General features: G+C 69.1%; 49 protein-coding genes (2 of these 49 only partly in view). 19 read left to right on the forward strand and 30 right to left on the reverse strand.

Features of this window, described 5'->3' with window-relative positions; genetic code table 11:
* The 6 genes from E3O49_RS09325 to E3O49_RS09350 all read right to left on the reverse strand — a co-directional run.
* Window positions 1–461, reverse strand: the 5' portion of a protein-coding gene (locus tag E3O49_RS09325; RefSeq protein ID WP_134365026.1) for an HNH endonuclease signature motif containing protein. Its footprint begins 796 nt before the window's first position; the window shows 461 of its 1,257 coding nt (coding positions 1–461); its start codon is at window positions 459–461; the stop codon falls past the left edge of the window.
* A gap of 387 nt (window positions 462–848) precedes the next feature.
* Window positions 849–2,081: an imidazolonepropionase gene (hutI, locus tag E3O49_RS09330; RefSeq protein WP_134365027.1), complete on the reverse strand. Its 1,233-nt coding sequence runs from the start codon at window positions 2,079–2,081 to the stop codon at window positions 849–851.
* A complete protein-coding gene (locus E3O49_RS09335; RefSeq protein WP_134403092.1) occupies window positions 2,078–3,625 on the reverse strand; it encodes a formimidoylglutamate deiminase in 1,548 nt (515 codons plus the stop codon). Before E3O49_RS09335 ends, hutI begins: the two co-directional genes overlap by 4 nt.
* Entirely contained in the window at window positions 3,622–4,833 is a 1,212-nt protein-coding gene (locus tag E3O49_RS09340) for an allantoate amidohydrolase (RefSeq protein ID WP_241976116.1), read from the reverse strand. Before E3O49_RS09340 ends, E3O49_RS09335 begins: the two co-directional genes overlap by 4 nt.
* Before the next feature lie 160 nt (window positions 4,834–4,993).
* The gene (gene hutU / locus E3O49_RS09345) at window positions 4,994–6,652 is read right to left on the reverse strand and encodes a urocanate hydratase (RefSeq protein WP_134365030.1); all 1,659 of its coding nucleotides are present in this window, start codon (window positions 6,650–6,652) and stop codon (window positions 4,994–4,996) included.
* 72 nt (window positions 6,653–6,724) lie between these two features.
* On the reverse strand, window positions 6,725–7,396 hold the full coding sequence (locus tag E3O49_RS09350; RefSeq protein ID WP_134451414.1) for an IclR family transcriptional regulator: 672 nt from the start codon (window positions 7,394–7,396) through the stop codon (window positions 6,725–6,727).
* Window positions 7,397–7,497: 101 nt separating this feature from the next.
* Between E3O49_RS09350 and E3O49_RS09355 the strand changes: the two genes are divergently transcribed.
* Window positions 7,498–7,899, forward strand: coding sequence for a PPOX class F420-dependent oxidoreductase (locus E3O49_RS09355; protein WP_134365032.1), 402 nt, complete (start codon window positions 7,498–7,500; stop codon window positions 7,897–7,899).
* 30 nt (window positions 7,900–7,929) lie between these two features.
* On the opposite strand, the gene E3O49_RS09360 is transcribed toward E3O49_RS09355, so the two are convergent.
* Both E3O49_RS09360 and hutH read right to left on the reverse strand, forming a co-directional pair.
* Window positions 7,930–9,120 (reverse strand): M23 family metallopeptidase, encoded by a 1,191-nt coding sequence (locus tag E3O49_RS09360; RefSeq protein ID WP_134403090.1) that lies wholly within the window; start codon window positions 9,118–9,120, stop codon window positions 7,930–7,932.
* Window positions 9,121–10,023: 903 nt separating this feature from the next.
* Window positions 10,024–11,574, reverse strand: coding sequence for a histidine ammonia-lyase (hutH, locus tag E3O49_RS09365; protein ID WP_134367832.1), 1,551 nt, complete (start codon window positions 11,572–11,574; stop codon window positions 10,024–10,026).
* A 94-nt stretch (window positions 11,575–11,668) separates the two neighbouring features.
* Between hutH and E3O49_RS09370 the strand changes: the two genes are divergently transcribed.
* From E3O49_RS09370 to E3O49_RS09380, 3 genes are all read left to right on the forward strand, one after another.
* Complete coding sequence (locus tag E3O49_RS09370; RefSeq protein ID WP_134367833.1) at window positions 11,669–12,445, forward strand: IclR family transcriptional regulator; 777 nt, start codon at window positions 11,669–11,671, stop codon at window positions 12,443–12,445.
* Between the two features lie 736 nt (window positions 12,446–13,181).
* Window positions 13,182–13,952, forward strand: coding sequence for an AzlC family ABC transporter permease (locus E3O49_RS09375; RefSeq protein ID WP_134367835.1), 771 nt, complete (start codon window positions 13,182–13,184; stop codon window positions 13,950–13,952).
* Window positions 13,949–14,260, forward strand: a complete 312-nt coding sequence (locus E3O49_RS09380) for an AzlD domain-containing protein (RefSeq protein ID WP_134367837.1) — start codon at window positions 13,949–13,951, stop codon at window positions 14,258–14,260. The genes E3O49_RS09375 and E3O49_RS09380 overlap by 4 nt, the downstream gene beginning before the upstream one ends.
* A gap of 25 nt (window positions 14,261–14,285) precedes the next feature.
* Here the strand turns inward: E3O49_RS09380 and E3O49_RS09385 are convergent, their stop codons facing one another.
* The 3 genes from E3O49_RS09385 to E3O49_RS09395 form a co-directional block, all read right to left on the reverse strand.
* Complete coding sequence (locus E3O49_RS09385) at window positions 14,286–15,365, reverse strand: alpha/beta hydrolase (RefSeq protein ID WP_134451416.1); 1,080 nt, start codon at window positions 15,363–15,365, stop codon at window positions 14,286–14,288.
* A 90-nt stretch (window positions 15,366–15,455) separates the two neighbouring features.
* Window positions 15,456–16,616 carry an FUSC family protein gene (locus E3O49_RS09390; RefSeq protein WP_241976114.1) on the reverse strand — a complete coding sequence of 387 codons (1,161 nt, stop codon included), beginning with the start codon at window positions 16,614–16,616 and terminating at the stop codon, window positions 15,456–15,458.
* The gene (locus E3O49_RS09395) at window positions 16,613–17,089 is read right to left on the reverse strand and encodes a GNAT family N-acetyltransferase (RefSeq protein ID WP_134403088.1); all 477 of its coding nucleotides are present in this window, start codon (window positions 17,087–17,089) and stop codon (window positions 16,613–16,615) included. Before E3O49_RS09395 ends, E3O49_RS09390 begins: the two co-directional genes overlap by 4 nt.
* A 261-nt stretch (window positions 17,090–17,350) precedes the next feature.
* Here E3O49_RS09395 and E3O49_RS09400 point away from each other — a divergent pair, with 261 nt between their 5' ends.
* Complete coding sequence (locus E3O49_RS09400) at window positions 17,351–19,504, forward strand: DEAD/DEAH box helicase (protein WP_134434216.1); 2,154 nt, start codon at window positions 17,351–17,353, stop codon at window positions 19,502–19,504.
* Window positions 19,505–19,602: 98 nt separating this feature from the next.
* Here E3O49_RS09400 and E3O49_RS09405 read toward each other — a convergent pair whose 3' ends face one another.
* From E3O49_RS09405 to paaI, 7 genes are all read right to left on the reverse strand, one after another.
* Window positions 19,603–22,356 carry a cation-translocating P-type ATPase gene (locus E3O49_RS09405; protein ID WP_134367845.1) on the reverse strand — a complete coding sequence of 918 codons (2,754 nt, stop codon included), beginning with the start codon at window positions 22,354–22,356 and terminating at the stop codon, window positions 19,603–19,605.
* Window positions 22,357–22,365: 9 nt separating this feature from the next.
* Window positions 22,366–22,878 (reverse strand): universal stress protein, encoded by a 513-nt coding sequence (locus E3O49_RS09410; RefSeq protein WP_134367847.1) that lies wholly within the window; start codon window positions 22,876–22,878, stop codon window positions 22,366–22,368.
* Between the two features lie 72 nt (window positions 22,879–22,950).
* Window positions 22,951–23,295 carry a helix-turn-helix transcriptional regulator gene (locus E3O49_RS09415; protein WP_134367849.1) on the reverse strand — a complete coding sequence of 115 codons (345 nt, stop codon included), beginning with the start codon at window positions 23,293–23,295 and terminating at the stop codon, window positions 22,951–22,953.
* A gap of 61 nt (window positions 23,296–23,356) precedes the next feature.
* Entirely contained in the window at window positions 23,357–23,713 is a 357-nt protein-coding gene (locus E3O49_RS09420) for a hotdog fold thioesterase (RefSeq protein WP_134367904.1), read from the reverse strand.
* A gap of 60 nt (window positions 23,714–23,773) precedes the next feature.
* Window positions 23,774–24,382 (reverse strand): TetR/AcrR family transcriptional regulator, encoded by a 609-nt coding sequence (locus tag E3O49_RS09425; protein WP_134367851.1) that lies wholly within the window; start codon window positions 24,380–24,382, stop codon window positions 23,774–23,776.
* Between the two features lie 96 nt (window positions 24,383–24,478).
* The gene (gene paaK, locus E3O49_RS09430; RefSeq protein ID WP_134367906.1) at window positions 24,479–25,789 is read right to left on the reverse strand and encodes a phenylacetate--CoA ligase PaaK; all 1,311 of its coding nucleotides are present in this window, start codon (window positions 25,787–25,789) and stop codon (window positions 24,479–24,481) included.
* A 31-nt stretch (window positions 25,790–25,820) separates the two neighbouring features.
* Window positions 25,821–26,249, reverse strand: coding sequence for a hydroxyphenylacetyl-CoA thioesterase PaaI (gene paaI / locus E3O49_RS09435; protein WP_198416047.1), 429 nt, complete (start codon window positions 26,247–26,249; stop codon window positions 25,821–25,823).
* Between the two features lie 138 nt (window positions 26,250–26,387).
* Between paaI and paaA the strand changes: the two genes are divergently transcribed.
* From paaA to E3O49_RS09465, 6 genes are all read left to right on the forward strand, one after another.
* On the forward strand, window positions 26,388–27,371 hold the full coding sequence (paaA, locus tag E3O49_RS09440) for a 1,2-phenylacetyl-CoA epoxidase subunit PaaA (RefSeq protein ID WP_134367852.1): 984 nt from the start codon (window positions 26,388–26,390) through the stop codon (window positions 27,369–27,371).
* Window positions 27,371–27,676, forward strand: a complete 306-nt coding sequence (gene paaB, locus E3O49_RS09445) for a 1,2-phenylacetyl-CoA epoxidase subunit PaaB (protein ID WP_104102564.1) — start codon at window positions 27,371–27,373, stop codon at window positions 27,674–27,676. The genes paaA and paaB overlap by 1 nt, the downstream gene beginning before the upstream one ends.
* Window positions 27,673–28,503 (forward strand): 1,2-phenylacetyl-CoA epoxidase subunit PaaC, encoded by an 831-nt coding sequence (gene paaC / locus E3O49_RS09450; RefSeq protein WP_134451418.1) that lies wholly within the window; start codon window positions 27,673–27,675, stop codon window positions 28,501–28,503. Before paaB ends, paaC begins: the two co-directional genes overlap by 4 nt.
* Entirely contained in the window at window positions 28,497–29,024 is a 528-nt protein-coding gene (gene paaD, locus E3O49_RS09455) for a 1,2-phenylacetyl-CoA epoxidase subunit PaaD (RefSeq protein ID WP_134367856.1), read from the forward strand. The genes paaC and paaD overlap by 7 nt, the downstream gene beginning before the upstream one ends.
* Before the next feature lie 2 nt (window positions 29,025–29,026).
* A complete protein-coding gene (gene paaE / locus E3O49_RS09460; RefSeq protein WP_134367858.1) occupies window positions 29,027–30,208 on the forward strand; it encodes a 1,2-phenylacetyl-CoA epoxidase subunit PaaE in 1,182 nt (393 codons plus the stop codon).
* 80 nt (window positions 30,209–30,288) lie between these two features.
* Complete coding sequence (locus E3O49_RS09465) at window positions 30,289–31,062, forward strand: enoyl-CoA hydratase/isomerase family protein (RefSeq protein WP_134367860.1); 774 nt, start codon at window positions 30,289–30,291, stop codon at window positions 31,060–31,062.
* A 460-nt stretch (window positions 31,063–31,522) separates the two neighbouring features.
* On the opposite strand, the gene E3O49_RS09470 is transcribed toward E3O49_RS09465, so the two are convergent.
* The 5 genes from E3O49_RS09470 to E3O49_RS09490 form a co-directional block, all read right to left on the reverse strand.
* Complete coding sequence (locus E3O49_RS09470) at window positions 31,523–32,230, reverse strand: ABC transporter ATP-binding protein (protein ID WP_134367862.1); 708 nt, start codon at window positions 32,228–32,230, stop codon at window positions 31,523–31,525.
* On the reverse strand, window positions 32,227–34,143 hold the full coding sequence (locus tag E3O49_RS09475) for a branched-chain amino acid ABC transporter ATP-binding protein/permease (RefSeq protein ID WP_134367864.1): 1,917 nt from the start codon (window positions 34,141–34,143) through the stop codon (window positions 32,227–32,229). Before E3O49_RS09475 ends, E3O49_RS09470 begins: the two co-directional genes overlap by 4 nt.
* A gap of 4 nt (window positions 34,144–34,147) precedes the next feature.
* Complete coding sequence (locus E3O49_RS09480) at window positions 34,148–35,020, reverse strand: branched-chain amino acid ABC transporter permease (RefSeq protein ID WP_160141074.1); 873 nt, start codon at window positions 35,018–35,020, stop codon at window positions 34,148–34,150.
* A gap of 2 nt (window positions 35,021–35,022) precedes the next feature.
* A complete protein-coding gene (locus E3O49_RS09485) occupies window positions 35,023–36,207 on the reverse strand; it encodes an ABC transporter substrate-binding protein (RefSeq protein ID WP_134404738.1) in 1,185 nt (394 codons plus the stop codon).
* 146 nt (window positions 36,208–36,353) lie between these two features.
* A complete protein-coding gene (locus E3O49_RS09490) occupies window positions 36,354–37,319 on the reverse strand; it encodes an EamA family transporter (RefSeq protein ID WP_134367869.1) in 966 nt (321 codons plus the stop codon).
* Window positions 37,320–37,380: 61 nt separating this feature from the next.
* On the opposite strand from E3O49_RS09490, the gene E3O49_RS09495 reads away from it, so the two are divergent.
* The 6 genes from E3O49_RS09495 (at window position 37,381) to ypfJ (ending at window position 45,146) form a co-directional block, all read left to right on the forward strand.
* On the forward strand, window positions 37,381–37,995 hold the full coding sequence (locus tag E3O49_RS09495; protein WP_134367871.1) for a copper resistance CopC family protein: 615 nt from the start codon (window positions 37,381–37,383) through the stop codon (window positions 37,993–37,995).
* 80 nt (window positions 37,996–38,075) lie between these two features.
* Window positions 38,076–40,088, forward strand: coding sequence for a DNA helicase RecQ (gene recQ, locus E3O49_RS09500; protein WP_134403082.1), 2,013 nt, complete (start codon window positions 38,076–38,078; stop codon window positions 40,086–40,088).
* A gap of 76 nt (window positions 40,089–40,164) precedes the next feature.
* Window positions 40,165–40,743, forward strand: a complete 579-nt coding sequence (locus E3O49_RS09505; protein WP_134367875.1) for a class I SAM-dependent methyltransferase — start codon at window positions 40,165–40,167, stop codon at window positions 40,741–40,743.
* Window positions 40,744–41,065: 322 nt separating this feature from the next.
* On the forward strand, window positions 41,066–43,213 hold the full coding sequence (locus E3O49_RS09510) for an acyl-CoA dehydrogenase family protein (protein ID WP_134367910.1): 2,148 nt from the start codon (window positions 41,066–41,068) through the stop codon (window positions 43,211–43,213).
* Window positions 43,214–43,295: 82 nt separating this feature from the next.
* Window positions 43,296–44,252: a prolyl aminopeptidase gene (pip, locus tag E3O49_RS09515; RefSeq protein ID WP_134367877.1), complete on the forward strand. Its 957-nt coding sequence runs from the start codon at window positions 43,296–43,298 to the stop codon at window positions 44,250–44,252.
* 9 nt (window positions 44,253–44,261) lie between these two features.
* Entirely contained in the window at window positions 44,262–45,146 is an 885-nt protein-coding gene (ypfJ, locus tag E3O49_RS09520) for a KPN_02809 family neutral zinc metallopeptidase (protein ID WP_134367879.1), read from the forward strand.
* A gap of 64 nt (window positions 45,147–45,210) precedes the next feature.
* Here ypfJ and E3O49_RS09525 read toward each other — a convergent pair whose 3' ends face one another.
* The 6 genes from E3O49_RS09525 to E3O49_RS09550 all read right to left on the reverse strand — a co-directional run bounded on the left by E3O49_RS09525 (window position 45,211) and on the right by E3O49_RS09550 (window position 53,987).
* On the reverse strand, window positions 45,211–48,126 hold the full coding sequence (locus tag E3O49_RS09525; RefSeq protein WP_134451420.1) for a fibrinogen-like YCDxxxxGGGW domain-containing protein: 2,916 nt from the start codon (window positions 48,124–48,126) through the stop codon (window positions 45,211–45,213).
* A gap of 188 nt (window positions 48,127–48,314) precedes the next feature.
* Window positions 48,315–49,274 carry a CDP-alcohol phosphatidyltransferase family protein gene (locus tag E3O49_RS09530; RefSeq protein ID WP_241976101.1) on the reverse strand — a complete coding sequence of 320 codons (960 nt, stop codon included), beginning with the start codon at window positions 49,272–49,274 and terminating at the stop codon, window positions 48,315–48,317.
* Window positions 49,275–49,335: 61 nt separating this feature from the next.
* Entirely contained in the window at window positions 49,336–49,977 is a 642-nt protein-coding gene (locus E3O49_RS09535; protein ID WP_134404732.1) for a hypothetical protein, read from the reverse strand.
* Between the two features lie 181 nt (window positions 49,978–50,158).
* A complete protein-coding gene (locus E3O49_RS09540; protein ID WP_160141075.1) occupies window positions 50,159–51,583 on the reverse strand; it encodes an MATE family efflux transporter in 1,425 nt (474 codons plus the stop codon).
* 92 nt (window positions 51,584–51,675) lie between these two features.
* Window positions 51,676–52,428 carry a WecB/TagA/CpsF family glycosyltransferase gene (locus E3O49_RS09545; RefSeq protein WP_160141076.1) on the reverse strand — a complete coding sequence of 251 codons (753 nt, stop codon included), beginning with the start codon at window positions 52,426–52,428 and terminating at the stop codon, window positions 51,676–51,678.
* An 11-nt stretch (window positions 52,429–52,439) separates the two neighbouring features.
* Entirely contained in the window at window positions 52,440–53,987 is a 1,548-nt protein-coding gene (locus E3O49_RS09550) for a YveK family protein (RefSeq protein ID WP_134404730.1), read from the reverse strand.
* 124 nt (window positions 53,988–54,111) lie between these two features.
* Here E3O49_RS09550 and E3O49_RS09555 point away from each other — a divergent pair, with 124 nt between their 5' ends.
* Both E3O49_RS09555 and E3O49_RS09560 read left to right on the forward strand, forming a co-directional pair.
* On the forward strand, window positions 54,112–55,452 hold the full coding sequence (locus tag E3O49_RS09555) for an O-antigen ligase family protein (protein ID WP_134367890.1): 1,341 nt from the start codon (window positions 54,112–54,114) through the stop codon (window positions 55,450–55,452).
* 34 nt (window positions 55,453–55,486) lie between these two features.
* Window positions 55,487–56,416, forward strand: coding sequence for a glycosyltransferase family 2 protein (locus E3O49_RS09560; RefSeq protein ID WP_134367892.1), 930 nt, complete (start codon window positions 55,487–55,489; stop codon window positions 56,414–56,416).
* A gap of 75 nt (window positions 56,417–56,491) precedes the next feature.
* Here the strand turns inward: E3O49_RS09560 and E3O49_RS09565 are convergent, their stop codons facing one another.
* On the reverse strand, window positions 56,492–57,671 hold the 3' portion of the coding sequence (locus tag E3O49_RS09565; protein ID WP_134451422.1) for a family 16 glycosylhydrolase. 299 nt of this gene lie beyond the right edge of the window; the window shows 1,180 of its 1,479 coding nt (coding positions 300–1,479); its start codon lies off the right edge, out of view — the gene reads right to left on this strand; the stop codon is at window positions 56,492–56,494.

The raw sequence follows: 57,671 nt of genomic DNA on the forward strand, positions 1-57,671 counted from the left end.
CTGGCCTTGTGCTTGAGCTTCGAAACGGTCAGGATCTGCGCAGCGGGCAGCAGGGCCTGTTCGAAGGCGGCGAGCCCCTCGGTGGGGATCGACCAGGCCTGCCCAAGAATCGTTTGCGCGTGCCGGTAACTGAACAGACCGTCTCTCAGTGCGGCCCGCGTCGCGGGGAGGTCCTCGGCCAGGGCCCGGCTCTCCGCGAGCAGGGTCTCCGCGGTGCGCTCCGGGATCCGCAGCGTCACGGCCAGTTCGCTGGAGAGCTCCCGTCTCGCGATCTCCGTCTGGTCCCAGAGGGACTGCGCTCCCCGCGGGATCTCCGCCGCGTGCGCCTCACTGAAGCGGCGCGCAGCCTCCACGGCATCGGCCCGCAGGGCGAAGCCTTGCGCGATCACCCGATCGGCGGCCGCAACGGCGTCGAAGAGCAGCCCGAGCTGCTCCTGGGTGGTGCTCACGGTGGTGGACATGCCTCGACTCTAGGCGCACCCTCCGACATCCCCTGAGAACAGGAAAAGCCGGTGGATAACTTGATCAAGCTGCTTTTGTGGAGGACGAGAGCAGGCTCTCACCCGCGCCGGATCCGGTACCGGACGTGAGCACGCACGGGGGAACCCAGTGCGACCAGCGGGTGATCGAACTCGTCGACCATGCTCATCCGCAACCGCTCTCAGTGGGGCGGGAGAGCACCGCATTGCCTCGGGATCCGTCCGGCTCCACGACTCGCTCGCCGGGGAAAGCTCGCACCTCGTACTGCCGGACCGGCACCGCGAACGATCACCTCGGTAGTGGTGCCGCCGCCGTTCCGCCACGGGACCGGCACGCGCTCGGTGGCCGGCAGCCAGGCCAGGCCGGCGTCAGGCATCCGTGCGACCAGAGGCATCAGAGCCACCAGAGCCGTCCAGCCCATCCGAGCCCTCCAGCCCACAGAGCCGGCTCCGCACGCCCCGCCGCCAGACGGCCAAGGTGAGCGGCACCCCCGGCCGGTAGGCCAGATGGGCGACGGATGGCGCGTCGAGCACCTGCAGGTCTGCCCACCCGCCCACCCGCAGCGACCCGGCCGCATCCGCCCCGTTCTCGCGGCCGACTGCCGCGGCGGCACCGCGGGTCGCCGCCCAGACGGCCTCGTCGATGGTCAGCCCCATCTGCAGCACCGCCGTCGAAACACAGAACGGCATCGACGTCGTGTACGAGGTGCCCGGGTTGCAGTTGGTGGCCAGGGCGATCCTCGCCCCTGCGCCGAGCAGCCTCCGGGCCGGCGGGAACGGCTGCCGGGTGGACAGGTCGCAGGCCGGCAGCAGCGTCGCCACGGTCGCCCCGCCCGCGAGCGCCTCGATGTCGCGCTCCTTCAGGTGATTGCAGTGGTCGACGCTCGCGGCGCCGAGCTCGACCGCGAGCCGCACCCCGCCGCTGAAGCCGAGCTGGTTGCCGTGCACGCGCACGCCGAGGCCGGCCGCGCGGCCGGCGAGCAGCACCTCCCGGCTCTCCTCCACGTCGAACGCGCCGACCTCGCAGAACGCGTCGATGTAGTCGGCATAAGGGGCCACCGCGGCGAGCATCGGCCCGGTGACCAGATCGAGGTAGTCGCGCCGGTCGATTCCGTCCGGCACGAGGTGGGCGCCGAGGAACGTGACCACGTCGGCCACGGATGTCGCGGCGCGCGCCGACCGGGTCTCGCTCGCCAGGTCGAGGCCGTAGCCGGTCTTCGTCTCCAGGAACGTGGTGCCCTGGGCCTCGGCCTCCCGCCGCAGCCGGGCGGCTCCCCGGGCGAGCTGTTCCTCGCTCGCCGCCCGGGTCGCGGCCACGGTGGTGTTGATGCCGCCCGCGGCATAGCGCTGCCCCGCCATCCGGGCCTCGAATTCCGCGGCCCGGTCGCCCGCGAAGACCAGGTGGGTGTGCGTGTCGACCCAGCCGGGCAGCACGGCGCGACCGCCGACATCCGTGCGGGTGTCGGCCGCGGGGGCCGCGGAGGCCGGGCCGATCCACAGGATCCGGCCCGCCTCGATCACGAGCGCGGCGTCGTTGAGGCGGGCGCGGTCATCGGCCTGGGTGGTCAGTTCGCGGATGCCGGTGATCAGTTCGGTGGTCATGGTCGGTCTCCTGGTGCGCGACTGGCAGTGTCTGAAGAGGCCGGATCGACGGCGGCAGCGGCAGTAGAAAGGGATGCGGTGGCGGAGTCGTCGACCGCTTCAAGCGCGTCGGCCGCGTCAAGTTCGGCGAGGGCGTCCCGCAGCAGGACCTCGGGACGCAGCGAGCCCCCGGGGCCGGCCGCGGTCCCGCCGGGAACGAGAATGCCCGCGTCGGCGACGACCCGGCCGCCCACGATCACCCGGCGCACGTCGGCCGCCGTGGCCGTCAGCGGCAGCTGGCCCGGCAGCGACCCGGCGGTGCGGATGCTGTCGGCGGCCACCTCCACCAGGTCGCAGAGGTCTCCCGGACGCGACCGGTTGTCGCCGAGGCCGAGGCACACATAGCCGTTCCGGCTCCCGGCGGACAGGAGTTCGGCCGGGGCGAAACGGCCGCGCCGGCCCGACGCGAGCCGCTCGCCCGCCTCCAGGCCGCGCAGTTCGAGCAGGGGGTCGACGACGGCGTTCTGGTCGGAGCCGATAGCGATCCGGGCGCCGGCCTGCTGCAGTCGGAGGGCGGGGCCGATCCCGTCGCCCAGGTCGGCCTCCGTGGTCGGGCAGATCACGACCGTTGCCCCGGATGCCCCGATCAGCGCCACATCGTCGTCGGTGAGGTGCGTGGCGTGCACGAGGCTCAGCCGCGGCTCGAGCGCGCCGATCCCGGCGAGGACGCCGGTCGGGGTGCCGCCGTAGGCGGCCAGGCAGTCCGCGTTCTCCTGCGGCTGCTCGGACACGTGAATGTGCAGGGGAACGCCAGCGGGCAGCCCTCGCAGCACCTCGCGCATCGCGTCGGGCGTCACGGCGCGCACGGAGTGGATCGCGGCGCCCAGGCTGATCCGGGGGTCGGCATCCGTCTCGCTGTGCGCTCCCATCCCGGTCTCGGCGGCTGCGTCGCTCGCGAGCGCTGCGCGCAGCGAGTGCCACCGCGCCAGCCAGCCGGCCGCCGAGCCGTCGCCGAACGCGCGCTGGCCCGGCTCGAGCGGTGACCCGATGCCGCCGGCCAGGTAGAGCGTGTCGAGCAGCACCAGACGGATGCCGACCGACCGCGCCGCCTCCGCCAGCGCGAGCTCCATGGCGTGTTCCCGGGGGTACCGGCTGCCGTCTTGCCGGTGGTGCAGGTAGTGGAACTCGCCGACCGCGGTGAACCCGCTGACCAGCATCTCGGCGAAAACCGCGCGGGCCAGCGCGAAGTAGCGGTCGGGGTCGAGGCGGCCGGCCACCCGGTACATCTCCTCGCGCCACTGCCAGAAGTCGCCGCCGCCGGCGTGGGTGCGGCCGCGCAGCGCCCGGTGGAACGCGTGCGAGTGGGCGTTGGCCAGCCCGGGCAGCACGGTGCCGAGCCGCACGTCCGTCGATCGCGGCAGGGTTCCGGGCGTGACCCGGGTGATGCGGCCGTCCGCGGCGGCCTCGAGCCGCACGCCGGGAGTCGGCACTCCGTCGATCAGCAGGGTCTCGCACCAGTAGGCGACCGCCGAAGCGCCGGCGGGCTCGCCCGTCGCCGCGCTCACAGCAGGCTCCGCAGCAGCGCCTCGAGCGCGTCGATCCCGGCCACGCAGTCCTCGACCTCGGCGAATTCCTCCGGCGAGTGCGAGATGCCGGTGGGGTTGCGTACGAAGAGCATGGCGCTGGGCACGCTCGCGGACAGCACGCCGGCGTCGTGCCCCGCGCCGGTGGGCAGCGCCGGCACCCCGCCGAGCGCAGCGGCGAACCGCCCCGCGAGCGCTGCGTCGAAGGCCACGGTGCCGGTCCAGGATTCCTCGGTGACGGCGACGGAGCATCCGTTCAGGCTCACCGCCCGCTCGACCTGGGCCGTGATCGCGGCGACGAGCGCGCGCGTGCCGGCCTCGGTGTCGCACCGGGCATCGAGCCAGGCGTGCACGCTCGACGCGATCACGTTGGTGCCGCCGGGCACGACCTCGAGGCGGCCGACGGTCGCGCGGGCGCCCGGGATCGCCGCCGCGGTCTCCTGCACGGCGACGATTGCGCGGGCGGCGGCTACCATCGGGTCGCGGCGCCCGGTCATCAGGGTGGTGCCGGCGTGGTTGCCCTGGCCGGACACGGTCAGCCGCCAGCGCCCGTGCGCCAGGATCGACGAGGCCACGGCCACCGGCCGGCCCAGGTCGATCAGGCCGCGGCCCTGCTCCACGTGCAGTTCGAGGAAGAGGCCGATCCGGGCCAGGGCCTCCGGGTCGGCTCCGAGCCGCCGCGGGTCGAGCCCGGCCGTGGCGGCGGCCTCGGCCAGGGTGATGCCGTCGGCATCCGTCAGGGCGCGCGCCCGGTCGGCGTCGATGCCGCCGGTCAGGAGCCTCGAGCCCAGGCAGGCGATCCCGAACCGGGATCCCTCCTCCTCGGCGAAGACCAGCACCGCGCAGGGACGGGAGGGCGTGAAGCCGGATGCCTGCAGCCGGCCGATCGCCTCCAGCGCGCTGACGACGCCGAGCGGGCCGTCGTAGGCGCCGCCGCCCGGCACGGAATCCAGGTGGCTGCCGGTGACGACGGCATCCGGCCCCGGGGTTCCCCACCAGGCCCAGAGGTTGCCGTTGCGGTCCGTCTCGACCGCGAGCCCGAGACGCTCGGCGCGCAGGGCGAACCAGGCCCGCAACTCGAGGTCGGGCCCCTGCCAGAGTTGGCGCGAATACCCGCCGCGGCGGGCATCCCGGCCGATGTCGGCGATCTCGGCGAGACCGGCGAGGGTCCCGTGGGCCAGTTCGCTCACTCTGACTCCCACTCCCACATTGCGCACGTAACCGCTCGCGCGCCGCCGGCTCCGAGCCCGTGAGGGGTCCCACATCGACCCTCAAAGGGCTCGCGAAGGTCGATGTGGGACCCCTCACGGAAGAAATGAGCGAACAACCCCGCAGCCCCGACTGCCGGGCTCACTCCGACTCCCACATCGGCACGCGCAGGCCGCGTTCGCGGGCGACTTCTTCGGCCCGCTCGTAGCCGGCGTCGACGTGCCGCATCACCCCGGTGCCGGGGTCGTTGGTGAGCACGCGCTCGATCTTCTCGGCCGCCAGGGGGGTGCCGTCGGCCACGATGACCTGGCCGGCGTGGATGCTGCGGCCGATCCCGACGCCGCCGCCGTGGTGGATCGACACCCAGGTGGCGCCGGACGCCGTGTTCAGCAGGGCGTTCAGCAGCGGCCAGTCGGCGATCGCGTCGGAGCCGTCTTTCATGCCTTCGGTCTCCCGGTACGGCGACGCGACCGAGCCGGAGTCGAGGTGGTCGCGGCCGATCACGATCGGGGCACTGAGCTCGCCCGACGCGACCATCTCGTTGAACTTGATCCCGGCGAGGTGGCGTTCCTTGTAGCCGAGCCAGCAGATCCGGGCTGGCAGGCCCTCGAAGTGAACCTTCCCCTGCGCTTTCGTGATCCACCGGCGCAGGGGCTCGTCCTCGGGGAACAGCTCGACGATCGCCCTGTCGGTGGCCGCGATGTCGGCCGGGTCGCCCGAGAGCGCCACCCAGCGGAACGGCCCCTTGCCCTCCGCGAACAGGGGGCGGATATACGCGGGCACGAACCCCGGGAAGTCGAACGCGCGCGCGCAGCCGCCCAATTGCGCCTCGGCCCGGATCGAGTTGCCGTAGTCGAAGACCTCGGCGCCGGCATCCTGGAAGCCCACCATTGCGGTGACCTGCTTCGCCATGGATGCCCGGGCCCGCTCCGTGAACTCCTCCGGCTTCGCGGCCGCGTAGGCGTGCCACTCCGCCACGGTGACGCCCTCAGGCAGGTAGGCGAGCGGGTCGTGCGAGCTGGTCTGGTCGGTGACGATGTCGATCGGAACCCGGCGTTCGAGCAGTTCGGCGAACACGGTGGCCGCGTTGCCGACCACGCCCACCGACAGGGCGCGCTTCTCGGCCTTCGCCGCGAGCACACGGGCGACGGCGTCGTCGAGGTCGGTCGCCAGCTCGTTGAGGTAGCCGTGCTCGACCCGGCGCCTCAGCCGGCTCTCGTCGACGTCGACGATCAGCACGGCCCCCTCGTTCATCGTGACGGCGAGCGGCTGGGCGCCGCCCATGCCGCCGGCGCCCCCGGTGAGGGTGAGGGTGCCGGCCAGGGTTCCACCGAACCTCTTGGCGGCCACGGCGGCGAAGGTTTCATAGGTGCCCTGCAGGATGCCCTGGGTGCCGATGTAGATCCAGGAACCGGCCGTCATCTGGCCGTACATGGTCAGCCCGAGCGCCTCGAGGCGGCGGAATTCCGGCCAGGTGGCCCAGTCGCCGACCAGGTTGGAGTTGGCGATCAACACCCGCGGCGCCCACTCGTGGGTGCGGAACACGCCCACCGGCTTGCCGGACTGCACGAGCAGGGTCTCGTCCTTCTCCAGCGTGGTGAGGGTGCGCACGATCGCGTCGTAGGCCTCCCAGCTGCGCGCGGCCTTGCCGGTCCCGCCGTAGACGACCAGGTTCTCCGGGTGCTCGGCGACCTCCGGGTCGAGGTTGTTCATCAGCATCCGCAGCGGCCCCTCGGTCTGCCAGCTCTTCGCGGTCAGCTCGGTTCCGCGGGCGGCGCGCACGGGGCGGGATTCGGACATCGGTGTCTCCTTCAGTGTTCGCGGAATGTTCGGGTTCGTGGGGCGTCGGTTTTCGTGGGCTCGTCGGTGAGGTCAGGACGGAGCGGGGAGGCGCTCGTCGCGGCCTAGGCCCGCCGACACCTGCCCGGCGGCGCGCGCGAGCAGGGGGCCGTAGCGACCGATATCGCCCGGCGTCACCCGGTAGCTGGGGATGACCAGGCTGAGGGCTGCGACGACGTTCGCTTCGGAACGAATGGGCGCGGCGAGGGCCGTGACATCCGTTTCGACGCCACGTTCGACGACGACGTAACCGGCCGTCGGGGTCTGCCTGGCGAGGACCTGCCCGGCAGCGGACCCGTCGAGTGGCACGGTGCGGCCGACCCAGTTCGCGTGGCGCACGGAATGGGTGCCCGGGGCGATGGCGATGTAGAGGGCGGATCGGTCGTGGCCCGCCACGCTCAGGTAGACGGATTCGCCGGTGTCGGCGACGAGTCGTTCCATGGCCGGGCGGCACAGCGTGACCAGCGATTCGCTGCTGAGCGACTGCGCGCCGAGCTGGATGATGCGGCTGCCGGGCAGGTAGGCCCCATCGTCGGTCTTGCGCACGAAGCCGCGGGTCTCCAGGGTGCGCAGCAGGCGGAGGGCGGTGCTCGGGGAAAGGTCGACCGCCCGGGAGCTCTCGGAGAGGGTGAGCCCGTCGCCGTCGCAGATCACCGCGAGCAGATCGAGGGCGCGCTCCACGGTGCGGGTGGATGACTCGGCCATAATGCTCCTTCGATGCGTTCTGTGTCATCCAGTAAAATACAGATGTCGTGCAATGGCAATAGCCAGACGGTGTTTCGGCCACCCGCGCGACATAATCGACTATGACGACAACCGCGCTGCTGGCCCTCGGGGCCGAGCAATACGTGCTCCTGACGACCTTTCGCAAGACGGGGGATGCGGTGGGCACCCCCGTCTGGATCGCGGCGGATGCCGACCGGCTGCTCGTCACGACGGGCGGCACCAGCGGCAAGGTCAAGCGCCTGCGGCACACCGAGCGGATCGAGCTCACCCCCTGTACCGCCCGCGGAGTCGTGACGCCGGGGGCGGCGACGGTCACCGCCCGGGCCCTCGTGCACACCGACGCGGAGACCCTCGCCGTGCTCGACTCGGCGCTGCTCGGGAAGTACGGCCTGAAGTACCGCGCCATCCGCGCCGCCCAGCGGCTCCGGGGATCGACCACGGAGTCCGTCGCCCTCGTGATCACAGCCGGGCAGACAGACTAGACGGCTGAGCAGTCGCTGAGCCGCAGCCGGTCAGTCGCCGAGCAGCACGCCGCGTTGAGCGAGGAACGGCCGGGCGTCGATGGCCGTGCCGTCGAGCCTGACCTCGAAATGCAGGTGGCAGCCCGTGGAGGCGCCCGTGCTCCCCACCCCCGCGATCACCTGGCCGGCGATCACGCTCTCCCCGACGCTGACGAACGTCTGCCCGTCAGCGATGTGCGCGTAGCCGGTTTCGACGCCGTCGCCGTGGTCGATCTGGATCCAGTTGCCGTAGGTGCCCTGGGGGCCGGCGGCGGTGACGACGCCCGAGGTGGCCGCGTAGACGGCGGCGCCGCAGGCCGCGCTGATGTCGGTGCCACGGTGGAACGCGCTCACCCCGGGCATCGGGCGGTCGGGCCGGGGGCCGAAGCCGTCGGTGACGTGGCCGATGGCAGGGAAGGCCCAGCCCTGACTGCTGAGTTGGCCGACGTCAGCGCGGGAGAGTAAGTCGGGCAGGGTGGTCTGCTCGGGCGGGGCAGACTGCTCGGGTAGCGGCGTCGTCTCGAACGTGGCCGGGGCGCTCGCCGCGAGGGCGGACAGCTCGCTCGTCGCCGCGTTGAGGTCCGCCTCGGAGGCCTCCATCGCGGAGCGGGTGGCGTCCAGCGGAATGGTGCCGATCAACGCCTGCAGTCCGGCGTCCTGGTCCCGCAGTGACTGCGCGAGTTGGGCATCCGCTTGAACCCGCTCCTGCACCTTGCCCAGATTCGACGTCAGCCGGGAGAGGGTGTCCAGGGTCCCGAGCTGCTGCAGCAGGTTGTCCCCGTGGGCTTCGGAGAGCAGCAGGTCGAGGGAGGCGGTGCCGGGCTGCTGCAGCCGTGCCCGCACCAGCGTGGCCAGCGCCCGCTTGGACGCTTCGGCCCTGGCATCGGCCCCGACGCTGAGGTCGTGCGCGAGGGTCGCCCGGCCGGTGACGGCGTCGAAGTCGGCCTTGGCGGACGCGTAGGCGAGCCGGTTCGTGTCGTAGGCCGCCTGAGCCGTTTGCTGGCGTGCCAGAGCGGATGCGTAGGCCGCGGCGTGCACGGCGGCAGCCGTTCTCGACTCGGCGGCGCGCTGCGCGGCGATCGCCCTGGCTTCGGCAAGGGCGCGGGCGCTTGAGGCCGAGCCGGAGGGCTGTGCGGACGGGAGCGGCGCGGCGGCCGCCGGCGGGGCGGGCAGGGGCTGGGCGGGTGCGGGCTGAACTGGCACGGGCTGAACTGGCACGGATACCGGCGGCGGCTCGTCCGTCGGGTTCGTCGCGGGTGGGGTCGGCGGGTCGGGGGTCGGCGGGGGCGCTGTCGTCGGCGTCGGGGTAGGAGCTGGAATGGCAGTGGGGGCTGGGGTCGGTATGGGAGTGGGCGCCGGGTGGGGCGAAGGAACCGGCGTCGGGACCGGTGCCGGTGTCGGGACCGTTGCCGGCGTCGGTGTCGGACTCGGTGTTGGTGTCGGCGTGGCGACGGTCGGGGGAGCCGGGGTGGGTGTCGGCCCGGGGGCCGGTGCGGGGGGCACCGCTGGGCCGGGCGGGGGAACCGTTGTCGGCGTTGGCGTTGGCACGGCAGGGGGCCCCGGTGTCGGTGCCGGTGTTTGTGCCGGCTGTTCCGCCGGCCCTGGAAACGGGGTGCTCCCCGAAAACGGGGTGCTGCCCGGACCCGGCAGCGTCGGCCCCGCGTCTGCCCGGGCGGGGGCCGGGCCCCCGGCGGCCAGGAGCAGAGTGATCGCCAGGCACGCGCCGGAAGCGGCCAGACGTCGTTCCGGGGGTTGCCCCGGTGCACGGCTGGTCCGGCGAGCACTCGGCCTGGAGTTCATGAGCCTGCGCAATTCATTTCGGGTGGTAGACCTGCCGTTCGAAGGGTCGCGGCGGAGACATCATGGCATGGGCCATCGGCGCTCACAAGCAGACCCGACCGGCGAACGAGAGGACAGGCACAGCGCACGGACCGGTCCGAGTTCAGCGGATGTCCGGGCCGGGATCACCCGCGCGTTGCGGCCCGCGCCCTAACGAATTCGACGGAGATTTTGCCCGAATGACCACGAAATCGGGCCCAAAGGGCACGAAAACACCCCTTCGCGGAAAAATCTCCGTCGAATTGGTTCAGCGCCCTCGGGGGGGATCTAGGCGAGGGGGCCCGTCACGGAGGCAGCGGCATCCCGCACCGCGCCCGTCGCGACCAGGGCGACGACGGCCTCGATCTCGGGGGAGAGGAACCGGTCGTGACCCGGGCCGTCGGCCACGGTGCGCACCAGGCCCCGCACCGCACCGGTGGCGGGCCCGGGAACGAGCGGCGAACGCAGGTCGAGCGAGCGCGCGGCGGTCATGATCTCGATCGCCAGCACCCGGCCGAGGCCGTCGATCGAATGCCGCAGCTTGCGGGCCGCCGCCCAGCCCATCGACACGTGGTCCTCCTGCATCGCCGACGAGGGGATCGAGTCGACGGATGCCGGCGCCGCCAGCCGCTTGAGCTCCGACACGATCCCGGCGGCCGTGTACTGCGCGATCATCAGGCCCGAGTCGACGCCGACCTCGTGCGCCAGGAACGGAGGCAGTCCCTTGTTGCGGGAGGCATCGAGGTGCCGGTCGGTGCGCCGCTCGCTCATGCTCGCGACATCCGCCGCAGCGATGGCGAGGAAGTCGAGCACGTAGCCGACGGGGGCGCCGTGGAAGTTGCCGTTGGACTGCACCCGGCCGTCCAGCGTGACGACGGGGTTGTCCACGGCGCTGGCCAGTTCGCGGCCGGCGATCAGGGCGGCGTGGTCCAGGGTGTCCCGGGCGGCGCCGTGCACCTGCGGGGCGCAGCGCAGCGAGTACGCGTCCTGCACCGTGGGATCGTCCGGGCCGGCGTGGCTCTGCAGCAGCGGGGAACCGGCCAGCAGGACCCGCAGGTTGGCCGCGCTGACCGCCTGGCCGAGCTGGGGCCGCAGGGCCTGCAGATCGGCGGCGAAGGTGGCATCCGTGCCGAGGAGGGCCTCGACGCTCATCGCCGCGGCGATGTCGGCGGTCGTGAGCAGGCGGGAGAGGTCGGCGAGGGCGAGCACCAGCATCCCGAGCATGCCGTCGGTGCCGTTGATCAGGGCGAGGCCCTCCTTTTCGGCCAGCACGACCGGGCTGATCCCGGCGGCGGCCAGGGCCTCGGCGCCGCCCCGCAGGGTGCCGCTCGCATCGCGCACCCGGCCTTCGCCCATCAGGGTGAGCGCGCAGTGTGCGAGCGGGGCGAGGTCACCGGAGCAGCCGAGCGAACCGTATTCGTGCACGACCGGGGTGATGCCCGCGTTGAGCAGCGCCGCGTAGGTCTCGGCGACGACCGGTCGCACGCCGGTGCGTCCGGTCATCAGGGTCGAGAGCCGCAGTAGCATCAGCGCGCGCACCACCTCCCGCTCGACCTCGGGGCCGCTGCCGGCCGCGTGCGAGCGCACCAGGCTGGCCTGCAGCTGGGCGCGGCGGTCGCTCTCGATGTAGGTCGTCGCGAGCGCGCCGAAGCCGGTCGAGATCCCGTAGTGCGGGCTCGTGTCGCTGGCCAGGCCCTCGATGATGCGGCGGGTCGCGGCGACGCCGTCGAGTGCTGCCGGCGCCAGCACGACGCGGGCGTCCTGGCGTGCCACGGCGATGACGTCGGTGAAGTCGATCGGGCCGGTGCCCACGGTGACGGATGCGGTGGCGAGGTTCATACTCCGATTCGACACCAGCCCGGCCGCCGGCACCACGGGTTTACACTCGGATGTGTCCGGTATCCCGGACAGTTGACGAGGGCGGATGTGACTCATGAACAGGGCGAAGGTTCCGGCGGCGGATGGCGCGCTGCGCATCCTCTCGCATCTGGCGATGCAGCGCGGGCCGGTGCCGGCCTCCGCCATCGCCACGGCCCTGGGCCTGCCGCGGTCGAGCGTCTACGACCTGCTGGCGGCGCTCGCCGACCAGGGTTTCGTCGTGCACCTGCCCGAGGAACGGCGCTACGGGCTCGGGGTGGCGGCGTTCGAGCTGAGCTCCGGCTTCGCGCGCCAGCAGCCGCTGTCGCACCTCGGTCGCCCGCTGATCGCGCAGCTCGTCGACCGGCTCGGCGAGAGCGCCCACCTCGTGGTGCTGCATGGCCGCGACGTGATCTACCTGATCGAGGAGCGCGCGCCGCGCCGGCCGTCGCTGGTGACGGATGTCGGCGTGCGCCTGCCGAGCCACCTCACCGCGAGCGGGCGCGCCCTCCTCGCGGCGCTGCCGGCCGCCCAGTTGCGGGCGCTGTACCCCAATGCGGCGGCGTTCGCGTCCCGCGACGGGCAGGGCCCGCGCACCTCCGGTGAGCTGCGGCGGCTGCTCGAGCGGGTGCGGGCCGACGGGTTCGCGCAGGAGGACGGCGAGATCACGGCGGGGATGGCATCCGTCGCCGTGGCCGTGCGGGACCACGCGGGCTGGCCGGCCGCGGGCATCGCGCTCACGTTCCCGCGGGAGCGCATCGCGCCGTCCGAGTGGCCGGGGCTCGCCGCCGAGCTGGCGGGCACGGCGGCGGAACTCTCCCGGCGCATCCGCGGCCGGCACCCCGGCGCCTGATCGGCCTGCGTACCGACAGCGGCCTGCGCACCAATAGCCCTGCGGACCAATAGCCCTGCGGACCAATAGCCCTGCGGACCAATAGCCCTGCGGACCAATAGCCCTGCGGACCAATAGCCCTGCGGACCAATAGCCCTGCGGACCAATAGCCCTGCGGACCAATAGCCCTGCGGACCAATAGCCCTGCGGACCAATAGCCCTGCGGACCAATAGCCCTGCGGACCAATAGCCCTGCGGACCAATAGCCCTGCGGACCAATAGCCCTGCGGACCAATAGCCCTGCGGACCAATAGCCCTGCGGACCAATAGCCCTGCGGACCAATAGCCCTGCGGACCAATAGCCCTGCGGACCAATAGCCCTGCGGACCAATAGCCCTGCGGACCAATAGCCCTGCGGACCAATAGCCCTGCGGACCAATAGCCCTGCGGACCAATAGCCCTGCGGACCAATAGCCCTGCGGACCAATAGCCCTGCGGACCAATAGCCCTGCGGACCAATAGCCCTGCGGACCAATAGCCCTGCGGACCAATAGCCCTGCGGACCAATAGCCCTGCGGACCAATAGCCCTGCGGACCAATAGCCCTGCGGACCAATAGCCCTGCGGACCAATAGCCCTGCGGACCAATAGCCCTGCGGACCAATAGCCCTGCGGACCAATAGCCCTGCGGACCAATAGCCCTGCGGACCAATAGCCCTGCGGACCAATAGCCGCCCGCGCACCAATAGCATTGAGCGGTGCCGACCACTCTCCGCCAGTCCCCCGGGGCCAGGGTCGGTTTGTCGATCGCGGTGGCGACCGGACTCTACGGCATCTCGTTCGGTGCCCTGTCCGTGGCGTCCGGACTCACGCTCTGGCAGACGTCGGCGCTGAGCCTGTTGCTCTTCTCCGGGGGTTCCCAGTTCGCGTTCATCGGTGTGATCGCGGGCGCCGGCACCCCCGTGGCCGCCGCCGGAGCGGCCGCCCTGCTTGGCATCCGGAACGCGGTCTACGGCATGCAGCTGAACGCGCTGCTGCACCCCCGCGGCTGGCGCCGCCTGGCCGCCGCCCACGTCACCATCGACGAATCGCTCGCCACGAGCACCGGGCAGTCCGACCCGGTCGAGCAGAAGCGCGGATTCTGGGTGGCCGGAGTCGGCATCTTCGTGTTGTGGAACGCGTTCACACTGGTCGGGGCGCTCGCCGGCGACGCGCTCGGAGACCCGAAGCAGTGGGGACTCGACGGCGCCGCGGTGGCCGCGTTCCTCGGGTTGCTCTGGCCCCGGCTCCGGTCGCGGGAGGCCGGCGCGATCGCGGTGGTCTGCGCGCTGGCGACCGTGCTCGCCGTGCCGGTCGTGCCGCCGGGCGTGCCCATCCTCGTGGCGGCCGTCGTCGCCGGCGCCATCGGCTGGTTCGGCTTCCGGCGCGGTCCGGAGGGTGAGGGGCTGGAGCCCGACATCGACCCGTATCCCGCTCCCCGCCCCCAGACTGACCGGCCGGGCGAGCCCGGGACGGGAGCCGTTTCGTGACCCTGTGGCTCTGGATCCTGGTCGCCTGCGCGGTGGGTTTCCTCACGAAACTGCTCGGTTATCTCGTGCCGCGCCGGTGGCTCACGAATCCCCGGGTCGCCCGCGTGGCCGGCACCCTGACGATCGGCCTGCTGGCGTCCCTGACGGTCGCGAACACGGTCGCGACCGGCCAGGAACTCGTGCTCGACGCCCGGATCGGGGCCCTCGCGGCCGCGGCCGTCGCCCTCTGGCTGCGGGCGCCGTTCCTGGTGGTGGTGGTCGTGGGCGCGGCCGCGGCAGCCGGCCTGCGCCTCCTCGGCTGGAGCTAGTCGCGCGGGGCCGGTCGCCCTGGAACTAATCGTCCAGGGCCGCGTGCAGGAACGCCGAGACCTTCGCGCGCATGGCCTCGTCGAGGATGCCGATCGAGTGGTAGCTTCCCGGCACGGTCACCAGTTCGTGCGGGATTCCCTGGCTCTCGAGCGCGTCCGCGTACCCGGTGGACTGGCTCAGCGGGATGAACTCGTCCATTGACGCCCCGATGAAGACGGGCGGGTCGCTCGGGTCGAGCTTGTTGGCTACGGACGCGGCCTCGGCGGCGGAGCAGTCGGTCGGCGCCGCACAGCCCAGGTAACGCTGCACGAGCCGCTGCAGCCCGAACGGGGCGCCGCCGGTCACGAGCCCCTGATAGCTGAGATCGACCGGTGCGGTCAGTTCGGCGACCGCGGCCACCCGCGACCCCTCGGTCAGCGGCCCGGAGCCCCGGGCACCGAGGAGGGCGGCAAGGTTGCCGCCCGCGGAACCGCCGAAGGCGCCGATCCGATCCGGGTCGATGCCGTAGCGCAGGGCGTGGTCGGGCTGGCGCATCCACTCCACGGCCAGGCCCAGGTCATCGATCGCGGCGGGGAACAGGGCATCCGGAACCAGGCGGTAATTCACCGAGTAGGCCACGAATCCCTCGCTCGCGAGCCAGGTGCAAACCGCCCGCCAGTCGCTGTTGCCCTTGTCCCCGTGGTTCCAGCTGCCGGCATGGACCGAGAGAACGGCGGGGCGCCGCGCAGACGCGGGGCCGGCCGCCGCCTCGGTCGCCGCCGCATCCGTGGCCGTCGGCGCCGGGGACGCCGTTGCCTCCGGTGCGGCCTCGGCGGGGGAACAGACGTCGAGGGTGAGCTGGGCGCCGTCCGCCCGGGTGCCGTACAGGACATCCGTGTCGACCGTCACGCCTTCGGGTGGGGCGATGGTCCGGATGCCGATGATCTCCGTCGTCACGAGTTCACTGTCGGCGGCGCCCGGCTCGTCCGGCGTCACGTCGTGCGGTGCGGGGCGGAGCCCGGCCAGCAGGGTCGTCGCGGTGAGTGCGACGGCCGCTGCGCCGAGGATCGCCGTGATGCGGACGCGGCGTGAACCGAATCGGGTGAGGCGGGGGCCGATGATCACGGATGCTCCGAGCTGCGGGTAGGTGTCTCGAGGATAGATCGTGCCCGGCCTCGCACCGAATCCCGTTCCCGGGTCGGCTCCCGCGAACGCTCAGCGTGGCGGCGCGGCATCCGGGGTAGGCGCGGTCTCCTCCGCCTCCTCCGGCCGGAGGGCCGCGAGGATCCGGGTGATGCTGATCGAGATGGTCGACGCGACGGCCATGGACGTCGCCGGAGCCGAGGCCTTCCGTTCGTCCAGTTCCGTCATCAAATTCTGGAGGGCGGCCTCTGCTTCTGTGAATGCGGCCGTCGCGCCCTCGTCCGGGTCCCAGTCCCGCAGCACCGCGGCCACGGCGTGCAGCGCGCGGCTCAGCGCCGGCCGCAGTTCGGGCCGCAGCTCGAGCTGCACCGGTGTGCCCCAGACCGCCCCGGTGAGCACCTCGGTCAGGTCGCGCACATGGAACGTGACGGTCTCGAGCGCGGCCAGGTCGTCGTAGTCCGTGCGGAGATCCCGCCGGTGGAGGCGGGCGCGGGGGTTGCCCTTGCGGCTGTCGTCGGCGTGGCTCACCGCCGCCCGCACGGCGCGGCCGACCGCCACGAGCTCCTGGCTGCGGGAGGCCCAACCGTCCTTTTCGGGTGGCCAGCTGTCGGCGAGCGCGTCGGCGACCTCCGACAGGTGCTCGGCGAGGGTTCGACGGAAGAGGGCCAGCTGGTGACCGACGGCTTCGAAGGCGAGCGGCGGGAAGAAGAGCAGGTTCACGGCGAGGCCGACCAGGATTCCCAGCGTCATCTGCTCGAGGTAGCCGATGGAGTAGCCGTCGGCATTCGGCCCGCCGACGATCAGCACGAACAGGGCGGTGACCGGGATGTACTCGCGGTTGGCGCCGAACCAGCCGGAGGCCGCGATGACGGCGCCCACGCCGACCGCGAGGGAGATGGTGAACACGTTGGGTTCGCTGAGAACGATGACGGCCCCGGCGAGCAGGATTCCGACGGCCAGGCCGCCCAGGGTCTGCAGGGCGTTCCGCACGGAGCTCATCAGCGTCGGGTACATGCTCACGAGCGCACCCAGAGGCGCGTAGTAGGGGTAGTCGTCGGCCACGCCGGGCAGGAGCGGCGCGATCGACCAGGCGATCGCGACGGCGACGGCGGCCTTGAGGGCCTGCACGATCCGCGGGCTGGTGGCCGTCGTCCCCATCCAGAAGAACGACTTCCGTGCCATCGGGGCGCTGCCCGTTGCCGCCCGGGTCAGGGTGCCCCTTGCCCGCTTCACAGCGACCCCTCCGCCAGGGCCTTGGCGAAGCAGACGCTGAACTCCTCGCCGATGTACTGGCCGAACCGGGGAATCTCACGGTAACCGGCCGTGCGGTAGAACGCGAGCGCCGCGGCACTGTCCGGCCCCGTCTCCAGAACGATTTCACGGATGCCGCCGGCCAGCGCATCCGTTTCGATCCGGTCGAGCAGGCGGCCGGCGATGCCCTGGCCGCGGGCCTCCGGGTGCACGAACATGCGCTTGAGCTCCGCCGTCGCAGCGTCATCTGCGGCCACCAGGGCGGCAATGCCGAGGGCGCGGCCGTCGTCATCCCTGGCCGTGTAGAAACGCACGCCGGGCTGCTCGAGTTCGTCGGCGCTCAGCAGAAAGTTGCTTTCGGGCGGGTAGAGGGACTGGGCGAAGTCGGCGCTCAGCCGCAGCAGGGCGGCGATCTCGGCCGGACGCGGAGACTCGATGGCGATGGTCATCAGCATCAAATAAGCGTAGACGCTGCAGACCGGCCGTGACATTTCGGCGTCAATCAGGTAACGTAGGCAGGTCGGCTCTTGACACCGTGTTTGTTTTTGTGTGCGCGGATGGGTTTGTAAGTCAGGATGGGCCGGTTTCCCAGTAATCCGCTGGTGAAAAATCACTGTATGTGAACGGCCCCGGCCATAGACTGCCCGGGTTCTCAGGTTGCGTCGCGTGTGCGTCGTTGTTCTGCCATGTACTCAACACAACCCAGGAATGTCTCCATGCCTAAAAATTTTGATCCGAAGTACGCCGCCAAGGGCGGACCGTCCAAGGGCGGCAGCAAGAGCCCCGGACACCGCGGCCACCACGCCGACGATGGTGCGCCCAAGAAGGCCCGCTGGAACGCCGGCGAACGCGCCGACCGTGCCGCCGGCCGCCCTGCCGGCAACGACCGCCCTGCCTACGGCCAGCGTCCCGATCGTCCCGCCTACGGCGACCGCCCGAACCGCAGCGATCGCCCCTCCACCGGTGGCGCCCCGCGCGGCGACCGCCCCTCGTACAACAGCGACCGTCCCCGTAACGACCGTCCCTCCTACAACAGCGATCGTCCGGCCTACGGGGACCGCGCTCCGCGCACGGATCGTCCGGCCTACAACAACGACCGTCCCCGTACGGATCGTCCGGCCTACAACAACGACCGTCCCCGTACGGATCGTCCGGCGTACAACAACGACCGCCCGCGCACGGATCGTCCGGCGTACAACAACGACCGCCCGCGCACGGATCGTCCGGCGTACAACAACGACCGCCCGTCGTACGGCGACCGTCCGGCCCGCTCCGATCGTCCGGCCTACGGTGACCGCGCCCCGCGCACGGATCGTCCGGCGTACAACAACGACCGTCCCCGCACGGATCGTCCGGCCTACAACAACGACCGTCCGCGCACGGATCGTCCGGCGTACAACAACGACCGCCCTGCTCGCTCTGATCGTCCGTCCTACGGTGACCGTCCCGCCCGCACGGACCGTCCCGCGTACAACAACGACCGCCCGGCTCGCACCGAGCGTCCGTCCTACGGCGACCGTCCCGCCCGCATGGATCGTCCGGCGTACAACAACGACCGCCCGGCACGCAACGAGCGTTCACACTCCGAGGGCGGCCACTCCAGCAACTTCTACCCGGACCGCGACTCCAAGCCGCACTTCGCCGCCGGCGACGACGTGGTGCTCGAGCGTCTGGAAGCCATCGCGACGACGGCTGCCGAAGTCGTCGGTGTGACCTTCGGCGACCTGGGGCTCGGCGAGAACATCGTTCGCGAGCTCGCCACCCTCGGCGCCTCGGCCCCGTTCCCGATCCAGGCCGCGACCATCCCGGATGTGCTCGCCGGCCGCGACGTGCTCGGCCGCGGCAAGACCGGCTCCGGCAAGACCATCGCCTTCGGCGCTCCCCTCGTGGAGAAGCTGCTGGAGAACAACGGCGCCAAGGACCGCAAGATGGCCCGCAAGCCCCGCGCGCTCATCCTGGCCCCGACCCGTGAGCTGGCCCTGCAGATCGACCGCACCATCCAGCCCATCGCCCGCAGCGTCGGCCTCTTCACCACCCAGATCTACGGCGGGGTCCCGCAGTACCGTCAGGTCAGCGCCCTCCAGCGCGGCGTGGACATCATCATCGGCACCGCCGGCCGCATCGAAGACCTGATCGAGCAGGGTCGTCTCGACCTGTCCGAGGTTGTCGTCACCGTCCTCGACGAGGCCGACTACATGTGCGACCTGGGCTTCCTCGAGCCGGTTCAGCGCATCCTGCGCCTGACCAAGAAGGGCGGCCAGAAGCTGCTCTTCTCCGCCACCCTCGACAAGGGCGTCGCCCAGCTGGTCAAGGAATTCCTGACCAACCCGGCCGTGCACGAGGTCGCCGGTGAAGACCAGGCCTCCTCCACGATCGACCACCGCGTGCTCATGATCGAGCACCGTGACAAGAGCGCCATCATCGGCCAGCTCGTCGACCGTCAGGGCAAGACGCTGATCTTCTCGCGCACCCGCGCCTACGCCGAGCAGCTCGCCGAGCAGCTCGAAGACGCCGGCGTGAAGGCGACCAGCCTGCACGGCGACCTGAACCAGGCCCGCCGCACTCGTAACCTGCAGATGCTGACCAGCGGACGCGTGAACGTGCTGGTGGCAACGGATGTCGCGGCCCGCGGCATCCACGTCGACGACATCGATCTGGTCATCCAGGCCGACGCTCCCGACGAGTACAAGACGTACCTGCACCGCGCGGGCCGTACCGGCCGCGCCGGCAAGTCCGGCACCGTCGTGACGCTGATCCCGAAGCAGCGTCGCCGCCGCATGGACGACCTGCTCGACCGGGCCGAGATCGAGGCCAGCTTCACCAGCGCGACCCCGGGCGACTCCGCGGTTCGCGACCTCGCGGGCATCTAACCCGAGCAGCACCCGGCAGTACCGCACAGCAGCACCTGAAGAAGGGGCACCCGCCGTCACGGTGGGTGCCCCTCCGCGCGTTCCGGGGCAGGAAAGCCTCAGCGGCGAGCCGCCCGACGACCGGTTGCCCGCACGATGGCCTTCCGGATCTCCTCGATCCATAGCACCGACGACCCGACCAGTACGCAGAGGCCCCACTGGGTCGGCGTGAGGGCGGTGGTGTCGAAGAGCGCCTGGAGCACGTCGATCTGCACCACGAGGATCTGCAGGACTATCACCGCGGTGAGTGCCAGCCAGATGCTGCGGTTGGTGAACGTCTGAAGTGAGAAGACGGAGTGGGTGTCCGAGCGCACGTTGAGCAGGTTGAAGACCTGGTAGAAGACGAAGGTGGTGAACGCAAGGGTTGTGGCGAAGGCTGGGTTCCCAGCACTTTCCGGGAACAGCGGGGACGCCTGAGTCAACACGGTCAGGGTGCCCGCGGCCATGACGAGGCCGAGCCCGAGAATGCGCAGCATCCGGTCCCGAGTGATCAGGGGTTCGTCCGACGGGCGCGGAGGCCGGCTCATCGTGCCGGGTTCGGCCGGATCCAGGCCGAGCGCCAGTGCGGGTGGGCCGTCCATGATGATGTTGACCCAGAGGATCTGCAGCGCAGTGAACGGCGCACCAGCGGCCCAGCCGGTGACGCCCGCGATCAGGAAGATGAGCACGAATCCCCACGCGGTGGTCAGCTGGAACCGGACGAACTTCAGGATGTTGGCGTAGATTCCGCGTCCCTCCCGCACCGCGGAGACGATCGTGGAGAAGTTGTCGTCGGTGAGGATCATGTTTGCGGCGCCTTTGGAGACATCCGTGCCGGTGATACCCATGGCGATGCCGATATCGGCCTGCTTCAGTGCCGGCGCGTCGTTGACGCCGTCCCCGGTCATGGCCACGACATCGCCGCCGGCCTGCAACGCCCTGACCACCCGGATCTTGTGGGCCGGGGTGACCCGCGCGAGAACCCCATAATCGGCGGCGTAGACGGCGAGCTCGTGGTCGTCGAGGTCGTCCAGCGTGGCACCGGCAGCAGCCTCGCCCGGCAGGCCCAGGTTGCGGGCGATGGCCGAGGCCGTCACCAGGTGGTCGCCCGTGATCATGTGCACGCGGATGCCGGCGCCGAGCGCCACCGAAATAGCCTCGGCCGCCTCAACCCGGGGTGGGTCGACGATTCCGACGATGGCGTAGAGGGTCAGCCCGGTGACCAACGAGCGACCGGAGTCCTCGCCCGGAACGGTGCCGGCGTCGAGGGTGCGTCCGGCGATCATGATGGTGCGAAGGCCGTCCCCGGCCAGCTCCTGGATGGTGTCGTGGATCCGTTGCCGCAGAGTGTCGTCCAGAGGGCGGAGGCCGTCGTCGGTGAGCACGGAGTCGGTCAGGGGCAGCAGGGCGCCCGGCGCGCCCTTGGCGAAGCAGCGGTGTCCGGGTTGCGGGAGTCCGCTCGTCGGCTCGGCCGGTCGGTGGAACGTGGCCATGAATTTGTAGTCGGAGTCGAAGGGCACTTCGGCCACCCGGGGGTGGGTCCGCCTCGCACCCGCGACGTCGATGCCGCCCTTCTCGGCCAGCACGGCCAGGGCCCCCTCGGTGGGGTCGCCGACCAGCACGCCGTCGTGCAGCACGGCGTCGTTGCACAGGGCCATGGTCAGGAACGCCTCCGTGAGGTCAGGCATTGGGGCGTCGTCGGCGGTGAGGATCCTGCCATCGGTGGAGTAGCCCTCGCCGGTGATGCGGAAATCGCGGCCATGGGTGTGCAGCCGGCGGGCCGTCATCTCGTTCATGGTCAGCGTGCCGGTCTTGTCGGTGGCGATGTGGCTGACGCTGCCGAGCGTTTCCACCGCCGAGAGCTGCTTGATGATCGCGCCCTGGGCGGCCAGTCGCGAGGCACCCATCGCCAGGGTGAACGCGACGACCGCGGTGAGACCCTCGGGAATGGTCGCAACGGCCAGCGAGACGGCGGTGATCAGGAGTTCGGTCCAGGACTCCCCGCGCAGCAGGCCCAGCACGAAGACGATCGCCACCACGACCAGCGCCGCGATTGTGAGCAGCTGGGCCAGCTGGTCGATCCTCCGCTGCAAAGGCGTTTTGTCGTTCTTCACCTCGTTCAGCAGCACCGCTATGCCGCCGACGGCCGTGCCCATGCCGGTGTCGGTGACCACCATGGTGGCCCGGCCGCGGGTGACCAAGGTGTTCATGAAGAGCATGTTGGTGCGGTCGGCGAGCGGCAGTCCGGCATTGTCCAGCGCGGGTATGGTTTTGCCGACCGGTTCGGATTCCCCGGTCAGGGCAGCCTCCGCCACCTGGAGGCCGGCAACGTCGATGACCCGGCCGTCCGCCGGAACGGAGTCGCCGGCGTCGAGGAGCACAATGTCGCCCGGCACCAGCTCGGAGAACTGCACCTCGAGTTCGGTACCGCCCCGGCGAACGACGGCCCTGCCTTCCGATAGCTTTTGCAGCGCCTGGAGGCTGCTCTCAGCCCGTCGCTCCTGCACATAATTGAGGACGGTGTTCAGGATGATCACGGCCAGGATCACGATTGGCGTTTCCAGCTCCCGCGAGACGACGGCGCTGACGACCGCGGCTACCAAGAGCACGATGGTCATCTTCTCGGCCAGAAGGCGCACGATCTTGCGCCAGGTCGGCACGCGCTTCGGCTTACGAAGCAGGTTCGGTCCGTAACGCCGCCGGCGGTCATCGACGGCGGAGGCGGCAAGCCCGGTGCGGGCGTCGACGTCCTGGGCCGTGGTGGTTTCAGCGGCCGAGAGAGTGTGCCAGGCGGCGTGCTCGGTTGCCTCCGCTGGGGACGAGGTGGCAGGCATCCGTTTGGGTCAGCCCGTCGCCGGCTTGCGCGTCACCAGCACCGGGCAGACCGAGAGTCGGGTGCACTGGTCGCTGACCGAGCCCAACAGAAGGCCGGCCAGGTTGCCGCGGCCGCGGGAACCGACCACGAGCATGCGCGCGTCCCGCGACACCTCGATCAGGCTTCGGGCCGGCCCCGCATGCACGGCCCGGTAGTCGACGCTCACGTGCGGGAAGGCGTGCACCATCGCTGCGGTGTCTTCGATCAGTGCTGCCCGAACCGCGTCGGAGTATTCGGCGAAGGACGATACGTAGCCGAACTCCCAGCTCGCGGGCCTGGGGGCGGTGTCGATTGACCAGGCGCGCACGATCACGATCGGGGCGTGCAGCTGGTCGGCGAGCCCGAAGGCCGTGCTGAGCGCGTGGTCCGCGAAGGTCGAGCCGTCGTGGCCGACGACGATGCTGTCGGGCGGTGCCGGCGGTTGCCTGGTGGCCGCGGCGGTTTCCGATCTGGCTGCTGGGGTGGTGCCTTCGGTGCTCACGGCGGACTCTCCGGACTAAGGTGACGAGTAAGGCAGAACGATCAGAACACTCCCAGATTAGTGAACTGCGGTTCAGGTGTCCAGTGTGGGGGGCGGGGTCGGCACCAGCACGGCGAGCAGCTCGTCGAGTTCGTGGCCGTCGGACACCGGATGCCGGAACGGTCGCCCGGTGGCGATCTGGTAGTTGTTGCGCCGCCCGATCCTGGTTCTGGTGATGTAACCGTCTGCCACGAGGTCGGCGATGATCTTCTGGGCGCCGCGCTCGGTGACGCCCACCCGGGAGGCCACCTCGCGCATCCGGCACTGCGGATCGCGCGCGATCGTGACGAGAACGTGCGCGTGGTTGGTCAGAAACGTCCAGCGGGCGTCGCTCCCGGGGGCAAGTCGGGGTTCCTGGTCAGGGTCCGATGCGTTCATCTAAGCGAGAGTAGTCCACCGGCGTCGCGCAGGTGTCGGCGGTCTCGAGCCCGTGGACGGACTACGGCCGCTCCGGCGCCTCGATGATCAGGTTGGTGATGCGGGCCGTGCAGAGGCGGCGGCCCTGGTCGTCGCTGATCACGATCTCGTGCGAGGCGATGGTGCGGCCGAGCCGGATGGCCGTGGCCACGCCGGTGACGATGCCCGACCGGGCCGCGAGGTGGTGCGTCGCGTTGATGTCGAGTCCCACGGCGCTGCGGCCGGGGCCGGCGTGGATCACGGCCGCCCACGAGCCGAGGGCCTCGGCGAAGGCGACGGATGCCCCGCCGTGCAGCAGCCCGAACGACTGCCGGTTGCCCTCCACCGGCATCGTCGCGACCACCCGTTCCGCGGACTGTTCGACGATGGTCACCCCCATCTTCTCGTCCAGTTCGCCGAGCGTGATCTTCCAGTTCTCGTTCACTTTTCCCACTTCCGTTCAGTTCCCGGCCGGCACGCGCAGCCCGTCGAGGGCCACCGCGAGCACGTCGTCGGCGAGCGTCTCGGCATCCTCCGGGCCTTCCGGCCGGTACCACTCCACGATCGAGTTGACCATGCCGAACAACAGGCGGGTCACGATTCGAGGGTCGATGTCGCTGCGCAGGGAGCCTTCGTCGCGAGCTTCCGTCACGAGCGCCGACACGGCCCGGTCGAAGGCGCGTCGTCGGGCCAGCGCGGTGCGTTCGACGACCGTGTTTCCGCGCACCCGAAGCAGCAGGGTCACGTAGGGCAGGCGGGAGGTCAGAACCTCGACGGCCCCGCGCAGCACCCAGGCCAGCCGGTCGATCGCCGGGCCGACCCGGGCGTTCTCGTCCCGCAGCACCCCTTCGAGCCCGTCGAGGGCCTCGTCGAGGGCCAGCTCCAGCACCTCCTCCTTCGAGGAGAAGTGGTGGTAGATCGCCGATTTCGACAGGAACAGCCGCGTCGCGAGCACGCCCATCGACGTCGCGTCGTAGCCGAACTCGTTGAACGCGGCGACCGCGACCTCGAGAATGGCGCGTTGGTCATAGCCGGGACGGCCGCGTTTGGTGACAGGTCGCTCAGACATTACCGAGAAGTCTCTCACGACCCGGCCCGCCCGCGTCGAGGCGCGGGCGAACCGGCGTCGAAACGCCCTTCCCGGGAAAAGCGCAGTACGGCCCGCTCAGCGCAGGTCGTAGACACGCTTGTGCTTGCCGGTGCTGCGCTCGAGGGTTCCGGGTTCGACGATCAGAACGCTCACGCTGGACCCGATCAGGTCCTTGATCCGGTGGATCAGCAGCGCGGCGGCGATGTCGGAGGATGCGTTGGTCGCGTGCTCGTGCCGTTCGATCCGCACGGTCAGCTCGTCCATTCGGTTCGGCCGGGTCAGTTCGATCACGAAGTGCGGGGAGAGGTGCTCGATGCCGAGCACGATCTCCTCGATCTGGGTCGGGAACAGGTTGACGCCGCGAAGGATGATCATGTCGTCGTTGCGGCCGGTGATCTTCTCCATCCGGCGCATGCCGGGGCGGGCGGAGCCGGGCAGCAGGCGGGTCAGGTCGCGGGTGCGGTAACGGATGACCGGGAAGGCCTCCTTGGTCAGCGACGTGAACACGAGCTCGCCCTGGGTCCCGTCCGGGAGCACCAGGCCGGAGTCGCCGTCGATGATCTCGGGCAGGAAGTTGTCCTCCCACAGGTGGGGGCCGTCCTTGGTCTCGATGCACTCGTTGCCGACGCCCGGGCCCATGACCTCGCTGAGGCCGTAGATGTCGAGGGCGTCGAAGTCGAGGCGGTCTTCGAGCTCGAGGCGCATCTGGTTGGTCCACGGCTCGGCGCCGAGCACGCCGGCCTTGAGGCTGGACGAGCGCGGGTCCATGCCGGCCGCGACCATGGCATCCGTGATGGTGAGGAGGTAGCTGGGGGTGGACATGATCACGTCGGGCTGGAAGTCCTGGATCATCTTGACCTGCTTGTTGGTCTGCCCGCCGGACATCGGGATCGTGGTGGCGCCGAGCGCCTCGATGCCCGCGTGCGCGCCGAGCCCGCCGGTGAACAGGCCGTAGCCGTAGGCGTTGTGCACGCGCATGCCGGGGCGCACGCCCGAGGCGCGGAGGCTCCGCGCCACCAGGCCGGCCCACATCTTGAGGTCGTTCTTGGTGTAGCCGACGACGGTCGGCAGCCCGGTGGTGCCGGAGGAGGTGTGGATGCGGGCGACCTGGTCCATCGGCACCGCGAACATGCCGAACGGGTAGGAGACGCGCAGGTCGTCCTTCGTGGTGAACGGCAGCAGCGACACGTCATCCAGGGTGCGGATGTCATCGGGGTGCACGCCGACCTCGTCGAACTTGCGGGTGTAGAGCGGCACGTTCTGGTACGCGAGGCGCACGGTCTTCTGCAGCCGGGTCAGCTGCAGCGCCTGCAGCTCGTCCCGGGACATGCGCTCTTCCAGGTCGAGTTCATCCTGGGCCGGAGCGTGCAAGCGGGTCTTGGTCATCGTTGACATGAGGCCTCCTGGTGGAAGTGAATTAGTGAGCGGCGGTGCCGGGGAGAGGAAAATTGGTGGTGCGGCTGCGGCCGCGGAATTCCGCGATCGGCACGTTGTGCTCGGTGGCGACCCGCACGTCGTAGAGGCCGGAGCGGCCGCTCTTGGTGCGCAGCACGGCGGTCGCGGTCAGGGTCTGCCCGACGGTGGTCGGCTTCAGGAAGGTGATGTCGGCGCCCGACGCGAGCGTCACGTGGTGGTCGTCGTTGCAGGCGATCGCGAACGCGGTGTCGGCCAAGGCGAAGACGATCCCGCCGTGGGTGACATCGAATCCGTTCATCATGTCGTCCCGCAGGAGCATGGACACGACGGCCCGGCCCGGCTCGGATGCGTGCACGACCATCCCGAGAGCGGCGGACGCCCGGTCGTTCATCATCATTGCCCCGTTGGAGGGAGGTGGAGCATCCGTCATGTGGTTCTCCTCATTGAGTTCCGTGTGAATTGAGTTCCGTGTGCCGCAACCGCAACACGTGGTTGTGGGGCTAGTAGGGAAACCATATACTAACTGAACGATCGGTTGGTAAAACTTCGCCAAGCCCAGGAGTCAAAGATGACAATCCCGCCAGTTCCCTACGCTATCGCCCCGGAGAGTACCGACACGGTCTCCGCCGAGGAACAGCAGTTCAACGACCTGATTGCCGCCGATTCACGAATCGAGCCGCGCGATTGGATGCCGGAGGGCTATCGCAAGACCCTCATCCGGCAGATTTCCCAGCACGCGCACTCCGAGATCATCGGGATGCAGCCGGAAGGCAACTGGATCACCCGGGCGCCCAGCCTGAAGCGCAAGGCGATCCTGCTGGCCAAGGTGCAGGATGAGGCCGGTCACGGTCTCTACCTCTACTCCGCCGCGCAGACCCTCGGCATCAGCCGCGACCTGATGACCGAGCAGCTGATTGCCGGCAAGGCCCGCTACTCGTCGATCTTCAACTACCCGAGCCCCACCTGGGCCGACATGGGCTCGATCGGCTGGCTCGTCGACGGCGCCGCGATCTGCAACCAGGTGCCGCTGTGCCGGGCGTCCTACGGCCCGTACGGCCGCGCCATGGTGCGCATCTGCAAGGAAGAGTCCTTCCACCAGCGCCAGGGCTTCGAGATCCTGCTCGAGCTGATGAACGGAACGCCCGCCCAGCGCGAGATGGCCCAGGAATCGGTCAACCGCTGGTACTGGCCGGCCCTGCAGATGTTCGGACCGCCCGACGACGACTCGCCCAACTCGGCGCAGTCGATGGCCTGGAACATCAAGCGGTTCTCCAACGACGAACTGCGCCAGCGCTTCGTCGGAATGCTCGTGCCGCAGGCCGAGGTGCTCGGCGTCACGCTGCCGGACCCGGACCTGCGCTGGAACGAAGAAAAAGGTGTGTACGACATGGGTGAAATCGACTGGACCGAATTCCACGAGGTCCTCGCGGGCCGCGGGCCGGCGAATGCGCGGCGCCTCCAGCGCCGCCGCGACGCACACAACGAGGGCCAGTGGGTGCGTGAGGCTGCTGCCGCGTACGCCGCGAAGCAGGCCGTGAAGGCGGTCGCATAATGAGCGCTCCCGGTGCATCCGAGAAGGAGATCTGGCCCCTCTGGGAGGTTTTCGTGCGCTCCAGCCGCGGAATCAGCCACACCCACGTGGGCTCCCTGCACGCCCCCGACGCCACCCTCGCGGTGCGCAACGCCCGTGACCTCTACACCCGCCGCAACGAGGGTGTCTCGATCTGGGTCGTGCCCGCCGACGCGATCACCACGAGCGACCCGGATGCCAAGGGTGCGTTCTTCGAATCGCCCGCCGGCAAGAACTACCGCCACGCCAGCTACTACACGAAGAGTGAAGGGGTGAAGCACCTGTGAGCGACACCATCGAGCAGGACGCATACGGCCACGTCGACGTCGATCAGGTCGAGCTCTCCGCCGAACTGGTCGAAGCGGCATCCGTCGCCTCGCACGACGTCGCCGAATACGCGCTCTGGCTGGGCGACGACTCCCTGGTTCTGGCCCAGAACCTGGGCTGGTGGATCTCCCGCGCCCCTGAACTGGAAGAGGACATCGCCCTCGGCAACATCGCCCTGGACCTGATCGGGCACGCCCGTTCGCTGCTGCACTACGCCGGCGCCGAATCGGACCGCACCGAGGACGACCTGGCCTACTGGCGCGACGAACCCCAGTGGCGCTCCGCGCACCTGTTCGAACAGCCCAACGGCGACTTCGCCCACACGATCGCCCGACAGTTCATCGCCGCGCACTACCTGTTCGAGCTGTACAGCGCTCTGATGGAGTCGACGGATGCGACGCTCGCCGCGATCGCCGCGAAGGCGGTCAAGGAGGTCGACTACCACCGCGACCACTCCATCCAATGGGTGCTGCGCCTCGCGCAGGGCACCGAGGAATCCCGCCGGCGCATGATCACGGGCCTCTCCGACCTGTGGCCGTTCGTCGAAGAGCTCTTCATCGACGAGCCGCTGATCGACCGGCTCGAGGGCGTCGCCGTTCGACCGTCCACCCTGGAGGCCACGGTTCTGGCCGCCATGCTCCCCGTCCTCGCCGAAGCCGAGCTCGAGGTTCCCCGCGGCTTCATCTCCTCCGGGGGCGGCCGCCGCGGCGACCACTCCGAGAACCTCGGGCCGCTGCTCGCCGAGATGCAGGTGCTGGCCCGGGCGCACCCCGACGCGAAATGGTAGACGTGGCATCGATCGCCCGTCCGCGCCCGAGCGACGCGGCCTCGCAACGGGCCTGGGACATCGCCGCCGAGGTCTGCGACCCCGAGGTGCCCGTGCTCACGATCGAGGACCTCGGCGTGCTGCGGTCGGTCGCCGTGACCGCGGACGGCACCCACGTCATCCTGACGCCGACCTACAGCGGATGCCCGGCGATGGAAGCCATGCGCGACGACGTCACCACGGCGCTCACCGGCGCCGGCTATGACAACGTCACCGTGGAGCTCGTGCTCTCCCCGGCCTGGACCACCGACTGGATGAGCGAAGAGGGCAAGGCGAAGCTGGTCAGCTACGGCATCGCCGCTCCGACCGGTCACTCCGGCGTGCGCCCGACCGGCACCGTCCGGCTCCAGCTCGCGGTCAAGTGCCCGCGCTGCTCCTCACTGAATACGCGGGAACTCGCCCGCTTCGGTTCGACGTCGTGCAAGGCACTCTACGAGTGCCGCGACTGCCTCGAACCGTTCGACTACTTCAAGGTGTTGTAACCATGGCCGCACTCAATCTGGGCAGTACCGATTCCCGAACGACCGTCACCGTCCTCGACGAGGGCTCCGACGAGGGCGCCCCCGCCGCGGGCACGAAACGCCGCGCCCGGTTCCATACCCTGACCGTGGCCGACGTGCGCCAGCTCACCCAGGACAGCGTCGAGGTGACCTTCGCGGTCCCCGAGGAGCTGCAGGGGGAGTTCGACTACGACCCCGGGCAGCACCTGGCCCTCCGCGCCACCATCGACGGCCGCGAGCTGCGCCGCAGCTACTCGATCTGCCGCCCCCGCGCGGTGGGATCGGTCAGCGTCGCCATCAAGCGCGACCTCGGCGGCGTCTTCTCCAGCTGGGCGAACACCGAACTGCGCGCCGGGGACCAGATCGACGTGATGAGTCCGCAGGGCACCTTCACCACCGCCCTGGACTCCCTCGACGACAAGCACATCGTCGGCATCGCCGCCGGCAGCGGCATCACGCCGCTGATGTCGCTCGCGCACACGGTGCTCGAACGCTCCGACAGCTCGCGCTTCACCCTCGTCTACACGAACCGCACCGCACTCGACGTGATGTTCCTCGACGAACTCGCCGACCTCAAGGACAAGTACCCGGCCCGGCTGGCACTGCACCACGTGCTCTCCCGCCAGACCCGGTCCTCGTCGCTGCTTTCCGGCCGGATCGACGAGGAGAAGCTGCGCCTGATGCTGGCCAACATCATCCGTCCCGCCGCGGTCGACGAGTGGTTCCTCTGCGGCCCGTTCGAGCTGGTGCAGCTGTGCCGGGACACCCTGGAGAGCGTGGACGTCGAGCCGAGCCACATCCGGTTCGAGTTGTTCACGACCGGGGAGCCGACGCACGCCGCCGGCGACACCGGGCGGCCGGTCATCGTCGGGATCGGCGACAAGACCTTCGAGATCGAGTTCACCCTCGACGGCGAGAGCGCCACGGTGACCACGCCGGTCAACGCGCACGAGAGCATCCTGAACGCCGCCCTGCGCGTGCGCCCCGACGTCCCGTTCGCCTGTGCCGGGGGAGTGTGCGGCACCTGCCGCGCCAAGCTCGTCAGCGGTGACGTCACGATGACCGAGAACTACGCCCTGGAGCCCGACGAGATCGCCCGCGGCTACGTGCTCACCTGCCAGTCGCACCCCACGACCGACAAGGTCGTCGTCGACTACGACGTATAGCGCCCGTTGGAGCGCCAGCAAAAGCGCGCGTTGAAGCGCTAATAAATAGGTACGGCGCGCAAGCGCAGAAAGCGGTTCCCGTGATCGATCTGACCATCACGGACGACGTTGCCTACGTCGTCCTGAACGCCCCGGACAAGTTGAACGCCCTCGACCAGGCGGCCCTGGCCGACCTCGAGGCCGCCTACGAGACCGCGGAGGCGGCGGGTGTGCGCGCCCTCGTGCTGCGCGGCGAGGGGCGGGCGTTCTGCGCCGGCCGCGACATCTCGGGCGTCGACCCGCGCGACGACGACGTGATGGGTTTCCTGGGGGGACTCGTCACCCCGCTGTTGCAGCGGATGAGCGCGTTCCCGGCCCCCACCTTCGCCGCCGCGCACGGGGCGTGCCTCGGCGTGGGCCTCGGGCTGCTGATCGCCACGGATGTCGTCTACGTCGCCGACACCGCGAAGATCGGGTCCCCGTTCGCGAACCTCGGCGCCACCCTCGACTCGGGCGGGCACGCCCTGTTCGTGGAGCGGCTCGGCGCGCATCGCACGCTCGACCTGATCTACTCAGGCCGCCTCATGTCGGGAGCGGAGGCCGTGGCCTCCGGCCTGTTCAGCCAGGTCTTCCCGGCCGACCAGGTCACGGATGCCACGGAGCGGGCCGCCGAGCGGGCCGCGCATGGTGCGACGCAGGCGTTCCTCGCCAGCAAGGAACTGGTGCGCGCCCTCCGGGACGATCGCCTCGGTCTCTGGCAGAGTGTCGCGGCGGAGAACCGGGCCCAGGCGGCGCTCTGCGACACCGCGGACTATCGCGAGGGCTTTGCCGCCTTCCAGCAGAAGCGCAAGCCCGTCTTCACCGGCCGCGACTGACCCCGCTCACCCCGCTCACCCCGCTCACCCCGCTCACCCCGCTCACCCCGCTCACCCCGCTCACCCTAACCGCCAGACCCGATGTCGTGTGAACCAATTCGACGGAGATTTTGCGTTAAAAAGGGTTTCCGGAGGTGTTCGGGGCAATTTTTGGCAAAATCTCCGTCGAATTCGTTAGTTGCCCGTGCCCGGCGGGCCTAAATGCCGGCCGCGTTCAGAGGCCGCGACTGACCGGATCATCCCCGCGCGTCCCGGCCACGCGCGTCCTACGCCGCTGCGCTGGTGGCACGCCATGCGCGAAGCGGCGCAGCACCCGCGTAGCCCCCCCCCCCCCCCCGCCTGACGACGGATGCCCCGGGCGAGAACAGAGGAGGGGTGCGCATCCGCAGATGCGCACCCCTCCTCCTTCGAGCTCGCGTGCGTTGCCGTAGTGGGCAGCCCGCGCTTCGCAACCGGCCCGCTACGCGGCCGCGCCGCCCAGGTACGCGTTGTGCACCTCGGGCAGTTCCACCAGTTCGGCCGGCGTCCCCGTGAGCGCCACCCGTCCTCGGTGCATGACGACCGCGCGATGCGCGATCTTGAACGAGGCGCGCACGTTCTGTTCCACGAGGAGCACCGCGAGCTGCTTCTCGACGCAGAGCCGGGAGAGCACCTCCATGATCTCGGCGACCACCTTCGGCGCCAGTCCGATCGACGGCTCGTCCAGCATGATCGCGGTCGGGTCGGCCATCAGGCCGCGCCCGATGGCCACCATCTGCTGCTCGCCGCCCGAGAGCGTACCGGCGGCCTGACCCATGCGGGTCCGCAGCCGGGGGAACAAATCGAGGATCGACTCGACGTCACCGTTGCCCTTCTTCGTCCAGGCGCCCAGCATCAGGTTGTCACGCACCGAGAGGGTGGGGAAGCAGAGCCGGTTCTCGGGCACGTGGGTCAGGCCGAAGCCCGCCATCTTCTCCGAGGGCTTGCCGGTGATCGTGCGGCCCTCGAGGGTCACGCTGCCCGCGGTGGGCCGGATCTGGCCGCTCACGGCCCGCAGCAGGGTCGTCTTGCCGGCCCCGTTCGAACCAACGACGGCCACGATTTCCCCGCGCGCCACCTCGAAGGAGACCTGGTGCAGCACCGCGAGCTTCCCATAGCCGGCGTCGAGGCCGGAAACGATTAGCGTCATGCGTGCTCCTCCAACTCGATCAGTTCCGCTTCGGCCTCATCGAGGTCCGTGCCCAGGTAGGCAACCACGACGGCCGGGTCGTTGCGAACCGACTCCGGGTCTCCGTGTGCGATGAGCACGCCGTCGTCGAGAACCGCGACGTGGTCAGCGAGGCTCATCACCTGCGCCACATCGTGCTCGACGAGCACGATCGTGAGCCCGGCGGCCCGCAACCGCCGCAGCAGCTCGGCCATCACGTCGCGTTCCGCGCCGGACAGGCCGGCCATCGGCTCGTCGAGCAGCAGCAGGGCCGGCTCGGCGGCCAGGGCCCGGCAGACCTCCATGATGCGCTGCTTGCCGAACGAGAGGTCCGAGGCCGAGTCGTCCGCGGCATCCGTCAGCCTCATCGACGCCAGGATCTCGTAGGACGCGGCGCGGTGGGCGCTCTGCTCGCTCGATTGCAGTCCCAGCATGCCGCGGAGCACGCCGGCGCTGCCCTTGCGATACCGGCCCATGTACACATTGCCGACGACATCCGTCGACGTGAACACCTGCAGGTTCTGGAACGTGCGGGTCAGCCCGTGCGCGGCGGCCACGTGCGGTTTGCGGCCGGAGATGACCTGACCGAGGAACGTGACCGTGCCGGAAGTCGGGGTCAGGGCACCGGAGATCATGTTGAAGCAGGTCGTCTTCCCGGCACCGTTGGGCCCGATCAGACCCAGGATGCTGCCGGCCGGCACAGAGAGGCTGACATCGTTGACAGCGACGACACCCCCGTAGCGCTTGGTGAGGCCGGAGATCACGAGGATCGGCTCGCCGGCCGCGACCGGAGTGCTGACCGCCGGGAGCTGCGGGATCGTCGTGTCGTCCTCAGCGGCGTGCGCATGCGCGTCGACGGGCGGGCGCTTCCCCCCGAACGGCAGCTTCTGCCACAGGGTGGTCGCGGCCTGGAAGAGGCCGCCGGGGAGCAGCAGGATCACCAGGATCAGCACGATGCCGTAGCCGAGCAGCTGCACCTCGCCGGTGGCGCCGGGGAAGATGGCCGGGATGATGTCGCGCATGCCCTCGCCGAGGAACTGAACGAGGAAGGCGCCGGCGACGGCGCCCCAGACCGATCCGAGGCCACCGATGACGACCATCAGCAGGATCGAGACCGACAGGTGGAATTCGGAGGTCGACGGGCTCACGATCGCGACCTGGTACGCGTAGAAGACGCCGCCGAGGCCGGCGAACCCGGCGGAGAGCACGAAGACCTTCAGCCGCAGGGCGTAGGTGTTGACGCCGAGGCTCTCGGCGGCGAGTTCGGAGTCGTTGACGGCCGAGAGGGCGCGACCGGCGCGGCTGCGGGTGAGGTTGAGGGCCAGGATCAGCCCGATCACCACGAACGGCGTCACGAACCAGAGGAAGAACCCGTTGTTGTCGATCGGGATCCCGAAGACCGTGGGCCGCGAGATGCCGTAGATGCCCGTGGTGCGTCCGGTGACGTCCCATTCGCGCACGCCGATCATCACGATGAAGCCCAGTCCCAGGGTCGCCAACGCGAGGTAGTGGCCGCGCAGGCGCATCAGCGGAAGGCCGACGAGCAGGGCGACCAGCATCGCGGCGAGGACGCCGATGGTGGCCGCGACCGGACCGGGCAGATCGAGCTTGGTCAGCAAGATCGCGTGCGTGTACGCACCGATCGCGAAGAACGCGGCCTGCCCGAGGCTGACCTGCCCGGCCAGGCCCATCAGCAGGTTGAGCCCGATGGCCGGCAGGGCGAAGATCATCGCGAACACGACGATGTTCATGACCGAGGAACTGGCCGTGAAGGGGACCACGATCATCAGAACGACGAGGACGCCGCAGCCGATGAGCATGCTCTTGTTGTTCATCCAGAAACGGGCTCCGGGGGAGCGCATCCCGGCGGGGACCGGTGTGGTTGCATGTGTCATTTCGCTACACCCTGACCGCTGTGGGCTTGAGAACGAGGCCCTGGGGACGGACGACGAGCACAAGGATGAGGATGAGGAAGGCGGCGCCGTCCCTCAGGCCGGATGCGACATAGCCGGCCACGTAGGCCTCGATCATGCCGAGCAGGAGTGCCCCGACGATCGCCGCACGGAAGGAGACGAATCCGCCGAGGACGGCGGCGACGAAGCCCTTGAGCCCGAGCAGCACGCCACCGGACCAGAGGGAGAGGTAGATCGGGGAGGCCACCACACCGGCGACCGCCCCGACGAATCCTGCAATCGCGAACGCCAGCACCGACGCGGCAACGGGGGAGATCCCCACGATGCGCGCCGCGACGGGCTGCTCCGCACACGCCCTCAACGCCTTGCCCCAGCGGGACTTCTCGTAGAAGAGCACGATTCCCCCGCCGACCACGACGAGGGCGCCGATCATCCAGAATTCCTGCGAACGGATGCTCACGCCACCGATCAGGATGTTGGTCCCCGGGAACAGGGGCACCCCCTTGGCCTCCGGACCCCAGGCCAGCAACATGATCGCCTGCAGCAGCGTGGAGACGCCGAGGGTCAGGATGATGGACGTGAGCGGAGTCAGCTTCTTCACCCTCGCGATGATCAGCCGTTCCATCGCGATGGCCACGAGGGTCACCGTGAGGATGGCGACCAGCACCCCGAGGAAGAGGGGCATGCCCGCCGCGACGAGCCAGGCGGAGCCCAGGCCGGCCAGCATCGCGAACTCGCCCTGGGCGATGTTGATGACGTGGCGCACGGTGTAGACGGCGATCAGCCCGACGGCGAGCAGGGCGTACACAGATCCCTGTGAAAGCCCTGCCACCGTCAGTTGCAGGAAATCAGTGAGCACAATCAGTCCTTGAGGAGGTTCCAGCGACCATCCTCGGCCTCAGCCAGGATGAGGGCGGAGGCGTCAAGGCCGGAGTGGTTCTTCGCGGTCATCTTGAAGACCCCCGAGATGCCGGTCCACTTGGCGGTCTCGAGCTCGGTGCGCAGGGCCTCGGGGTCGGTGCCGACCGCGTCGATCGCGTTCACGGCGATGTGCCAGGCGTCGAATGCGTGGCCGGCGAAACCGGAGGGCTGCTCGCTGTAGGCCTTGCTGTAGTCCGCCTTGAACTGGTCGATGACCGTGCTCTGGGGGTTGTCGGCAGCCAGCTGGTCGGCTACGAGCAGGCGGCCCATCGGGGCGATGACGCCGTTGGCGGCGTCACCGGCAGCGTCGAAGAACGCCTGGTTCGAGATGCCGTGCGAGTGGTAGACCGGCTTGTTCACGCCGAGCTGCACGTAGGCCTTCTGGGCCAGGCCGGCGGAGGGGTTGATGCCCCAGATGATGACGGCGTCCGCGTCCGAGCCGCGCACATTGGTCATCTGCGGGGTGAAGTCGGTGGCGCTCGGCTCGAAGGCCTCCGTCATGACGAGGGTGATGCCGCGCTCGGCGCCGAGCTTCGTGATGTAGTCCGCGACCCCTTCGCCGAATCCGGTGGCGTCGCGAACGAGGGCGAGCTTGGTGTAGCCCTTGGCCTTGGCGTCGTCGAGGATGCGCTCGATCACCACCACGTCGTTCTGCGCGGTCTTGAAGACCCACTGGGAGCCCTCGACGATGGCGATGTTGGCGGCGACGGAGATCATCGGGACCTTCGCGGCTTCGGCGATGGGGCGCATGGCCAGGCTGGGCCCGGTGCGTGAGGCGCCGATGATGAGGTCGACCTTGTCGCTCTCGATCAGCTTGCTGGTGGCCTTGGCCGCGCCGTCTTCGGTCGACTGGTTGTCGACGATCGTGAGCTCGACGTCGCGGCCGTCGATGCCGCCGTCGGCGTTGAGCTGCTTGGCCAGCATGGTGAGGGTGTTCTGCTCGGGGACGCCGAGGCTGGCGCCGACGCCGGTGACGTCGAGAACGGCGCCGATCTTGATCGGCCCTGCCTCCGCGGCGGGGTCGGCGTCAGCCGTTCCCCCGAGGTTCGAGGTGCTGCATCCGGCCAGCGCAAGGGCTGTGACGACGGCAATCGGCGCGATGAAACGCAGACGAGACTTCTTCATTGGAATCTCCTTCAGAGGAACAGATAATTAGTGACCGACCAGTCGTTCACTAATTCAGGTGTGGCCTGACAGTATCGTGGCGCCATCGTTCGGGGCAAGGGTCTCGGACGTACTCGTTGGTAACGAGTGGGTGACGTTCCGCGCCGTCAGGCCAGGGCGAGCATGCCGGCCGCCGCCAGTGCCAGCGCCAGGCCCAGCCACTGAACCGGGGCGATCCGTTCCCGGAGCACCACGGCGGCGAGCAGGATCGTGCCGGCCGGATACATGGCCGTCAATACGCTCATCACGCTCAGATCACCGGCACGGATGCCCAGCAGCAGCAGGAAATTGGCGACCACATCGACCACGCCGCAGGCGGCCGCGAGGCGCAGGCCTATGAACAGGGTCGACCGGCGGTGGGACGTGGCGTCGGCATTCGTCTGGGTGTCGGCACTGGCATTCGCGATCGCGTCGGCTCCCGCCTCGCCGGTCGTCGCCGGCAGGGTCCCGGCGACCGTGAGCGCGCGGCGCCGGCGCAGCGCGACCAGGGCAAGCAGCCCGACGACGGCGAACATGATCGACCCGTTCACCGCGCGGTTCAGCACCAGTGGAACGAGTCCGCTGTCCTCGGGAGTCAGGTCGATCATGATCATGAAGGCGCCGATCATGGCTCCCGAACCCAGTGCCATCAGCACGCCGATCAGGCTCGGCCGCACTGCGCCGCGCTCCGGCACGAAGCCAACGAGCACAACCGCGAGCAGGGCGAGACCCAGCGCCCAGTAGCCGATCGGAGCCAGCCGGTCGCCGCCCGCGAGCCCCACGGTCGCCGGCACCACCGCCGACACCACGGCGGTGAGGGGGGAGAGGATGCTCATCGGCCCGATCGCGAGGCAGGCGTAGAGCAGGGAGATGGCGATGGCGCCGCTGACTCCGGACGCCGCGCCCCAGAGCACGGCCTCGGCCGACCAGGCTCCGCCCACGAACGGCAGGAAGAGCAGCAGGGCGACCAGCCCCGAGGTCGCCGCGACCGCCGTCGCCAGCACCGAACTGATGCGCTTGGCGGCCAGGCCGCCCAGGAAGTCGGCGCTGCCGAAAATGAGCGCGCCGGTCAGGCCCAGAACAGCGGTAAGCATAGAACCAGAGCCTACCGATCGGAGGCCCATGCCGCCGCCCGCGGCGGCTTAGGCTCGAGTAATGCGAAGAAACAAGGTTCAGCGCCGATCTGTCCGAGTGCTCCTGGGTGCCGGCCTGGTCGCGGCGGCGCTGGGCTGGTCGGCCTCCCCGGCGCTCGCGCACAACGATGCGGTCGAGTACTCGCCGGCGGAGGGCGCGGTCGTCACCGAGCAGCCCGGGATGTTCCGGGTGACGACGAACGACGAGTTGGTCGACCTGGGCGAGGGTTCCGGTCGCGCCATGGCGATCAGCGGTCCGGCGGACGCGACCACGCCGCTGTACTACGGCGACGGCTGCGTCACGCTGGCCGGTCCCAGCATCGAGACCACGGCCCAGCTCGGGCAGCCGGGCGAATACACCGTCACCTGGCAGGCGGTGTCGGCCGACGGGCATCCGGTGTCCGAGGAGTATTCGTTCACCTGGCAGCCGGCCGAGGGGCAGGCCCTGGCGGCCGGGTCTGCGGCGGTGCCGACCTGCGGCCAGGCCGCCGGGTCGACGGATGCCACAGCCGCTCCGGCCGAGCCCGGGGGCACCGTTCCCGACGCCGCCTGGATCTCCGCCGCTGCCGCCGCAGTGGTCCTCGCCGGGGCCGTCGCCCTCTTCGCGATCCGCCGCCGCACCCGGCGCACACCATGATCGCCCGCGCAGCCCGAATAGCACGTCACTCCTGTCGGCTCCTGGGCGGCCGTGTCGGAGGTCGCAGGTAGAGTTACCGGGTGAGTTGGAACGCCGAAATACCGTGGGATCCTGACGAGTTCGAACCACCCGACGAGTTCGACGCACCCCCGCCACCCGACGGCTATTCCGGCGGCGCGACCGCGTGGGAGTCCGCCCCGGCAGGCCTGGGCGGCGCCGGCCCGGCCCCCCAGCGTCCGGCGGTCGCCCCGCCGCGCCGCGCCTCCGCGAAATTCGGGACCGCCGCCGAGGCGCTGCACACCGTCTTCGGCTACGACTCCTTCCGCGGCGAGCAGGCCGCGATCATCGACCAGTTGATCGGCGGCGGTGACGCGGTCGTGCTGATGCCCACCGGCGGCGGCAAGAGCCTCTGCTACCAGATCCCCTCCCTGGTGCGCGAGGGAACCGGCATCGTCATCTCGCCGTTGATCGCGCTGATGCAGGACCAGGTCGACGCGCTGACCGCGGTCGGCGTGCGCGCCGCATTCCTCAATTCCAGCCAGGATGCCGCCGCCCGCGGCCAGGTCGAACGCGATTACCTCGCCGGCAACCTCGACCTGCTCTACGTCGCCCCCGAGCGGCTCTCCTCCGAAGCCACGAAACGCTTCCTCGACCGCGGCACCATCGCCTTGTTCGCCATCGACGAGGCACACTGTGTCTCCCAGTGGGGGCACGACTTCCGTCCCGACTACCTGGCCCTGTCCGAGCTCGCCGACCGCTGGCCCGACGTACCCCGCATCGCCCTCACCGCCACGGCCACCGACGCCACCCACAAAGAGATCACCACCCGCCTGCAGCTGGGTGAGGCCCGCCACTTCGTCGCCAGCTTCGACCGGCCGAACATCCAGTACCGCATCGTCGGCAAGGCCGAGCCGCGCAAGCAGCTGCTCGCCTTCATCAAGGCCGAGCACCCCACGGATGCCGGCATCGTCTACGCCCTCAGCCGCAAGACCGTCGAGGCGACCGCCGACTTCCTGCGGCAGAACGGTCTCAACGCCCTGCCGTACCACGCGGGCCTGGACCAGGGCCTGCGCGCCCGCACCCAGTCCCGGTTCCTCCGCGAAGACGGCGTGATCATCGTCGCCACCATCGCGTTCGGGATGGGAATCGACAAGCCGGATGTGCGCTTCGTCGCCCACATCGACCTGCCCAAGTCGGTCGAGGGTTACTACCAGGAGACCGGCCGCGCCGGCCGCGACGGCCTGCCCTCCACCGGTTGGCTCGCCTACGGCCTGCAGGACGTCGTGCAGCAGCGCCGCATGATCGACGAGTCGCCCGGAGACCTCGGGCACCGCCGCAAACTCTCCGCGCACCTCGACGCGATGCTCGCGCTCTGCGAGACCGTGAGCTGCCGCCGGGTGAACCTGTTGCGCTACTTCGGCCAGTCCAGCGAACCCTGCGGCAACTGCGACACCTGCCTCGAGCCCCCCGTCGGCTGGGACGGCACCGTCCCCGCCCAGAAACTGCTCTCCACCGTGGTGCGCCTGCTCCGGGAGCGCAACCAGCGCTTCGGCGCCGGCCAGCTGATCGACATCCTGCGCGGCAAGGTCACCCCGCGCACCACCCAGCACAGCCACGACCAGCTGGCCACCTGGGGGATCGGCGCCGACCTCAGCGACCAGCAGTGGCGCGGCGTCGTGCGGCAGTTGCTGGCCCAGGGCTTCCTGGCCACCTCCGGCGAATACGGCACCCTGGTGCTCACGGATGCCGCGGCCGAGGTTCTCGCGGGCCGCCGCACCGTGGAGCTCCGTACCGAGCCCGAACGCGCCGCCCGCCCGGCCGCCGGCGTGCGCAAGGGTGCGGCGAAGGCGGCCGCGGCCGATCTCAGCCCGGAACAGGGCACGCTGTTCGAGGCGCTGCGGGTCTGGCGCTCCGCCCAGTCCAAGGAGCAGGGCGTGCCCGCGTACATCGTCTTCGGCGACGCCACCCTGCTCGCAATCGCTGCGACCCGGCCGGTCTCCCTGGCCGACCTGGACGGCATCTCCGGCGTGGGCGCCAAGAAGCTGGAAGCATACGGTTCGGCCATCCTCGAGGTCGTCGCGGCCGGCGCCTGACCCGCGTCGCCGCTGCACCGATCCCGGTCCTGCCGTGAACCGGCGAAATGGCGCCGGACCGAGTAGAACATGAGTCATGGACTGGACCGAGTACTTCGACACGCAGACCGGCCGGCCGCCGCGGTCGGTGCTGCTGCGCACCCTGGGCCTGCGCGGCGACTCGGGGCCGGGCACCGCGGTCGACCTGGGCTGCGGTGAGGGCACCGAGACCCGGCACCTGCTCGCCGCCGGCTGGCGCGTGCACGCGTTCGACGCCGACCCGGGCGCCGAGGCGCGGGTGCGGGGTGCCCTGGACCGCCCCCGGGCCGAGCGCCTGACCTTCCATTCGGCGCGGTTCGAGGACTTCCCCGCGCTTCCCGCCGCCGATCTCGTCTATGCGGGTTTCTCCCTGCCCTTCTGCGACCCGAAAGCGTTCCCCGGGCTCTGGACGGGCATCCGCGGAGCCCTGAACCCGGGCGCCTGGTTCGCCGGCGAGTTCTTCGGCCCCCACGACGCCTGGGCCGGTCGCGCCGACATGAACTTCCACGACCGGGAAGGGGTCGATGCCCTGCTGGCCGGCCTGGACCTCGTCGACGTGATCGAAGACGACCGCCCCGGCCAGTCCGCGTTCGGTCCCCGGCACTGGCACGTCTTCCACGTCATCGCCCGCGCCTGACCCTGCCCCCACGCCCAGCCCGGCTCTAACCAATTCGACGGAGATTTTGAGTTAAAACCACGTTTTCGGCCATTTCTGGGTTCGTTTCGGCAAAATCTCCGTCGAATTGGTTCGGGCGGGAGGGCGCCGGAGGGGAGCCCTAACCCGCCCCGTTTGTGGGTATGGGTGAAGCCAGGCCGGTAAGCATTGTGGGGAAGCTACAAGACGGATGCCGCGCCGAGCATGCTTTGTTGTAGCCCCGTCACGCACTATTTCCCCCGCTTGCACGAGCGACCTAACGTATAAGAAAATTTCGAGTTCGCGCGAAGACGAAGGACCAATGATGGTTGACACTGCCCAGCGCTCCAGCAACAAGACCCCCGCCCGCCCCACGGGAACCCCTGCCGTGACCCCCGGCGTCGACACCGGCCCGGTGCTGATCGCCGGCCAGTCCGGCGCTCCCACGATTGACCTGGAGTCGCTGAACCGGCGGCTCCTCGGCACCTGGGCGGACGTGCGCCTGAAGGCCCGCGAGCTCACCGCCCGCCCCGACCTGCAGCGGATCGAAGGCCAATCCATGGCCGAGCACCGTGCGCGCGTGCTGGGTCAGCTCAAAATCCTCGCCGAGAACGGACACGTGCACCGCGCGTTCCCGGCCCACCTCGGCGGCGCCGACGACCACGGCGGCAACATCGCCGGGTTCGAGGAGCTGGTCACGGCCGACCCGAGCCTGCAGATCAAGGCGGGCGTGCAGTGGGGACTGTTCGGGGCTGCGGTGCTGCACCTCGGCACCGGGAAGCACCACGACGCCTACCTGCCGGGCATCATGACGCTGGAGGTGCCCGGCGTGTTCGCGATGACCGAGACCGGCCACGGCTCCGACGTCGCCGCCATCGGCACGACGGCCACCTACGACCCGGCCACGCAGGAGTTCGTCATCGACACCCCGTTCCGCGCGGCGTGGAAGGACTACCTCGGCAACGCCGCCAAGGACGGCATCGCCGCTGTGCTCTTCGCCCAGCTGATCACCGACGGCGTCAACCACGGCGTGCACGCCTTCTGGGTCCCGATCCGCGACGAATCCGGGACGTTCCTGCCCGGCATCGGCGGCGAGGACGACGGTCTCAAGGGCGGCCTGAACGGCATCGACAACGGCCGGCTCCACTTCGACGGGGTGCGCATCCCGCGCGAGAACCTGCTCAACCGCTATGGCGACGTCGCGGAGGACGGCACCTACAGCAGCCCGATCGCCAGCCCCGGCCGCCGCTTCTTCACCATGCTCGGCACCCTCGTGCAGGGCCGCGTCTCGCTCGACGGAGCCGCCACCCAGGCGTCGGCGATGGCCCTGACGATCGCCATCACCTACGGCAGCCAGCGGCGCCAGTTCACGGCCGGCAGCGACACCGACGAAGAGGTCATCCTCGACTACCAGCGCCACCAGCGCCGGCTGCTGCCGCGCCTGGCCACCACCTACGCGCACACCTTCGCCCACGACGAGTTCCTGGTCAAATTCGACCAGGTCTTCAGCGGCACGGCGAGCACGGATGCCGACATCCAGGACCTGGAAACCCTCGCCGCCGCGCTGAAGCCCCTGTCGACCTGGCACGCGCTGGACACCCTGCAGGAGGCCCGCGAGGCCTGCGGCGGGGCCGGCTTCCTGGCCGAGAACCGGCTGGTCGGGCTGCGGGCCGACCTGGACGTGTACGCCACCTTCGAGGGTGACAACAACGTCCTGCTCCAGCTCGTCGCCAAGCGCCTGCTCACCGACTACAGCCGCAGGTTCGCCTCGGCCGGCCCCGGCGTCCTCGCCCGCTACGTCGTGCAGCAGGCTGCGGGCCGCGCCTATCACGGCTCCGGTCTCCGCAGCCTCGCCCAGGTGCTCACCGACTTCGGGTCGACGGCCCGCTCCGTCGGCCACCTCCGGGATGCCGAGGTGCAGCGCGAGCTGCTCACCGACCGGGTCGAGACCATGATCGCGGAGATCGCGGGCAAGCTCCGCCCGGCCGGCAGGCTGCCCGCGAAAGAAGCCGCGGCCCTGTTCAACGCCAACCAGGACCAGCTGATCGAGGCGGCCCGCTCCCACGGGGAGCTGCTGCAGTGGGAGGCCTTCACCCGGGCGGTGGAGACCACTGAGGATGCCGGCACGAAGCAGGTCCTGACCTGGCTGCGCGACCTCTTCGGTCTCGGGCTGCTCGAGAAGCACCTGGCCTGGTACCTGATCAACGGGCGCCTTTCGGCGCGGCGCGCACAGTCGGTGACGTCCTACATCGACCGCATCATCGTGCGACTGCGCCCGCACGCCGTCGACCTGGTCGACGCGTTCGGCTACAGCCCGGAGCACCTCCGGTCCGCGATCGCGAGCGGCGCGGAGCAGGAGCGCCAGGACGAGGCCCGCGACTACTACCGCGGCCAGCGTGCCTCCGGGCAGGCCCCCGTCCCCGAGAAGTCGCACAAGCCCCAGAAGCCCGCCCAGTCCCCGAAGGCCGGCTAGCAGTCCCCGTTCCGGTCGAGAGTGCCCGTTCCGCGGGTCACTCTCGACCGGAACGGGAACCCTCGCCCCGTAGGCTCGGGGGATGCGTACCTTTTATCCCGAGATCGAACCCTACGAAACCGGACTCCTCGAGGTCGGTGACGGGCAGACCATCTACTGGGAGGCATCCGGCAACCCCGACGGAAAGCCGGCCGTGTACCTGCACGGGGGACCGGGCGGCGGGTCGAGCCCCAAGCAGCGCCGCGTCTTCGACCCCGAGAAGTACCGCATCATCCTCTTCGACCAGCGCGGCTGCGGCCAGAGCACGCCGCACGCGAGCGCAGCGGATGCCGACCTCAGCACGAACACGACCTGGCACCTCGTCGCCGACCTCGAGAAACTGCGCGAGCACCTCGGCATCGAGCGCTGGCTCGTCTGCGGCGGCTCCTGGGGCAGCACCCTCAGCCTCGCCTACGCGGAGACGCATCCCGAACGCGTCACCGAACTCGTCCTCCGCGGCATCTTCACGCTCCGTCCGGTGGAGCTCGACTGGTTCTACGAGGGCGGCGCCGCGGCGATCTACCCCGACCTGTGGGAAAGCTTCATCGCCCCGGTCCCGGTGGAGGAGCGCGGCCACCTGATCCAGGCCTACCGGCGCCTGCTGCACGACCCGGACCAGTTCGTGCGCGAACGGGCCGGGATCGCCTGGTCCACCTGGGAATCGTCGACGATCACCCTGCTGCAGCAGCCCGACACGATCGCGCACTTCACCGAACCGGCCTTCGCCGTGGCCTTCGCCCGGATCGAGAACCACTACTTCACCAACTCCGGCTGGTTCGAACCGAACCAGCTCATCCGCGACGCCGACCGTCTGAGGGACATCCCCGGCGTGATCGTGCAGGGCCGCTACGACATGTGCACCCCCGCGTTCACCGCCTGGGACCTGCACCAGAACTGGCCCGAAGCCGACTTCCGGCTGATCCCGGATGCCGGTCACTCCTTCGACGAACCCGGAAACCTGGACGCCATCATCGAGGCAACCGACCGGTTCGCAGGGTAACTTCTTCCCATGACTTTCAACGACAACGCGAACATCGGCGGCGGCCGGGTCAGCAAGCGAGGCCGGAAGACAGGCGTCGCCGTGGGCGGCGGCGGGCTGGGCGTGCTCGCCCTGTTCCTGCTCTCCCAGTTCCTCGGCGTCGACCTGACCGGGCTCGCCGGGGGCGGCCAGTCGGCCGTCGAGCCCGGCAGCGTCTCGAACCTCGCCGAGTGCACGACCGGCGCGCAGGCCAACGCCGACGTGGGATGCCGGATGAAGGGTGCCGCGGCATCCCTCGACACCTACTGGACGGAGGAACTGCCCCTGCTCGGCGTCGCCTACCAGCAGCCGCAGCCGGTCGGGCTGTTCACCGACAGCACGGACAGCGGCTGTGGCGCCGCATCGAGCGCCACCGGCCCGTTCTACTGCCCGCCCGACGCGACCATTTACATCGATACCGCGTTCTTCGACGATCTCCGCACCCGGTTCGGCTCGTCGGGCGGCCCGCTGGCCGAAATGTATGTCGTGGCGCACGAATGGGGCCACCACATCCAGAACCTGGAGGGAACCCTCCAGAAGTCCCAGGACGGGCAGACCGGGGCCGCTTCCAACGCGGTGCGGGTGGAATTGCAGGCCGACTGTTATGCCGGCGCGTGGGCCGGAGCGGCCTCCGAGACCCGGGACGCCGGCGGGGTGCCCTTCCTGAAACCGATCACGGAGGCGCAGATCCAGGATGCGCTCAGCGCGGCATCCGCCGTCGGAGACGACCGCATCCAGGCGGCCACTTCGGGGCAGGTGAACCCGGAGGCTTGGACCCACGGCTCCAGCGCCCAGCGCCAGCGGTGGTTCCAGACCGGCTTCGGCGGCGGCGCCGCCAGCTGCGACACGTTCGCCCCGGCCGACGCGGAGCTGTGACTGCCGCTTCGCCGGCCGGCGCGGGCCGGCCGGCGAAGCGGCAGTCGTTTCAGCTGCACTGGGCTCACTGACCCACTGCCGACAGCTCGAAGCTGTGGCTGGGGGTCGACTTGTAGTTGGAATGCACCTCCACCGCGATGACGTTGGCGCCGGTTCTGAGTGCCGACCCGGGAACGCTGACTGTCACCGGGTTGGCGACCGCGGTGGATGCGGATACCGCCACGGTGGCGTAGGTCGTGGACGTCACGGCGCCGGCGTTGATGTTCTTGCGCAGAACTTCCACTCCGTTGACGTAGGCGACGATGCCGTCGTCAGCGCGCGTGGTGAGCGTCATCGTTGCCACCTTCGTCGCATCGGCCACATCGAATGACTTGCGGTAGTACGACGTGAGCGGCTTGGGATCGGGGGACGTGAGAGTCGTGCCCAGGAGTGCCTGGCCCCAACCGAGCGGCGCCGCACCGGTCGACCACGTGGAGGAGTCGTATTCCGGCGCTTGCCACCCGGCCGGAGGCGCCGTTGCGCCGAACGAGTAGGCCCAGGTCGCACCGGTGTTGACGAATGTCGTCGTCACCGGCTGAGGCTCCGGAGCGGGCGCTGCGGCGACCACGGTGGCCGGTGTGCTGGCGGACCAGTTACCGGCGCTGTCGGCGGCCCGCACGAAGTACTTCGTTCCGACGGCCGCTGCGGGCAGTGTCACGGTGAGCGAGCCTGTCGTCGCAACCACTCGGTCGTCACGGAGCACCTGGTACGACAGCCCGGCGCGGTTGTCGGTGGAACCGCTCCACTTCAGCACATCATTCGCACCCGAGGGCGTTACCGAGAGCCCGGACGGGGCACTGGGAGCCTGCGTGTCATTCTGCGCGAAGCGGACGAAACCGCCTGACCACTGCTTGGCGAAGTTGGACTTCACCGACGCCTCGTAGTCACCGCCGAACCAGGTGACGCCCGTCGAATCGTTGAACAGCGCCCACGCGCCGGCACCGTTTCGCTGGCTGACCATCGGGCTGAACGTCGAGATGGGCTTGCCGGTGACGTTGTCCCACGCACCCGCGCTGCTGATCTTCGTGGCCCGGGTCCAGCCCGTGCCCACCGACGGCCACCGTCGGGCGCCGGCGTAATTCGTGTAGAAGCAGTGGCATCCGCCGTAGACCGTTGTCCCGTCACTGGAGATGGCCTGGAAGTCACCACCCGACTTGCCGACGTTGGTGCTCGTCTCGGTCATGCCCGTTCGGTCGTAGCTGTACAGCATGTGCTCTGACCCGCCGATCCAGACCTTGTCGCCGACTTCCTTGACCGCCTGCTGGTAGTTGGCGGTGCTGGAGAAGTCGATGGTCCAGGGGACGACCGACGCGTCTGCCGCGTTCAGCGCGGCGCCCTTGACGGCCGCGGTCGTCTTCGAGGCGGTGAAGTACCCCGCGAAATAGACCCGGTCTTTCTTCGGAGACGCATCGAGCGCCATCACCGTGCCGTTGAACTCGGGGTTCCAGGTGCGGTCGGGGGTTCCGTCCGTGACGGAAACCCGGCCCGCCGCTCGAATGTAGACCGGACTCGTGGCCGAGCCGCCGGTCATATGGGTGAATGTCCCACCGACGTACAGCAAGTTGTCCTGCACGTCCAGGGCACGAACAATCGGCACCCCGCCGCTGAGGTTGTTGATCAGCGTCGTGGTGAAGGTGGTGCTCGTGGCGCCCGTCGCGGGATCCAGGACGACCAGGCCGGCGCGAGCCGCTCCGTTGACCTGCGTGAAATAACCGCCGGCCGCGATCCGCCCGTCCGGCAGCACGGCCAGTGCTTTGACCTGCTTGTCGAACGTCGGACGGAATGACGAAATGAACTCGCCGGTCTTCACGTCGAACGCTGCGAGATAGGGCTGTGCAACCTGGCTGGCACCTGCCGACGTCTTCTGCACCGTGAGGAAGTTACCGCCGACGTATACGACGCCGTTGCCTTCAGCGAAGGCAGACACTTCGTTGCTGCCTTCCACCGAGTTGGGGCCGGCGCCCAGTCCACTGACTCCCCACACCGTCGGTTTGGCGAAGCTTTCGGCGGAGCCCGCCTTCTGGTACTTGGCCGTCCCTGCATCGGGGATGGCGCTGTAGATGGCGCTGCTCAGCAGCTGGGGGCGAAGATAGACCTGTGTGAAGGGTCGGGGGTTTCCGGCGGTGGCGCTCGGGGCCCAGAGATAGCTGGCGGCATCGCTCGACCCGCGGGCGGCCGTCCCGAACCCGAACCCGGGCTGCCAGCCCTGATTGGCTCCGGTCACGGTTTCAATTCGATTCAGGGCGGTGCCCGATCCGAAGGCGCTGGTTTGGCCGCCGGTGCCGGAGAGGGTGCCGATCCGCCAGGACGCGACTCGCTGTTCGTTGTTGAACATCCACGACCACTCATCGCGTGGCGAGGAAAACGTGAAGGTGCTCTCCTGCCACGTTGTTCCGGCGATGTCGGCGGCGCGCCGCAGACGGATGCCGTCCGGCAGAGATTTCACGGACTGTCCGTTCAGGAGCGCTCCGATCACCACGCTGGAGAGCTGCTTCGGGGCGAACGCCGCCTGGCCGGTTATCGTGCTGCGAACCTCGGCGGCGGCCCCCTGGCCTTCATCGGACTCGGACCATCCGCTCCTGCCCCGTCCGACCAGTACCCAACCGCCACCGGTGGTGTCCTGATCACAGTAGAACTGTCCGGCGGACCCGAGTAGTGGTGTGTTCAACCAGTACACGCCGCTGGGCGCAGCGGGTGTGACCTGCTTGATCTCCCAGCAGGACGCTGCTGCCGTGGCTTCGGAGAGGCCGTCGGGTGATGCTGGCGCCGCACTGGCACCCACAGGTACCAACACCGAGGCGAGAATGACGCCGGCTGCCGCCAGGACCCCGAGGCGTCCGGTCGTCGAACGGCCGTTCCGCCGTGGGTTGCGCGCGATGTGATTGCTCATCGTCCCGGCTTTCGGGTCGCGGGGGCGGGGCAGGGTCGGGGTGATTTTCACGGTGATGATCTCCTGTAGTTCGGGTTACAGGCGGACGATGGTCACAGCAGCCGATCGTCCTCGCCGCGTCAACAAGCAAACGTGAGAGAAAATCAGCAATGTGCGCAGCATAGCCCGATTGCAATTTGGTAAAAGCCCCCCCCCGTTCGAGTGGCAAATGGGGGGCGGTGACGGCGATCCGGAGTGGTCTAGGCGTTGCGGGCTCTGTGCGACGTTCTGCCTCCGGCGGGGCCGGCACCGTTGGCGGTGCGCAGATTGATGTACTTACGACGCATAGAAATCACGGTGTGCAGAAGGTTCACGGCGAACATCGCGGTATACGCGATGACGAAAATTGGCGGGAGTCCCCACAGGAGAAACATCCAGCAGAAGGCTCCCGTGTCGGTCGGCAACAGCAGAAAAGACCGTGTTGGGCCCGCCTCGGGGGTTGGCGTCGAGTGCGGTTTGGATAATTGTTCGGCGAGGATCTGGCTCATGAATTCGACCACGCTCACCAGGCAATAGCCCAGCACCACTGCGAGAACCCAGGACGGCTGACCCTGGATCGAGAATCCGACCAGCACTGCGAGGTGAATCGCCGGAGTTCGCCACGCGTCCACCACATGGTCCAGCCACTCTCCGGCCGGGCTGCCCGTGTGCTGCAGGCGGGCAACCTGGCCATCCGCGGAATCAAGCAGATAACCCGTCGCGAGCAGGATCGCCACGAGGACGCCCACCCATGGTCGGGGATCGCCGGTAACCAGGAGCGCGATCGCCGCGAGCGAGAAGGTCGCGCTGAGTGCCGTGACGGCGTTCGGAGTCCAGTGCATGGCAAAGGCTGCCGCAGCCGCATAGCGGCCGAGGCGCCGGTTCACCCAGCGCGTGTAGGCAGGCACGCCGATGCCCGGTTTCTGGGCGGCGTTCAGTCCGGTGAGCGCTTCGCGATACCGGTGCGTCCGCTCCTGGTTGGGGCCGAACCAGACCGAGCCGTGCCTCCGCTTCGCTGCTGCGGCGGAAGCCGCCCCGCCGGCTCCGGGATAATCGACAGGGCTCGGGGTCACCGCCGCTGATTCGAAGCCAGGATTGGGTTTCACGAGACCCGTGAGCCCCGTGGCCACGGCCCGGCGGCTGGAAAGCAAGGGACGAATCGGCTTCCGGTTGGGCGACACGGGGACTCCTTTGACTTTAATCGGTGCCCATTCGGCACGGTAGTGAGTGGAACCAACTCGATCAGCAGGCGAAGTCGTCCGGAAACGACCGGGCGACGACTTTCCAGGCGCCGGAGATGTACTGCAACGTATAGAGGTTCAAAGCTCGCTGCGTGCCGGGAGTGCCGACCGGCTCACCGTCGGCGTCGAGCGTTCGAACCTTGCTGGAGTCGACGCAGGCCTGGGCGACGACGGTGGCGGGATCGGCCGCTGGGTCTGACCGCACGATCGTCAGGGCCTCGATGGTGGCGGCGCCCTCACGTTTCCAGCCATTCGTTTCCAGCTCCTGCGTGTCGTTCTGGGCTTCGGCGAGGATGGCCCCGGACGCCGCCGCGGTCAGGTCGTCGGTGGCGCCCGAACCTGTCGGGTCCACCGCGACGGAGGCCTTTAGGAACTTCTCCACCGCCGCGGTGGCTTGTTCGGGTGGCAAGGGCTCTGGGGCGCCGGGCTTGGTGGCTGGCCCGGGTGCTTCGGCGGGAGCGGGGCCGGGTTCTGGGGCCGCGGGCGCGGGGGTGCTGCCGGGCGTGTTGGTTCCACGCGGTGAAGCGGATTCGCTCGAAAGGCGTGTGCCGCCCGCGGGTGTGTTCGCTTCGGACTGGACCGGCCAGGAGAAATAGGCGGCCGCGGTCAGCGCGACGACGGCAACAGCGGCCGCGCCCAGCATCCTTTTTGCCCGCCGTCGACGTCGCGTGGGAATGTCCTGATCTTTCACAAGTGGTCTCCTGTGTCGGGTTCACATACGCGCAGGTTCACGCAGGGAGATAAATGAAACATGCTCGAAATTTCTCTTAAGATAGCCCGACTTCTCAAATCGCCGAGCCCCTTGCGTTGTGACGTTCCTTTCGTCAGGCGCGGGTGAACCGAACGAGGTCGGTGAGGTGCAGTCGCTTCCGGTCGAGTGCGCACCACACGAGAAAGAGGGCTGCGCCGATCGCCAGGGTCAATACCAAGGCGAGCATCGTCTCTCCCAGTGTCTGGAGCAGTATGAGCGCGGGGATGCCGAAGGTCGCGATGGGGATCACTAGGGCGTAAGCGATCGTCGGCGCCCAGATTCTGATGCCGATGAAATGGCGCACCTCGGCGGCCGCGAGCATGGCGTCGATCAGCATGCTCAACGCCCACGAGATCGCGGCGCCGTTGATGCCGATCAGGGGGACGAGGATCACGTTGCCGAGAACGTTGATGACCAGGACGACCGCCTTGTTGAAGGCAGCCCAACCGCTGCGCCCACTCATCAGCAGAACCGAATGAATGTTGCCGGCGGTGAATGTCAGGACGGCGCCGACACAGAGGATCACGAGCACCCCTGCTCCCGCCTCGAAGCCCGGTCCCAGCAGGCGGAGCACGACCGGTGCGAACGCGGCTAGCACCACGTAGATGGGGGTGCTGATCAGGACGAGCCAAATGGCGGCGGTTCGATACAAATGCTCGATATCGGCGAACTTCTTCGCGAACAACAGTGCGCTGAATCGGGTCGAGACCACGATCCGCAGCGCCGTGTCGACGATGAACCCCGCCGCCACGAGACGGCTGGCGCCGCCGTAGACGCCGGCGGAGGCTGAACCGGCGAGGAATCCGACGATGAGTATGCCCAGCCAGAGGATCGACTGCTCCAACCCGGCGGACAGGACGCGGGGGAGCGCGTACATCACCACGCTCGTTCGGAGCGCCGGCTGGACGCGCCAGACGCCCCGCAGGCCGGCGGCTCTTTCGTGGCGCCTCACTTGGAAGCCGAGTACGACGAGGGCCGCGACGAGGGCGATGACCACCGGTGCCGCCCAGGCCACCGTCACGGCGACCAGTGACCCTCCGGCGATCGCCACCAGCCAGACACCACCGGTACGAAGGCTGGGCATGGCGATGCTTCCCACGCTGACGTAGGGCAGAACCCCACCCAGACCCCTGGTCGCGGCCAGCGCCACGAGCATCAAAGCTCCCGCCGGCAGGAACCAGCCGGCGGCAGCGATCGCCTGGGCCACATCGGCGGCATGACGGTCACCCGACAGGGCGAACGTCGGCGCGAGGGCGATCATCCCGATCGCGCAGACGATGCCGCACGCTGCCGTGACCAGGAACATCATGGCGAGGGTGCCCCGGATCTTCGACGGATCGTTGGCGCTGAGGCGCGGCATGATCCACACGGCCACCGAGTCCATCCCCGCCCGCGCGAGGCTCAACACAATGGTGAAGACAGCTATCGCTTGCAGGATCACCCCGGACCCGGTATCACCCAGGACACGGGCCAGGACCACAGTCAGGACAAATCCCATGAAGGCGCTCGTCGCCGCACCCAGGAAACCCGCCGCGCCTTCGCGCGCCAGTTTCCCAGAGCTGTTGTCGATGACTCCTACTTTTACTTCGGTCACGGGAGGATGACCCGTGTCCGCCTGCGCAGGAGTTGCCGCGCGAGCCGCAGGATGAAAGCCGGGTTGCCGATCAGATAGCGGGAGGCAAGCCGCCGAGGCTCGAGCATCAGGCGCCACAGCCATTCCAGGCCCGAGGAGAGCATCCACCGTGGCGCACGCCGGTTATCGCCACTGGCCCAGTCGAAAAGCCCCCCGCAGGTCAAGATCACGTGAGCGTTGAGCTGGTGCCGGTGCGCCTCGATCCAGTACTGCTGCATCGGGTCACCCAAGCCCACGAACAGGAGGTCCGGCTTGAACGCGTTGATCTCGTCGATGACCTGCAACACCTCGCCGGGCGCCGTGTAGCCGTCGCGACCGTCGATGACCAGTCCGGGATTGGCTTCGCGGAGTCGGGCAGCTGCGCGGGCGGCGACGCCCGGCTTGCTGCCGTAGAGAAAAATGCGCTTGCCCCGCTCCGCCGCGACCGCCGCGAGCGGGTTGATCAGATCGGTGGTCGCGATTCGCTCGGGAAGCCCAGCGCCCAGGAGCCTGGATGCCCAGACAATCGATTGACCGTCGGGGTACCGTAGGTCCGCCCCCCGCAGCACCTTGCGGAAGCCCCTGTCTGTGGCCGCCAGGTTGCACACCGCAGCGTTGACGCCGACTGCCACCCGGGTGCCCCGGACAGCGGTCCACTGAATGATGGTTTCCACGATCTCGGCACCGGTGAGCCGGCTCACCGGCACATTGATCACCCGCACGTTGTCCATTCGAATGGTGGTCATGGTTTTGCCGCCGGGAGCAGGGAGTCGGAGTCGGCGTCGGCGTCGGTGTGGGTGTCGACGTCGACGGAATCGGCCATGGGGGCGGCGCGCCCGTCTACCGCAGGGTCCTCGACCTGAGTGCGCACGATTCGGTCGTGCGGCACAAGGACGGTGCCCAGGAAGGTGATGGCCAGCCGTGACGCTTCGTCGAGGATCTGTTCCGCGTCATCGGCCCGGGTCCGATGCTTGACCGCGATGAGGACGAGGGCATCTGACAGCCGCAGGGCGGCCAGGGCGCTCGACTGGGATGCGCTGCGCCCGATCACGACAAAATGCAGCTCTCCTGCACGCCGTGGCGCGAGGGCCGGTGCGCCACCCGAGGGGAATGAAACCGTCAGCTGACGCGCGAGTCCACTCTGGTGGATTTCGCCGTCGTCTTTGACTATCGGGTCGGTCAGGTCGAGGCTGGTGCGCAGCATCCGTTTGAGGCCGGGGGACGCGTTGGGCAGGATAAGAGTGCTCGGCACGCCTGACGCTGCCGTCACCAGGGCGAGGTTCACCGGGATGTCGAAGAACAACTCGGCGGGAGTGTCGTCGACGAACGCGATGACCTGGGCATCGTGCGGCAGGTCTGCGAAGATGCGTTCGCGCGCCGTCCGAAGCTGCTCGAGCGTGGCCTCGTCCTGAGGAATCGACGCCACGACGGAATTGACGTCGGCAAGGACCGGGGCATCCGTTGCCCGGCGAACCTCGTTAGCGTTGCGCATCCGGTGGTCGAACCGATTCACCAGGAATGCGATCACGACGCCGACCACGCCGCCGGCCAGGAGGCCGATGAGTAGCCACTGCACCAGGCTCGGCGCAACCACCTCGTTGCGGGCGGCCTCCGAAATCACCTCTCCACCCTCGGTGTCGACCTGCTCGAGCGCCCCTTTCTGCCCCAGCAAGGCGTTGAGCTCGATGGTCACGAGGTCACGGTCGCTCGTTGCCTGATTGGCCGCGAGAGTCCCGGCTTCGGCTCCACTGATGCGTGAGTTGGCATCAGTCAGCTGGGTGCCCAGGGTGGTGCGGCGAGCTTCAACCCCTTGCAGGATGGTATCGAGCTTGGATTGGGCACGGGAGGTCCGATAGGCCAGGTACGACTGTGCAACGGCATCCGCGCCCACCCTGGCTTGCTCGCTCGTCGGCGCGGCATAGTTGATATGCACGATGGACGCGCCGCTTGTCGAATCAACCTCCAGGTTGCGCCGCACCTCGTCCGGCGTCACACCGGACCCCATCTTCTTCGCGGCAGCGAGTGCCACGGTGTACGAGGTGGCAATCTGTGTTTCGGTCGTGCCGTCGAGCAGATTCGATGCTTGTTTGGACGTGTCGAACGGGTCTGTCGAAATGATGCGGAGGTTGACGACGGCCGTCGCCTTCACGGGCGGGGGGTACGCGGCGAATAGCACCAGGGCCGCCAGCCCGCCGAGCACGACCCCGGCGAGGACGACGAGCCACTGGCGGCGAAGGACGAACCAGTAGTAACCCAGTCCCACGGTTGCAGCATCTGACTGTTGCGACATACTCCACACCCAACTCTGGCCGAATGGGGGCCAACTGGCCCGACTGCAGGCATAGTAATGTGATCTACACAAAAAAGTGATGGGCCCTCAGTTTTGTGCCTGTCCCCAATTGGAGGGTGGGCAGATGCGTTCATTGCGAACGGAGGGCCGGTGGCGCCGGGCCCCCAGATGGGGCGACATCTCGGTCTGGCAGGGATCGGCGACGACACCCGACCTGCCTCGCTGGCCGCTCACGGCGATGTTCGTTCTGTTCCCCATTTGGTGGCTGCTCGGTCCGGGCGAGGCTATGTGGATCGCCCTTGCCGCGGTCATGCTCCTGCTCCTCCTCAGGCATGGAGAGATCCGGGCGCCGCGAGGCCTGGGTATTTGGCTGCTCTTCCTGCTGTGGATGGGTTGTTCGGTCATCGGCATCGACAGTGGAGGACGCCTCCTCGGGTTCGTCTACCGGGCGCTGCTGTACGTCACCGTGACAGTGGTGTTCCTGTACGTGTACAACGCGCGTGCCACCCTGACGGCGAGATATGTGCTGGGAGTCCTGACGGTGTTCTGGCTGATCGTCGTGGCGGGCGGGTACCTCGGAGTGTTCTGGCCGCTGTTCTCCATCGACACCCCGCTGGGCATGGTGCTGCCGTCGTCGTTGAGCTCGAACGACCTCATCCGGGAGATGGTCGTTCGCCGCGTCACCCAATACAGCCCGGACGCGTGGGCACCGATCGATCCTCGGCCCAGCGCCCCCTTCCTCTACACAAACGGCTGGGGGAACGCGTACTCCGCACTCTCACCGATGGTGGTCGCATACCTCGTCATGGTGCGGCGCGAGCGACGATTCTGGTGGCTGCTGCCGCTCATTCCGCTTTCTTTCGTGCCCGCGTTCCTCACTTTAAACCGCGGGATGTTCCTCGGACTGGCGTTGGCGTTGGCCTACGTTTTGCTTCGCTCCGTCCTCAGCGGAAACGTTCGCGCGATTGCAGCGCTCGCCGGGCTGTCTTTGGTCGCGGCGGGTGCCTGGGCGGCCCTCCCGGTCGCGGACAGGCTCGACCACCGGGTTGAAGTCAGCTCATCGACCGAGGACCGCGCTGACCTGTACGTCGAGGCATTCACAAGAACCCTCGAGCAACCGGTCTTCGGCTACGGGGCACCACGGCCCTCCGAGACGCCCGGCGCGCCCTCCGTCGGCACTCAAGGTCAGTTCTGGATGGTGATGTTCTCCCACGGCTTCCCGGGAGCGGCCCTTTTCATGGGATGGCTCGCCTGGGCATTCTTTCGTTCAGTTCGCGAGCGGGACCCCGCCGGCCTGGCGTGCAACACAGTGATACTGGTCACCCTTGTGGAATCGCTGTACTACGGCATTATGACCACTGGGCTCATGGTGGCCATGCTGGCCGCAGCCGTTGCCCTGCGTCCGACAGAAGATGCCGAGCCGGCCCCGCTGAAATCTCAGCCGTCCCGGGTTCGTCAGATCTGACGCTGTCGTTCACTAACCGGAGAGGTGGCCCGAAATGTTGAAGGAAAGTGCGCCAGAGAGCGTCGACGTCATCATCGCCACGCGAGGGAGGCCGGAACTGCTGCGGGCCGCGGTGCGGTCCATCCTTTGTCAGGATTACGGCGGGGAGATCACCCTGACCATCGTCTTCGACCAGACTGCTGTCGACCCGCTGGAAGACATCGATATCCCCGCCGTGCGCCGGCATGTCCGCACTGTGCCGAACACACGGACGCCGGGGCTTGCCGGCGGCCGGAATACCGGGATCCAAGCGGGGACGGGGGATCTCATCGCCTTCTGTGACGATGATGATGAATGGCTGCCCGGCAAACTTCGCCGGCAGATCGAGGCCTGGACGGGCGATCCGGAGGCGGTGCTGGTCGCGACGGGCATCCGGATCGCCACCGCCGGGCGGATGGTGGACCGGCTACCACCGGAGCGAACGGAGTTTGCGGATCTCATCCGCTCTCGGACCACGGAGATTCACCCGTCCTCGTTCCTGATGCGGCGATGCGATGTGGTGGAGCGAATCGGGCTGGTCGACGAGGAGTTGCCGGCCTCCTACGGCGAGGATTACGACTTCCTCCTCCGCGCGGCGAGAGTCGGTCACATTCTCGGGGTGGGCGAGCCGCTGGTCATCGTGCATTGGAACCGGACATCGTTCTTCGCCGGGAAGTGGCGCGGCATCGCAGACGGACTCACCTACCTGCTGAGCAAGCATCCGGAATTCGCCCAGAGCGCGCAGGGCTCGGCTCGTATAGAGGGTCAGATTGCGTTTGCGCTGGCGGCCCTCGGGGAGCACGGTGAGGCATTCCGCTGGGCACGAAGCACCCTCCGCCACGACCGTTCCCAACTTCGTGCGTACGCCGCGATGGCGATTGCCGCGCGACTGGTACCGGCGGGCGCCCTCGTCAGCGCCGTCAACCGGAGTGGCCGTGGTTTGTGACCTGGCTCGACACCGACGGCCCAGCCCTCACCGGAGAAAACCGGTGAGGGCTGGGACGTTGGCGAGTCGCTGGGGTCAGCGCTTGTAGACCCGCACGTAGTCAACCTGGTAGGCCGCGGGGAAGACTGTGTCCGCGGTCGGTGATCCAGGCCAGTTTCCACCGACGGCCATGTTGAGCCGGATGTAGAACTGCTTGACGAAGGCCTGGTCAAGCCAGGAGGTTGTGGACAAGTTGCGCTCGAACGTCAGCACGCCGTCGACGTACCACGTGATGGAGCCGGGTGCCCACTCGACGGCATAGTCGTGGAATCCGTCCGCCGTGGTGCCGACCGGAAGGTCGTAGTTCGTGACCTGCCGGGGGTGTGTTCCCACGTAGTCGTAGTGGATGGTCTGGGAGATTTGGTTGGCGCTGAAGGCCTCGCCCTTGGCAGTACCGACAGCCTCGAGGATGTCGAGTTCACCGATTCCACCCGTCGTCGGCCGCATCCAGAATGCCGGCCACAGCCCCTTGGAGGTGCCCTGGTTGAGCGGCGTCTTGGCGCTGATCTCGAACCGGCCGTATTCGAAGTCCACCTTGTTCTTGGTGCTCAGCATGCCTGAGGTGTACGAACGCCCCCCGGGGAAGCGCGGGTCGTTGGTGCCGCACTTGATCGGGGTGGCTTCCTTGCGGGCGGTGATGGTCAGCACGCCGCTGGAGACGTTGACGTTCTCCGGGCGGTCCATCAGGCAGGCAAGCTCGTTGTTGCCATCGCCATAGGTCGAGTTGTTGTCGACGTTCCAGGCGTCACGGTTGACCGTTGATCCGTTGAACTCGTCCGCCCAGGCCAGGTTCCATCCGGCCGGGGCCGGAGCAGGAGCTGGAGCTGGAGCTGGAGCTGGAGCTGGAGCTGGAGCAGGAGCAGGAGCAGGAGCAGGAGCAGGAGCAGGAGCAGGAGCAGGAACCGGTGCGGCGTTGGTGGTGTCGACGAGGGTCACATCGTCAATGACGAGAGCGTTTCCAGGGGACAGCTTGGCACCGAGGACGTTGATATTCAGAGTGGTGGACGTTCGCGTGGCCTTGTAGGCAGTGGTGATTCGCTTCCACTTGGTGTCCGTGCGCCACTGCCAGGACTGACCGCTGCTGATGACGCTGGACGAGGCGTCCTCTTCGAGCAGCCGAAGGATGACTCCCTGGTTCGCTTGTTCCGCACGGACCCACGCCGTGGCCTCGTAGGTGTGACCTGCGATCAAACCGGATGCCGAGTCGACGACATCA

This window comes from Cryobacterium shii, assembly GCF_004402595.1.
Classification (GTDB): domain Bacteria; phylum Actinomycetota; class Actinomycetes; order Actinomycetales; family Microbacteriaceae; genus Cryobacterium; species Cryobacterium shii.

Bases quoted from the DNA above. Each gene is read 5' to 3' on its own strand.
- hutI (WP_134365027.1), bottom strand. From the start codon at position 2,081: ATGACCACCGAACTGATCACCGGCATCCGCGAACTGACCACCCAGGCC.
- hutU (WP_134365030.1), bottom strand. From the start codon at position 6,652: ATGTCCGAATCCCGCCCCGTGCGCGCCGCCCGCGGAACCGAGCTGACC.
- E3O49_RS09350 (WP_134451414.1), bottom strand. From the start codon at position 7,396: ATGGCCGAGTCATCCACCCGCACCGTGGAGCGCGCCCTCGATCTGCTC.
- E3O49_RS09355 (WP_134365032.1), top strand. From the start codon at position 7,498: ATGACGACAACCGCGCTGCTGGCCCTCGGGGCCGAGCAATACGTGCTC.
- hutH (WP_134367832.1), bottom strand. From the start codon at position 11,574: ATGAACCTCGCCACCGCATCCGTCACCGTGGGCACCGGCCCGATCGAC.
- E3O49_RS09370 (WP_134367833.1), top strand. From the start codon at position 11,669: ATGAACAGGGCGAAGGTTCCGGCGGCGGATGGCGCGCTGCGCATCCTC.
- E3O49_RS09395 (WP_134403088.1), bottom strand. From the start codon at position 17,089: ATGCTGATGACCATCGCCATCGAGTCTCCGCGTCCGGCCGAGATCGCC.
- E3O49_RS09400 (WP_134434216.1), top strand. From the start codon at position 17,351: ATGCCTAAAAATTTTGATCCGAAGTACGCCGCCAAGGGCGGACCGTCC.
- E3O49_RS09405 (WP_134367845.1), bottom strand. From the start codon at position 22,356: ATGCCTGCCACCTCGTCCCCAGCGGAGGCAACCGAGCACGCCGCCTGG.
- E3O49_RS09415 (WP_134367849.1), bottom strand. From the start codon at position 23,295: ATGAACGCATCGGACCCTGACCAGGAACCCCGACTTGCCCCCGGGAGC.
- E3O49_RS09420 (WP_134367904.1), bottom strand. From the start codon at position 23,713: ATGGGGGTGACCATCGTCGAACAGTCCGCGGAACGGGTGGTCGCGACG.
- E3O49_RS09425 (WP_134367851.1), bottom strand. From the start codon at position 24,382: ATGTCTGAGCGACCTGTCACCAAACGCGGCCGTCCCGGCTATGACCAA.
- paaK (WP_134367906.1), bottom strand. From the start codon at position 25,789: ATGACCAAGACCCGCTTGCACGCTCCGGCCCAGGATGAACTCGACCTG.
- paaI (WP_198416047.1), bottom strand. From the start codon at position 26,249: ATGACGGATGCTCCACCTCCCTCCAACGGGGCAATGATGATGAACGAC.
- paaA (WP_134367852.1), top strand. From the start codon at position 26,388: ATGACAATCCCGCCAGTTCCCTACGCTATCGCCCCGGAGAGTACCGAC.
- paaB (WP_104102564.1), top strand. From the start codon at position 27,371: ATGAGCGCTCCCGGTGCATCCGAGAAGGAGATCTGGCCCCTCTGGGAG.
- paaD (WP_134367856.1), top strand. From the start codon at position 28,497: ATGGTAGACGTGGCATCGATCGCCCGTCCGCGCCCGAGCGACGCGGCC.
- paaE (WP_134367858.1), top strand. From the start codon at position 29,027: ATGGCCGCACTCAATCTGGGCAGTACCGATTCCCGAACGACCGTCACC.
- E3O49_RS09470 (WP_134367862.1), bottom strand. From the start codon at position 32,230: ATGACGCTAATCGTTTCCGGCCTCGACGCCGGCTATGGGAAGCTCGCG.
- E3O49_RS09475 (WP_134367864.1), bottom strand. From the start codon at position 34,143: ATGACACATGCAACCACACCGGTCCCCGCCGGGATGCGCTCCCCCGGA.
- E3O49_RS09485 (WP_134404738.1), bottom strand. From the start codon at position 36,207: ATGAAGAAGTCTCGTCTGCGTTTCATCGCGCCGATTGCCGTCGTCACA.
- E3O49_RS09490 (WP_134367869.1), bottom strand. From the start codon at position 37,319: ATGCTTACCGCTGTTCTGGGCCTGACCGGCGCGCTCATTTTCGGCAGC.
- E3O49_RS09495 (WP_134367871.1), top strand. From the start codon at position 37,381: ATGCGAAGAAACAAGGTTCAGCGCCGATCTGTCCGAGTGCTCCTGGGT.
- E3O49_RS09505 (WP_134367875.1), top strand. From the start codon at position 40,165: ATGGACTGGACCGAGTACTTCGACACGCAGACCGGCCGGCCGCCGCGG.
- E3O49_RS09510 (WP_134367910.1), top strand. From the start codon at position 41,066: ATGGTTGACACTGCCCAGCGCTCCAGCAACAAGACCCCCGCCCGCCCC.
- pip (WP_134367877.1), top strand. From the start codon at position 43,296: ATGCGTACCTTTTATCCCGAGATCGAACCCTACGAAACCGGACTCCTC.
- ypfJ (WP_134367879.1), top strand. From the start codon at position 44,262: ATGACTTTCAACGACAACGCGAACATCGGCGGCGGCCGGGTCAGCAAG.
- E3O49_RS09535 (WP_134404732.1), bottom strand. From the start codon at position 49,977: ATGCTGGGCGCGGCCGCTGTTGCCGTCGTCGCGCTGACCGCGGCCGCC.
- E3O49_RS09540 (WP_160141075.1), bottom strand. From the start codon at position 51,583: ATGGGATTTGTCCTGACTGTGGTCCTGGCCCGTGTCCTGGGTGATACC.
- E3O49_RS09545 (WP_160141076.1), bottom strand. From the start codon at position 52,428: ATGGACAACGTGCGGGTGATCAATGTGCCGGTGAGCCGGCTCACCGGT.
- E3O49_RS09550 (WP_134404730.1), bottom strand. From the start codon at position 53,987: ATGTCGCAACAGTCAGATGCTGCAACCGTGGGACTGGGTTACTACTGG.
- E3O49_RS09555 (WP_134367890.1), top strand. From the start codon at position 54,112: ATGCGTTCATTGCGAACGGAGGGCCGGTGGCGCCGGGCCCCCAGATGG.
- E3O49_RS09560 (WP_134367892.1), top strand. From the start codon at position 55,487: ATGTTGAAGGAAAGTGCGCCAGAGAGCGTCGACGTCATCATCGCCACG.